This window comes from Streptomyces sp. LUP47B, from assembly GCF_001746295.1.
Taxonomy (GTDB): Bacteria; Actinomycetota; Actinomycetes; order Streptomycetales; family Streptomycetaceae; genus Streptomyces.
Map to the genome: position 1 here is coordinate 168,901 of NZ_MJAH01000013.1, position 57,383 is coordinate 226,283.

Consider the following 57,383-nt stretch of genomic DNA (forward strand, 5'->3'; position numbering starts at 1 on the left):
GCCCAGATGGACCACGTACGCAGCAGCCTGACGGCCCTGACGGGAACAGCAGCGACGGAGTGACAGCCGGTGCGGCCGCGGCGGCGGGGGCAGCTGGACGGTGAGGCAGTAGAGGGCCGTCGGGGCAACGAGTCGGCAAGGGCAGCTGGGCCAGCCTGGACAGTCAGGGCGGCCAGGGCAGCTGGACCGTCAGGGCAGCAAGGCGGCGAGAGCAGCCGGGCAAGGGCGGTTGGGCCGGCCTGGGCAGTTGGGGCAGCCGGACAGTCAGGGCGGCCAGGGCACTGGGGCCGTCGGACCAGCTGCCCAGGGGCGCAGGCCGGACGCCGCCCACCCACACCCACCCAGGGGCGCGGGGAACTGCGCGACCAGCCCCCACCGACCCGCACCCGACAGACGACCCCCTACCCCCCCCGGACCCCCGGCCCACCGACCCGCACCCGACAGACGCCCCCCGACCCCCCGGCCCACCGCCACGCACCCGACAAACGAACCCCCGGTTCACCCCCTCCGCACGGCCCCCGCCAAGATCCACCCCTCCACCGCCTCGTACTGCCGCCGCTGCTCCTCCGCCTTCCGCCGCCCGGAAATCACCGTCCCCAGCCACCCGAACAAGAACCCCGCCGGAATGGACACCAGCCCCGTCGTCGTGAACGGCAGCCAGTTGAAGTCGGCTTCGGGGAACGCGGACACCGGCGACCCCGACACAAGATTCGTGCCCGGCATCAGCAGCAGCACCGTCAGCGTGCCGCCGATCAGCGTGCACAGCAGTCCCGTTCGCGTGTAACGCCGCCAGAACAGGCTGTACACGAGCGCCGGCGCCAGCGCGGAAGCGCCCACGCAGAAGGACAGGATCACCAGCGGCTGCAGAGTGCGGTGCTGGATCAGCGTCGCGAGGAAGATCGTGGGGACACCGACCGCCAGCGCGGACACCCGGGCCAGCAGAATCTCGCGGTGCGCCGGCATCGACCGGGCCCGCGCCGCGAACACGTCATGCGCAAGGGAGTTGGCGCAGGCGAGGATCATGCCGGCGACGGAGGCGAGGAGGGTGAGGAAGAGCGCCGTGGTGACCGTGGTGAAAAGAAACGTCTCTCCGGTCGACACCTCGGGCCCGAACACCGCCCGCGAGCCCAGCAGATACGCCGTGTTGCCCTGCGGATCCGCCTCCGCGATCACCGCCCGCCCCATCATCGCCGTCGCCCCGACCCCGACGACCGTGATGATCAGGACGAACACGGCCACCGACGACACCGCCCAGGACATCGAACGGCGCACCTGACGTGCACTGGACGCGGTGTACATGCGCATGGTGACGTGCGGCAGACACGCCCCGCCGATGACGACCGCGAGCTGCGAGGCGATCATGTCGAGGCGCGGGTACGGCCCGCCCGCGAACTCCAGGCCGGAGCGCAGGTAGGCCGGCCCCACCCCGCTCTGCCGGGCCGCCGTGTCGAACAGCGCCGCGACGTCCCAGTCGAACCGGTTCATGACCAGTACGGCGACCACGGCACCGGATCCGAGGAGCATGACGATCTTCATGATCTGGATGAGCGCGGTGCCCTTCATACCGCCGATGGCCGCGTAACTGATCATCAGGATGCCCAGGCCGATGATGACCCCCGTCTTCAGGGAGTCACCGGAGAATCCGAGGATGAACGCCAGCAGTTGGCCGGTGCCGGCGAGCTGTACCAGCATCAGCGGCAGCAGCGCTGCGAGGGTGACCAGGCACGCGGCGATGCGTACCGCACGGCCCGGCATCCGGCGCGCGAGCGCGTCGCCCATGGTGAACAGGCCCGCGTTGCGCAGGGGTTCGGCCAGCAGGAACATCAGCAGCATCAGCGACAGGACCGTGCTCAGCGCGAGGACGATGCCGTCGTAGCCGCAGAGCGCGATGACCCCGCCGGTGCCGAGGACGGTCGCGGCGGAGATGTAGTCGCCCGCGATGGCGAGGCCGTTGCGCATGGCGGACAGGGAGCTGTAGCCGGTGTAGAACTCGTCGAGGTCGTCGCGGTCCGGGCCGGTCATCACGCACAGCAGAAGGGTGATGGTGGCGACGGCGGAGAACGCCACCAGGCTCATCGCCTGCGCGGAGTCGCTGAAGCCGGTCATCGCTCGCCCGCCCCTCGCCTGGCGTCCACCTCGGACTGCTTGCGGATGCGGTCCGCGAGCGGGTCGACGTAGCGGCGCGCGGTGTGCTCGTACACGGCGATCGCCAGCCAGGTGACGGGCAGTTGGAGCAGGGCGAGGAGCAGTCCTGTGGGCAGACCGTCGGTGACGCTGCTCGCCATGAAGGACGGCGCGTACGCGGACAGCACCAGGAAGAGCGTGAAGTACCCGAGCGCGGTGAGCGTGGCGGTGCGGCGCTGCCAGCGGTAGGCGCTGCGCAGGATCCGCAGGTCGCTGTGGTGGCCGAGCGGGGAGCGGTGGCTCGGGCGCCTGGTGACCGGTTCGGGCGGTGGGGAGGGTGGCTGCCAGGGGTAGGAGGGATACGGCTGTGACGGGTCGTAAGACACCCGGTGCTCCTTGCGAGGCTCGGGCCCGACGTGGCGGGCCGCAGGGAGTTGGGGGGTGGACGGGGGAGCGGAGCCCCGCACGTTACTCGGCGGTTCGGAGTTGTACAGCCTTTTCGACAAACTGATCGGTCGGTATGCGCTTACTTCTCTGACCTGCGGTGTTACCCCCGTTAACTCAGACTTTTCGTCTCACCACAGCGTGCTCGGGCCCTTACGTCGGGTGCACGGAAGTGTGTTCGCCGCAGACCGGGCGGCTCGTTCACTGCTCCTCGAGCACCGGAAACCGTCGCGGCGCCAGCACCAGCAGCACCACGAACGCCAGGGCCGCCGCGCACCCCGCTCCCACGTACACCGTGTGCACCGCCTCCGCGATGGCCGCGCGGGTCGTCTCCGGGGCCGTGCCGGCGTCCAACGCGCGCGTGACGGAGTCGAGGTCGCTCGCGCCGCCCAGGCGTGCGGCCAGCACGCCGTTGGCCACCGCGCCGAAGACCGCCGCGCCCACCGTCTGGCCGGTCTGGCGGCAGAAGAGGACGGACGCCGTGGTCGTGCCGCGTTCCGCCCAGCCGACCGTCGACTGGACCCCGACGATCAGGGGGAGTTGGAACAGTCCCAGCGCGCCGCCCAGGAGCAGCATCAGCAGGGTCGGCTGCCAGGCCGCGCCCGGGTAGGGGAGGAAGGGGAAGGCGAACAGGATCAGGGCCGCCATGCCGATGCCCAGCATCGCCGTGTTGCGGAAGCCGATGCGCCGGTACACGTGCTGGCTCAGGGCCGCCGACACCGGCCAGCTCAACGTCCATACCGACAGCACGAATCCGGCGGCGACCGGGGTGAGGCCGAGCACCGACTGGGCGTACGTCGGCAGGAAGACCGTGGGGGCGACCATGAGGAGTCCCAGGGCGCCCAGTGCCAGGTTCACCGCGGCGATCGTGCGGCGGCGCCACACCCAGCCGGGGATGATCGGCTCCGCGGCCCGGCGTTCGATCAGGACCACCGCGGCCACCAGGGCGAGTCCCGTGCCGAACAGGCCCACTGACGGCCACGACAGCCACGCCCAGGCCACCCCGCCCTGCACGAGCGCCGTCAGCAGCACGCCCCCGCACGCGAACACCGCGAGCGCGCCCGCCCAGTCGACACGCGCGCGCGTGGCCGCCGTGTCGCGAGAGGCGCGCTGCGGCTCGTGCAGGTACCGGACGATCAGCCACAGCGCCACCGCGCCGATCGGCAGGTTGACCAGGAAGATCCACCGCCAGTCCGCGTACGCGGCGAGCACCCCGCCGATCCCCGGCCCCGCGACCGCCGCCACGGCCCACACCGTGGACAGCTTGGCCTGGATCTTCGGGCGTTCCTCGAGCGGGTACAGATCGGCGGCGAGCGTCTGGACCGTGCCCTGAAGGGCCCCGCCGCCCAGCCCCTGGACGACCCGGAACGCGATCAGCGCCCCCATGTTCCACGCCACCGCGCACAGCAGCGAGCCGAGCAGGAACACCGCCGAGCCCACGATCAGCACCGGCTTGCGCCCGAAGGTGTCGGAGAGCTTGCCGTAGACCGGCAGCGTCACCGTCACGGCCAGCAGATAGCCGGAGAACAGCCAGGAGAAGACCGAGAAGCCGCCCAGGTCGCCGACGATCTGCGGGACCGCCGTGGAGACGATGGTGGCGTCCAGGGCCGCGAGGGCCATCGCCAGCATCAGGGCCGCTACGACAGCCCCGCGCCGGTTCGTGGAGACGTGCCGCGCGGGCTCCCGTATCGCCGGCTTGGTGTCGTCCACGCGGATTCCTTCCCCCTGCATCTATCTGCCGGCGACCACTCTCCCACTTGAACCTCACGCGGCGGCAGGGTGCAGCCTCGCTGCACCGGAGGGTGGAGCCGTACCCCGAGCTCGCCTCCACCTGGCGGTGGACTGCCCCTAGGGGTACCTCCGTACTACGGCTCGGGGAGGGTTCGTACCCCCGGAGGAGGAGAAGGGGCATGGTCCGTCCTTAACCTGGCTTTACGCCGCTGGGGAGGGGACGACCGGATCGGCGGGGGTGGGGTTTTCCCCCGTAGAAGAGGGTGCTGAGCACCAGCGCGCCGGACCGTCTCGCGGCACCAGACTGAACGTCGTACCCAAGCAACGAACCGATCGCCCTGCTGATCGGCTGTTGATTCACTGACCGACATAGGAGAAATACCGTGACATCGGCTGTAACCATCACCAGGCACGGGGGCACTGGAGGGCGTACGGCCGTTGCCGCGCGGGCGCGGCAGGTCGTCAAGGCATACGGGTCCGGCGAGACCCGCGTCGTCGCCCTCGACCATGTGGACGTGGACATCGCTCGCGGACAGTTCACCGCGATCATGGGCCCCTCGGGGTCCGGCAAGTCCACCCTCATGCACTGCCTCGCCGGTCTCGACACCGTGACGGGCGGTCAGATCTACCTCGACGACACCGAGATCACCGGCCTGAAGGACAAGAAGCTCACACAGCTGCGCCGGGACCGGGTCGGATTCATCTTCCAGGCGTTCAACCTGCTGCCGACGCTCAACGCGCTCGAGAACATCACGCTGCCCATGGACATCGCCGGGCGCAAGCCCGACAAGCAGTGGCTCGCACGCGTGGTGGACACCGTTGGACTTTCCGACCGACTCAAGCACCGGCCCACCCAGCTCTCCGGCGGACAGCAGCAGCGTGTCGCCGTGGCCCGCGCCCTGGCGGCGCGTCCCGAGATCATCTTCGGTGACGAGCCGACCGGAAACCTCGACTCGCGCGCGGGTGCCGAGGTACTGGGCTTCCTGCGCCGCTCCGTCGACGAGCTCGGGCAGACCATCGTGATCGTCACGCACGACCCGGTGGCCGCCTCGTACTCGGACCGCGTGCTGTACCTCGCCGACGGCCGGATCGTCGACGAGATGTACAAGCCCACCGCGGAGGCCGTCCTGGACCGCATGAAGGACTTCGACGCCCGGGGGCGTACGTCATGACCGTCATGAAGACCTCCATGCGCAACTTCTTCGCGCACAAGGGACGCATGGCCCTGTCGGCCGTGGCGGTCCTGCTGTCGGTCGCCTTCGTCTGCGGGACGCTGGTGTTCACCGACACGATGAACACCACCTTCGACAAGCTCTTCGCGGCCACGTCCTCGGATGTGACGGTGAGCGCCAAGGGCGCCTCCGACAGCGGCGAGACGACCTCGGACAACGGCAAGCCGCCGGTCATGCCGGCCTCCGTGCTGGGCAAGGTGCGCGAGGCGCAGGGCGTGAAGACGGCGGAGGGAACCGTCTTCTCGACCTCGGTGACCGTCGTGGACGCCGACAAGGAAAGCCTCTCGCCGTCCGGCGGCGGCCCGACCATCGTCGGCAACTGGAACCGCAACGACGCCCGCACCATGAAGATCACCTCCGGTGCGGCGCCGAAGAACTCCGGCCAGGTCATGGTCGACAAGGACACCGTCGACAAGCACCACCTGAAGCTCGGTGACGAGATCGGCGTCATCAGCGCGGTCGGCACCCACACCGCGAAGATCTCCGGCGTCGCCGAGTTCCAGGTCACCAACCCCGGTGCCGCGCTCTTCTACCTGGACACCAAGACCGCCCAGGAGAGCCTGGTCGGTGAGACGGGCGTGTTCACGAACGTCAACGTCACGGCCGCCTCCGGGGTCACCGACGCCCGGTTGAAGCAGAACGTCGCGGCCGAACTCGGCGGCGCCTACAAGGTGCAGACGGCCAAGGAGACCGCCGACGCCAACCAGAAGGACGTCGAGAGCTTCATGAGCGTCATGAAGTACGCGATGCTCGGCTTCGCCGGGATCGCCTTCCTCGTCGGCATCTTCCTGATCATCAACACCTTCTCGATGCTCGTCGCGCAGCGGACCCGTGAGATCGGCCTGATGCGGGCCATCGGGTCCAGCCGCAAGCAGGTCAACCGTTCCGTGCTGGTCGAGGCGCTGCTGCTGGGCGTGACCGGTTCGGTGCTCGGGGTCGGCGCCGGCGTCGGCCTCGCGGTCGGCCTGATGAAACTCATGAGCTCCCTGGGCATACACCTGTCGACCAGCGATCTGACGGTCGCCTGGACGACCCCGGTGGTCGGACTGCTCCTCGGTGTGGTCGTCACGGTGCTGGCCGCCTGGCTGCCGGCCCGCCGCGCGGGCAAGGTCTCGCCCATGGCCGCCCTCCGCGACGCGGGCGCCCCCGCCGACGCCAAGGCGGGCCGCGTACGGGCCCTGCTGGGTACGCTCCTGACCGCCGGCGGCGGCTACGCGCTCTACCTGGTCACCCAGGCGGACAAGGCCAAGGAGGGCTCCCTGTGGCTCGGCCTCGGCGTGGTGCTCTCCCTGATCGGCTTCGTCGTGATCGGCCCGCTCCTCGCGGGTGGTGTGGTGCGCGTCCTGGGCGCGGTCGTCCTCAGGGTGTTCGGTCCGGTCGGCCGCATGGCCGAGCGCAACGCCCTGCGCAACCCGCGCCGTACGGGAGCCACGGCCGCCGCCCTGATGATCGGCCTCGCGCTGGTCGCCTGTCTGTCGGTCGTCGGTTCGTCCATGGTCGCCTCGGCCACGGACGAGCTCGACAAGACGGTCGGCACGGACTTCATCATCCAGTCCGACAGCGGGCAGCTGGTCACCCCGGCCGCGGTCAAGGCCGTGAAGGACACGCCGGGCCTGGCGCACGTCACCGAGTACAGGACCACGGAGGCCGACTACACGACCCCTGACGGCAAGACGCTCAAGGACACGGACATCACGGCGGCCGACCCGTCCTACGCGACCGACCTGCAGACCAAGACCGTCGCGGGGAAGCTCGCCGACGCCTACCGGCCCGACTCGATGTCCGTGCACGAGAAGTTCGCCAAGGCGCACGGGATCCACCTGGGTTCGAAGATCAAGGTCGCCTTCAAGGACGGTGCCGCCGCCGAGTTGACGGTCCGGGCGATCACCAGCAGTGACGTCGTCATCGACGCGGGTTCGAAGTACATCTCGATCGCCACGCTCGCCAAGTACGTGCCGGCCGACAAGATGCCGCTCGACCAGTTGGTCTTCGCCAACGCCAAGGACGGGCAGCAGGACGCCGCGTACAAGTCGCTGAAGTCGGCGCTGCACGACTATCCGCAGTACACCGTGCGCGACCAGACCGACTACAAGGAAGCCTTCAAGGACCAGATCGGGCAGCTCCTGAACATGATCTACGGCCTGCTGGCCCTCGCGATCATCGTCGCGATCCTGGGTGTCGTGAACACCCTGGCGCTCTCCGTGGTCGAGCGGACGAGGGAGATCGGCCTCATGCGGGCGATCGGCCTCTCGCGGCGCCAGCTGCGGCGGATGATCCGCATGGAGTCGGTGGTCATCGCGCTCTTCGGCGCGCTGCTGGGGCTGGGTCTGGGCATGGGCTGGGGCGCGACCGCCCAGAAGCTCCTTGCCCTGGAGGGCCTGAAGGTCCTGGAGATCCCCTGGCCGACAATCATCGGCGTCTTCGTCGGATCGGCCTTCGTGGGCCTGTTCGCCGCCCTGATCCCGGCGTTCCGGGCGGGCCGGATGAACGTCCTGAAGGCGATCGCGACCGAGTAGTTGCCCCGGGGGGATGGGGGAGCGAGCCGTCCCGGGGGGATGGGGGGAGCCGTCCCGGGGGACGGGGGAACGCCCGGCGCCGAGAAGTCACGGGGGACTTCTCGGCGCCGGGTTCTTCGTTGTCCACAGGGACAGCTCGTCGGTTCTCCACTGTCCACAGGGCGGCGCCGGCGAGGCCTCGTTGTCCACAGGCTCCGACGGCCGGGCCGAGGCCGTCGTAGGCTGGAGACCCCCCGGCCCTTCGTTGTGTCGGGCCCTTCGCGTTGCCCACCCCCCAGAAACCCCCCGGACGAAAGCCGCCCAGAATGAGCCTGCACGGTCTGCTCGACGCCGTCGTCAAGGACGCCGCCCTCGCGGAAGCGATCACGGCGGCCCAGGACGGCAACCGCATGCACGTCGACCTGGTCGGCCCACCGGCGGCCCGTCCCTTCGCGATCGCCGCCCTCGCGCGGGAGGCCGGCCGGCCCGTGCTCGCGGTGACGGCGACGGGCCGCGAGGCGGAGGACCTGGCCGCGGCCCTGCGCTCCCTGCTCCCGTCGGAGGGGGTCGTGGAGTACCCGTCCTGGGAGACCCTCCCGCACGAGCGCCTCAGCCCCCGCAGCGACACCGTCGGCCGCCGCCTGGCGGTCCTGCGGCGCCTCGCCCACCCCCGCCCGGACGACCCCGAGACCGGGCCGGTCTCCGTGGTCGTCGCACCCGTGCGGTCTGTGCTCCAGCCGCAGGTCAAGGGCCTCGGCGACCTGGAACCGGTCGCCCTGCGCACCGGGCAGACCGCCGACCTGAACACCATCGTGGAGGCTCTCGCCGCCGCGGCGTATGCGCGCGTGGAGCTCGTAGAGAAGCGCGGCGAGTTCGCCGTACGAGGCGGCATCCTCGATGTCTTCCCGCCCACCGAGGAACACCCCCTGCGCGTCGAGTTCTGGGGCGACGACGTCGAGGAGATCCGCTACTTCAAGGTCGCCGACCAGCGCTCGCTGGAGGTCGCCGAACACGGCCTGTGGGCCCCGCCCTGCCGCGAACTGCTTCTCACGGACGACGTACGCTCACGCGCGCGTGCCCTCGCCGAGGAGCACCCCGAGCTCGGCGAACTGCTCGGCAGGATCGGCGAGGGGATCGCCGTGGAGGGCATGGAGTCCCTGGCTCCCGTCCTCGTCGACGACATGGAGCTCCTGATCGACGTCCTGCCCAAGGGCGCCATGGCCGTCGTGTGCGATCCGGAGCGGGTCCGCACGCGTGCGTCCGACCTCGTGGCCACCTCGCAGGAGTTCCTCCAGGCGTCCTGGGCGGCCACCGCGGGCGGCGGCGAGGCGCCCATCGACGTCGGCGCGGCCTCCCTGTGGGCCATCGCCGACGTCCGCGACCGCGCGCGCGAGCTGGACATGATGTGGTGGTCGGTGTCGCCGTTCGCGGCGGATCTCGAACTGGAGGCGGACACCCTCAAGCTCGGCATGCACGCGCCCGAGACCTACCGCGGCGACACCGCCAAGGCCCTCGCCGACACCAAGGGCTGGCTCGCCGACGGCTGGCGCGCGGTCTACGTGACCGAGGCGCACGGCCCCGCGGCCCGTACCGTCGAGGTGCTCGGCGGTGAGGGCATCGCGGCCCGCCTCGACGCGGAACTCGCGTCCTTGAGTCCGTCCGTCGTGCACGTGGCGTGCGGCTCGATCGAGTACGGCTTCGTCGACCCGGCGCTGAGACTCGCCGTGCTGACCGAGACCGACCTGACCGGCCAGAAGGCCGCCGGCAAGGACGGCGCGCGGATGCCCGCCCGGCGCCGCAAGACGATCGACCCGCTCACCCTGGAGACGGGCGACTACATCGTCCACGAACAGCACGGCGTCGGCCGCTACATCGAGATGGTCCAGCGGACCGTGCAGGGTGCCACGCGCGAGTACCTCGTCGTCGAGTACGCCCCCGCCAAGCGCGGCCAGCCCGGCGACCGGCTCTACATCCCCACCGACCAGCTGGAGCAGATCACCAAGTACGTCGGCGGCGAGGCCCCCACCCTGCACCGCCTCGGCGGCGCCGACTGGACCAAGACCAAGGCGCGGGCGAAGAAGGCCGTCAAGGAGATCGCCGCCGACCTGATCAGGCTGTACAGCGCGCGAATGGCGGCCCCGGGGCACACCTTCGGCCCGGACACCCCTTGGCAGCGCGAGCTGGAGGACGCCTTTCCGTACGCGGAGACGCCCGATCAGCTCACCACCATCGCCGAGGTCAAGGAGGACATGGAGAAGTCGATCCCCATGGACCGCCTGATCTGCGGCGACGTCGGCTACGGCAAGACCGAGATCGCGGTCAGGGCCGCCTTCAAGGCCGTACAGGACGGCAAGCAGGTCGCCGTCCTCGTACCGACGACCCTGCTGGTGCAGCAGCACTTCGGGACGTTCAGCGAGCGGTACTCCCAGTTCCCCGTGGTCGTGAAGGCGCTCAGCCGCTTCCAGACCGACACCGAGGCGAAGGCCGTCCTGGAGGGGCTGCGCGAGGGTTCGGTGGACGTCGTCATCGGCACCCACCGGCTGTTCTCCTCGGAGACCAAGTTCAAGGACCTCGGTCTGGTCGTCGTCGACGAGGAGCAGCGCTTCGGCGTCGAGCACAAGGAGCAGCTGAAGAAGCTCCGCGCCAACGTCGACGTGCTGACCATGTCCGCGACCCCCATCCCGCGCACCCTGGAGATGGCGGTCACCGGCATCCGTGAGATGTCGACGATCACCACGCCCCCGGAGGAGCGCCACCCGGTGCTCACCTTCGTCGGGCCGTACGAGGAGAGGCAGATCGGCGCGGCCATCCGCCGTGAACTGCTGCGCGAGGGCCAGGTCTTCTACATCCACAACCGGGTGGAGTCGATCGACCGGGCGGCTGCGCGGCTGCGCGAGATCGTCCCCGAGGCGCGCATCGCGACCGCCCACGGCCAGATGTCGGAACAGGCCCTCGAACAGGTCGTCGTCGACTTCTGGGAGAAGAAGTTCGACGTGCTCGTGTCGACCACGATCGTCGAGTCGGGCATCGACATCTCCAACGCGAACACACTGATCGTCGAGCGCGGCGACAACTTCGGCCTGTCCCAGCTGCACCAGCTGCGCGGCCGGGTGGGGCGTGGCCGCGAGCGGGGTTACGCCTACTTCCTGTACCCCCCGGAGAAGCCGCTGACGGAGACGGCGCACGAGCGCCTGGCGACGATCGCCCAGCACACGGAGATGGGCGCGGGCATGTACGTCGCGATGAAGGACCTGGAGATCCGCGGCGCGGGCAACCTCCTCGGCGGCGAACAGTCCGGACACATCGCGGGCGTCGGTTTCGACCTGTACGTCCGGATGGTCGGCGAGGCCGTCGCCGACTACCGGGCCTCTCTGGAGGGCGGTGTCGAGGAGGAGCCGCCGCTGGAGGTCAAGATCGAGCTCCCGGTCGACGCGCACGTCCCGCACGACTACGCGCCGGGCGAGCGGCTGCGCCTGCAGGCCTACCGCTCGATCGCCTCGGTGAACACCGAGGAGGACGTCAAGGCCGTACGGGAGGAACTCGTCGACCGCTACGGCAAGTTGCCCGAACCGGTGGAGAACCTGCTGCTGGTGGCGGGGCTTCGGATGCTCGCACGCGCGTGTGGCGTCGGCGAGATCGTCCTCCAGGGCACCAACATCCGCTTCGCGCCGGTGGAGTTGCGGGAATCGCAGGAGTTGCGGGTCAAGCGGCTCTACCCGGGCACCGTCATCAAGCCGTCCGTGCACCAGGTGCTGGTGCCTCGCCCGAAGACGGCGAAGGTGGGCGGAAAGCCGCTGGTCGGGCGGGAGTTGCTCGGCTGGGTGGGGGAGTTCCTCACGTCGATCCTGGGGTCGTGACGGCGGGGACCGTGACCGGGTGGTCGTGACGGCGGGGGACCGTGACCGGGTGGCCTCGATGGTGAGGGACAGTGACCGGGTGGCCTCGATGGTGAGGGACAGTGACCGGGTGGCCTCGACGGTGTGAGCCGCGGTCGGGCCACCGGGTGAGCTCAGGGTGTGCGGAACAGCGTGGTCGCGAGGGTGCGGAACAGCTCCTCGGGGTCACGGTCGCCGACCGGGCCGTCCAGGTTGTGGCTGAGGAGCAGCGTGGCGAAGCCGTGGGCGAGAGACCAGGCGGCGACTCCCGCGAGGCGGCTGTCGATGCCGAAGTCCTCTGCGTGCACGGCTGAGACCGAGGTGCGCAGGGCGTCGGTGGCCAGGGCGCGGGCCGTGGTGAGTTCGAGGTCGGCGGCGCGCAGCAGTTCGGGCGCGAACATCACCTGGAAGTGGGCGGGGTGTTCGCGGGCGAAGCGTACGTAGCGCCCGCCCGCGTCCTTGAGGTCCGAGGCGTCGTTGAGGACGGCCGCGAGCAGCGCGAAGCCTTCGGCGGCGATCGCCGTCAGGAGCCCGGTGCGGTCCCTGAAGTGGTGGGCCGGGGCCGCGTGCGAGACACCGGCGCGGCGGGCCAGATCACGCAGACTCAGCCCGGCGGGGCCGTCGGCGGTGATGACGTCGAGGGCCGCGGTGAGGATCGCGCGGCGGAGGTCGCCGTGGTGGTAGGGGCGGTCCTGCTTGTCGGGACGGTTCGGCCTGTCGGTTTCCGCGGATGCCATGGACAGAGCCTACGCCCGATCTAGGCATTGACAAGTTCGGGCTGCCGAGGCAATCTAGTCAGTGTCAAGTTCCGGGCTGGGTTCGAGGGACTTCGCTGACGACGGGGAGGCATGTCATGTCGAAGCACGACGGCAGGACCGAGATGGAGACCGGCGGGGTGGAGCACGCCGTGGAGCCGGCCCGCGTGCGCCAGCTCTGGCACCTGCTGGAACCTTTGCACGCGGTGCTCTACTACGCGCCAGAGGTCTTCGAGGAGGCGGCAGCGCTCGGTTACGACACGAAGGAGCGCTGGCCGAGCTACTTCCCCCTGCGTGCCGCGCTGTTGGGGCCGGTCTGCGCCGAGCGGGTGGCGTCCGCCTTCTACAGCTTCAGCCCCCGTATGGTCGCCCAGCACATCGACTCCGCCTGGGTGACCGCCGAGCCCGGCGCGATCCTGGCGGCCAGGCTGCGGGGGATCGACCGGGCCTACCGCGCGATATTCGGTGACCGCGTCGACAGCCCCGAGCTGGTCGAGGCCGCCGCCCTCGCCCGGCGCGCGGCCGAGGCGGTGAACACCGCGGGCCGTCCGCTCGCCGCGGCCAACGCCGCGTCGGAATGGCCCGAGCCCCCTCACCTCCAGCTGTGGCAGGCGGCGACGATCCTGCGCGAGCACCGCGGCGACGGCCACATAGCGGCCCTGCTCGTGGCCGGCCTCGACCCGGTCGAGTCGCTGGTCTCCTTCGCCGCGATCGGCGCCGCGTCCGTGGAACGCTTCGAGAGCCGAGGCTGGAGCGCGACGGAATGGGAGTCCGCGCGCGAGCGTCTGACGGCCCGTGGCCTGCTCGACGAGACCGGCGGGGCCACGGACGCCGGCCGAGACCTGCGCCACCGCGTGGAGCACCACACCGACCAACTCGCCGCCACCCCATGGCAGTTGCTGGGCACGGCCGACACGGCTCGACTCGCGGACCTGCTCGGCGACTTCTGGGTCGCGGTGCTGTCCTCCGGGCTGCTTCCGTCGGAGACGACTCTGGGTATCGGAAAGGTCTGACAGTGACAGACAGGACGGAGATGTCGTAGTCCCTGATGCCCCACATCGGGTCTGCCGCTCGTAGACCTCTCTCGGGCAAGTCGTCGCGGCGAAGTGCTCAGCAGGAACGGCCGGCCGGAGCTCAGGGTGCCGGCGTGACCTGCTGACCCACCGGAACGTCTGCGGCATGAGCTCGCATGGCCCCTTCCGGGACGTGAAGCCGCCCGCGGGAGACGAACCTCCGCGGACGGCCCTCGTCGTTCTTCGTCCCTACGGCTCTTCGGGCCTGTCGCGATCCATGCCGAGCGACCCCTCGACCTTCCGCTGTGCGTCGTCGACCTGGCTCTCGTACTTGTTGCCCGTCCTGTCGTTGGCCTTCCGTTCCGCCACGTCGGACATGTCCTTGGCCTTGTCCTGTGCTTGGCGGTTGCTCTTGAACCTGTCGAAGATGCCCATCCAGAGCTCCTTCCAGAGGTGACTCAGGAACGACGATACGGCCGATATGTCCGTGATGCCCATCCGGAACAGTTGTGGTCTGGACCTCCTGAATGCCGCGGTGCGCCCGCTCGCTACGGTGTGCGCGAGGCCGTACGAGGGAAGGCGCTCCCTGCGGGGGCCGGACCGGGTTGCAAGGGGAGGGGCGCACGTGATGCGTCTGAGGGGCGGGGCGACGGTCGCCGTCGTGCTGGTGTTCGCCGTGGCCGGGTGCAAGGCGGAGACGACCACAGGGACCGGTGGGCCGGAGGAAACCGGGGGCGCGGGCGGTTCGGGCGCGGCCCTCACCGCCGCCGAGTCGCTCACCGTGAAGGGGCGGGCGCCCAAAACGGGTTACGAGCGCGACAGGTTCGGCACCGCGTGGGCGGACACGGACTCGAACGACTGCGACACCCGCGACGACATACTCAAACGCGATCTCGAGGACGTGAAGTTCACCCGCGGGGACTGCAAGGTGTCCTACGGCGTGCTCGAGTCGGACCCGTACTCGGGCAAGGACGTGACCTACCGGCGTGGGCGCAGCCAGGTCGACATAGACCACGTGGTCGCGCTCTCCGACGCCTGGCAGAAGGGGGCCAAGTACTGGGACCCCGGCAAGCGGATAGCTCTCGCCAACGACCCCCTCAACCTCCTCGCCGTCGACGCGAGCACCAACCGTTCCAAGGGGGACGGTGACACGGCGACCTGGCTGCCGCCGAACAAGGGGTACCGGTGCACGTATGTGGCCGCCCAGGTCGCCGTGAAGAAGAAGTACGACCTGTGGGTCACGGCCGCCGAGAAGTCCGCGATGAAGAAGGTCCTCTCGGGCTGCCCCGGCCAGAAGCTCCCGACCGGCGGCAATCCGACGGCGGCACCGCCGCGGTTCCACGCGGACTGAGGGCTCGCACCGACCGTATGCCTCGGGGTTCGCGGGCCCTCCCCCCAGGGCTCGCGCCGAGCGGTCGTGGGCCGGGGCGGGCGGGAAATGCGCTTTCCGGTGGGCGGTCCCGCGCCTACGGTGATCGCATGGAGCTGAAGGTGTCGAGTCTCGCCGAGCGACCCGAGATGCGGGAGCGCGTGCTCGGCATGGCCAACAGCTGGCCGGAGTTCGTGACCGAGGACCCCGTGGGCAACGCCCACTACGGACGGATCTCCGGCGAACTCCCCGAGCACGTGCTGTTCGCCGAGGACGAGCGGGGCGAGATCGTCGCGCACGCCCACAGCGTCCCCTTCGCCCTGCACCCCGAGGACCGCGGCGAACTGCCCGCCCGGGGCTGGGACGAGGTGCTGGTGTGGGCGTTCGACGATCTGCGTCGTGGCGTACGGCCCGACACGGTCAGCGCGATCTCGGTCGTCGTCGACCCGCGCCTGCAGGGCCACGGCCTGTCCGCCCGGATGCTCGCGGCGATGCGTGACAACGCCCGCGCCCACGGCTTCAGCGAGGTCGTCGCGCCGGTCCGCCCCAGTGCCAAGCACCTGGAACCGCACACGCCGATCCAGGAGTACGCCCACCGGGTGCGCCCCGACGGTCTGCCGTACGACCCCTGGCTGCGCGTCCACGCCCGGGCCGGCGGCGTCGTCCACGCGGTGGCGCCGGCCTCCATGACGGTGTCCGGTTCGCTGGAGCAGTGGCGCCGTTGGACCGGACTGCCCTTCGACACCCAGGGCGACGTCGAGGTGCCCGGGGCGCTGGTGCCGGTGCGGTGCGAGCCGGAGCGCGGGTACGCGGTGTACGTCGAGCCCAACGTGTGGATGCGGCACGCCCTTTGAGCGTGCCGCATCCTGGGGCGCCGCGTCCCGGCGTGGCTCAGCCGCCGAGAGCGTCGAGGTCCACGATCTCGCCGGCCGGCTTCCGCGCCGGAACCGGTTCGTCGAAGTCGCTGAAGGTGACCGACCCCTGGTCCGCTCCGGCCGTGCTGTCGATCCGCAGCAGATACGGCTTGCCCTCGGTGGCGACATACAGCGTGTAGCGGTCCTTGCCGTCCTTCTCGTGCAGGGTGATCGCCGGCACCCCGTCGACGGTGGCCGTCCTGCCGCGGCTCGCGTCGGAGTTGCTGTCCTCGGCGCCGTCGAGTACCGCGCCCAGATCGCAGAAGCCCTCGAAGTCCTTCGCGTCCTGACCTGTCGCCTTCGTCTTGGTCCACTTGCCGGCCAGCATGGCCACGGCCGCGTCGGTGTCGGCCTTCGACTCTCCCTCGCTCTGCTCACGCAGGAGCGCCTCGTCGAACTTCATGTACACGATGTCGCCGGTCTTGATCAGGTCGGCCTTGCCCTTGCCGCCCATGCCGACGGTACCGGCGCACTCGCCCCTCTTGTTCAGCAGGACGTCGAGGCTGATGGTGCCGCCGCTCTCGTCATCGGGGATGGCGCCCTTCATCCGCAGCGAAGAGGCTCCGGTCGTCGCCTTTATGGTCCGGTCGGCTATCTCGCCGCCGGTCAGCCCGGCGAACGGTTCCTTCTTCGCGGCCGACTTGCCCGGCTCGGCGGATGCGCTGGACGCGCTCGTCCTGCTGTCCGCCTTGTCCTGGCCCGGCTGGCAGCCGGTGAGTCCTGCGGTGGCCGCGGCGGCGATGCAGAGCGCGGCAAGTGCGGTACGACGCATGGTGATTCCTTGGTGGGGATGCGGTGAGGTGATGAGGTGCGGGGGTGCGTGGGGCGCGCCCCCGGTGGTGAGTGAAAGCAGACGGAAGCGGACCGGCCGGCTCAGCCGGTCTTCTTCCAGTCCTTGCAGCCGTTCGTCTTGAAGTAGGCGTCCGAGACGCTGATCCTGACGACGGCCGTGCCGTTGACGTTGTCGTTCGCGAGGATCGACTCGATGCCGTGCTCGGCGTTCTTGGTGCGCTCCCAGTAGCAGGAGTCGTCGGTGTTGCCGGTGGACTTGTAGGTGCCCGGGGCGATGCCGGCGCCGACTGCGAACATTCCGCCGTCACCGGACATCCGGGTGGCGGGGGAGCCCTTCGCCTTCTCGTCGACGGCCTCCCAGTCGTTGCAGTCGCTCGACTTGAAGAGCTTGTCGGTGGCCTTGACGGTGACGTAACTGGTGCCGGTGACATTGTCGTTGGCCAGCAGCGAGTCCATCTCGCCCGAGGCGTCCTTGGCCCGCTCCCAGTAGCACATGCCGTCGTCGTTGCCGGTGGTGCGATACGTGCCGGGCTTGATGTCCGAACCGACCTGGAAGTCGCCGTCCCCCGCGAACGCGGCCTTCTTCTCGGCGACCTCGGCCTTGTCGGTGTCCTTGGTGTCCTTGGTGCTCGTCCTGCCCCTGGCCTCCCGCTCCGCGGATGCCGAAGACCCCTTGCCGGTGCCGCCGGAGGTGCCGCCGTCTCCGTTGTCCCCGGCGTTCGCCGAGACGACTCCGATGACCACGACCCCCACCACCGCGCCCAGCGCGACCTTGCCCTTCATGCCCATGGCTGTATCCCCCTCCGGACGCGACGACCACCGTTGCTCGGCGGTCTCCTCGTTCGCTGGGTCAATAAGAACAGAGCCTGTGAACCGAGTCAACACGATTCACAATGTCATTGGTGTACACGGTCGTGAAGGGGTAGATCTTGCGTACATCGGTATGCTCGGCGTCACACGCGTGGCGCAGGGCTGGTGCGGTACGACGAGGGGAGCGGGCGGGTGCAGGACAACGCGACTGAGGTGACCGCCGCGGGTATCGCACGGCTGGCCGGCGTGGGCCGCGCGGCCGTCAGCAACTGGCGCCGTCGGCACGCCGACTTCCCGAGGCCGGTCGGCGGCACCGAGACCAGTCCGTCCTTCGCGCTCGCCGAGGTCGAGTCCTGGCTGCGCAAGCAGGGAAAACTCGCTGAGGTCCCCTTGCGGGAACGCGTCTGGCAGCAGCTCTCCGGCCACCCCGAGGGCCCGGTCACGGCACTCACCCACGCGGGCTGCCTCCTGCTGCTGATCCACGACCGCCCGACGGTCTGGCTGGAGGTGGGCGCCGGCTCCGACGAGCGCCTCTCGGAGATGCTGCCGGGGGCGCTGCGGGAGGTGTTCACACCACGATTCGGACCCGAGTCGGCCAGGAACACTCCGCCCGCTGTGAACACTCCGCCCGCCGTGAACACCCCGAACGCCATGAACACCGCGGAGGTCGTGAATCCCGCACCCCCCGCCTCCGATGCTTACACCTCCTCTCGTGTTCACACCTCCCCTGGTGTTCACGCCGCCGCCGCTGTGCGCACCCACCCCGCCCTCCACCTCCCCACCAGCCCGGAACTCCTCCCCTCCGCCCCCCTCCTGCGAGGCGTCGCCGAGCTGGCCGCGGAGCTGGGCGCCCGGCAGACCTTCGAGTTCCTGCTCGGCCGGCACCTCGACGCCAACCCGCGCCAGTACACGCTCACCCCCGCCGACCTGGCCGCTCTCATGGCCGACCTCGCCGGCCCCGCCCGTACCGTCCTCGACCCGGCCTGCGGCACCGGCGCCCTTCTGCGAGCCGCCGCCACCCGCCCCGACCAGGAGCTCTACGCCCAGGACAGCGCCCCCGAACTCGCCGCGCTCACCACGCTCCGGCTTGCCCTGCAGACCTGGTCCACCGTGCGCGGTGCGGTCGGCGACAGCCTGCGCGCCGACGCCCACCCGCGGCTGCGCGCCGACGCCGTCCTGTGCCACCCGCCGTTCAACGAGCGCAACTGGGGCCACGACGAACTCGCCTACGACCCCCGCTGGGAGTACGGCTTCCCGGCCCGCACCGAGTCCGAGCTCGCCTGGGTCCAGCACGCGCTCGCCCGCCTCAAGGACGACGGCGCCGGCGTCCTGCTCATGCCGCCCGCCGCCGCCTCCCGCCGCTCCGGCCGCCGTATCCGCGCCGACCTGCTGCGCCGCGGTGCCCTGCGCGCCGTGATCGCCCTGCCGGTCGGGGCGGCACCGCCGTACAACATCCCGCTGCACCTGTGGGTGCTGCGCCGCCCGGAGAAGGCGCCCGCGCAGCCGGAGGTGCTCCTCGTCGACGTGGGACAGTTCGCCGGGGAGGGGCGCGGCGGGCCGGACTGGCGGGCCGTGCGCGAGGCCGTTCTCGACGCCTGGCAGGCCTTCGGGCGGCCCGGCCGCTTCGCCGAACGGCCCGGACTGGCCCGCGCGCTGCCCGTCATCGAACTCCTCGACGACGACGTGGACGTCTCTCCCGCCCGCCACCTGCCACCCCCCACGGCGGCCGGCGGCGCCGAACAGCTCACGGCCGTGCGCGAACACCTGGGCGAGACCCTGCGCCTGACCGCCGACCTCACCCCGCCGCGCGCCGACGCCGCACACCCCGCGCGGTGGCCGCTCACCACGATCGGCGAACTCGCGCGCGGAGGAGCCCTGATGCTGCGCACGGGCGGAAACGGCGGCCACGCACGCGTGCCCGTGCTCACCGACCACGACGTCCTCTTCGGGGCCGACCCTTCCGGGACGCTTCCCGAGAGCCAGGAGGAGGCCGTACTGACCGAACCGGGCGACGTCGTCGTACCGGTGCTGGGCGGGGGCTCGGTGGCGCGCGTGATCGACGCGACGACCGCGGGCGCCGCCCTGGGGCGCAACCTCGTGCTGCTGCGCCCCGATCCGGCGGCGCTCGACCCGTGGTTCCTGGCCGGCTTCCTGCGCGGCACCGCCAACAACCGTCAGGCCAGCAGCTATGCCTCCACCGCGACCCGCCTGGACGTGCGCAGGCTCCAGTTGCCCAGGCTCCCGCTCGACGAGCAACGGCGCTACGGCGAACGCTTCCGCGCGCTCGACGAGTTCGAGCGGGCGCTCAGGCACGCGGGCCGGCTCGGAGAGCAGCTCGTGCGCGGGATGTACGACGGGCTCACCGACGGAACGGTCGCGCCCGACTGATCAGGTCGACAACGGTTCGGTACAACCCGTGACCTGTTGTCGGTATCGGCCTATACGCTCGAACCCCACATCGAATCCCGGTTCAGGAGCGTTCATGTACGGCCACGGCGCGGCGCCGCCCGCCCGCGACTCGGGCACGGTCATCACCCTGCGCGTGGTGCTCGCCGCCGTCGGTTTCCTTTCGTGCGGCCTGCTCGCCTGCGCACCGCTGTTCCGGATCGCGTTCCTGCGCGGCCGGACGGTCGACTGGGTGCTGGCCTGGGCCGGCCTGCCGCTGTCCATCGCGTGCTTCGCGGTGGTCGGCTCGCTGCCGGAGAGCGACCCCCGGACCGATGTCGCCATGTCGCTGGTCCTGCTCTTCGGTCTCTTCAGCAGCGTGTACTTCGTGGTGATGGACATCCGGGTGCACCAGCAGAGGCGGTTCGCCGGCTTCCCGCCGCCCCAGGGCCCGACCGTCCACACCGGCTACGGCTACCCGCAGCCGACACCGCCGTACCCGCCCACGCACCAGCCGCAGCCGCCGGCTCCTGCGGTCCCCGCCCCTGGTGTCGTACCGCCCCCGCCCCCGCAGCGCCCCGCGCCCGCCCGCATCGACCAGGTGCGCGCCGAACTCGACGAGCTCAGCGACTACCTGCGCAAGCACGACGGCGGCAGCACCGAGAGCGGCAGGTGACCGTGGCGACAGGACGTGTCGTCGCCGGCCGCTATGAACTGTCCACGCTCATCGGGCAGGGCGGCATGGGCCAGGTGTGGACGGCGTACGACCAGCGGCTCGACCGGCGCGTGGCGGTGAAGCTGCTGCGCCCCGACAAGGTGGCCGGGCAGGAGGCCGACGAACTGCGCCGCCGGTTCGTGCGGGAGTGCCGGGTGACCGCGCAGGTCGACCACCCGGGGCTCGTCACCGTGCACGACGCGGGCAGCGAGGGCGAGGAGCTGTTCCTCGTCATGCAGTACGTCGACGGCGCGGACCTCTCCGACCATCTCGCCGAGCACGACCCGTACCCCTGGCAGTGGGCGGTCGCGGTCGCCGCGCAACTGTGCGCCGTACTGAGCGCCGTGCACGCCGTGCCGATCGTCCACCGCGACCTCAAGCCGCGCAACGTGATGGTGAAACAGGACGGCACGGTCACCGTCCTCGACCTCGGTGTCGCCTCCGTCATGGACACCGACACCACCCGCCTCACCCACACCGGTTCACCGATCGGCTCGCCCGCCTACATGGCGCCGGAGCAGGCCATGGGCGGCGCGGTCGGCCCGTACACCGACCTGTACGCACTCGGCGTACTGCTGCACGAACTCCTCAGCGGCGACGTCCCCTTCGCGGGTTCCACCGCACTCGGCGTCCTGCACCGGCACCTGTACGAGCCCCCGCTGCCCGTGCGCCGCACCCGACCCGAAGTCCCCGAGGCTCTCGAAGCGCTCGTCCTGCGGCTGCTCGCCAAGGACCCGCAGCACCGCCCGGCCTCCGCACAGGACGTGTACGAGGACCTGGCGCTGCTGCTGCCCGCGCGCGGGACGCCCACGGGAGCACCCCTCGACCCCACACGGCCCTTCCTCCGTCCGCACGCCCCCTGGCCGGACCGCGCGCGCACGCCGGCACCCCAGCCCGCCCCGGTCACGCCGGCCCCTGCGGCGACCGAGAAACCGGACGTCGCGCGCGCCGTCGACGAGGTCAAGCGGCTCCTCGGCGAGGGCCGCATCACCCAGGCCGTCGACATCCTCGGCGGCATCCTGCCGGCGGCCGCCGAACAGCACGGCGTGAACTCCCCGGTCGTACGCACCCTGCGCAAGCAGTACGCCGCCACCCTCATGGACGACGGCCAGTACCGCCGCGCACTGCCCGAACTGCGCCGCCTCGCCGACGAACGCTCCACCGAGGCGGGGCACGCCGACCCGCAGTCCCTGCGGTTCCGCTACGACGCCGCCCAGTGTCTGGAACAACTCGGCGAACCCGCCGCCGCACTGGCCGAATACCGCGCCCTGCTGCCGTACTACGAGAACCAGTACGTGGCCGGCGACCCCCAACTCGCCCACGACGTCCGCCGCCGCATCGGCCACCTCCTGCTCGCCCTCGGCGACCGCGCGGCCGCCCACGACACACTCGCGCGTCTGCTGCACGACGTGGAGCGCTTGCACGGACCGGCGCACCCGCTCGCGGTCGAGGTCCGCCGCACGCTCCAGTGGCTGGGCCAGGTGCGGGGTTAGAAGGCGCCGCCGCTTGGCTTACGCTTCGTTTCACCAAATCACCATGTACAACACAACCAACAGCACATCCAGGGGTGGGGTCGTCCATGTCCAGCCATCGGCAGTCGAAGAAGCGCAGATACGTCACGTGGGGCGTCGCCGGAGCCGCCGTGGTCGCAGGCGCGGGCCTCGCCGCCCAGAGCTCGATGGCCGCGACCACCTGGCCCGCGCAGAAGACGTACACCGGCCGCGCCTTCGACACCTGCGCCGCCCCCTCCCTCTCCGCGATGAAGGCATGGAAGGGCGGCCTCTACGGCGCCGCCGCCGTCTACGTCGGCGGCAAGAACCGCGGCTGCTCCCAGCCCAATCTCACCGCCTCCTGGGTCAAGTCGGTCAGCACGGTCGGCTGGAAGCTCATCCCGCTCTACGTCGGAGCCCAGCCGCCCTGCCAGAGCGGCTCCAACCCGGAGAAGCTCACCGCCTCCACCGCCGCCTCCCTGGGCGCGAAGGACGGAGCGGACGCGGTGGCCAAGACCTCCGCGCTCGGCATGAAGGTCGGCAGCCCGATCTACCTGGACATGGAGGCGTACGACATCACGAACAAGGCGTGCAACGACGCCGTGCTCACCTATGTGCGTGCCTTCGACAAGACGCTGCGCGCCAAGACGTATCGCGCGGGCTTCTACGGCTTCACCAGCTCCAGCGCCAAGGCGATCGCCAACGCGACCAACAAGACCGATCTGCCGGGCAACCTCTGGTACGCGCTGTGGGACAAGCAGAACACCACGACGACGGACTGGCCCTTCGGCAAGACCCAGTACACCGATCACAGCCGCGGCCACCAGTACATGGTCAACAGCAAGGAGACGCGGAACGGCTACACGATCACCGTGGACCGGGACGCCTGGGACGGCCCGGTGGCGATCACCGGCTGAGCGGTCACCACGCGCGCGTGGCGCGGCGGTGCCCGAAGTCCTGGTGAATCGTTGGTCGAATGGGTTGGCCAGAGCCGGTCCCCTGCCTACCATCGATCACCGCAAGACCTTGTGCACCGTCGCACAATCTCCTCGGGAGGCCTCCTTGCACCGCCGTCGTCGCACCGCGCTCGTCCTCTCCGCCGCGCTCGCCGCCGCGGCACCCCTGCTCACCGCGTGCGGAAGCGACGCGCATCCCGGCGCCGCGGCCGTCGTCGGCGGGCAGCGGATCACCGTCGCGCAGCTGGAGAACCGGGTGACCGAGGTGCGCGACGCGCAGCGGGCGGCCGTCACCGACGAGGCGCAGTACACGCAGGCCGTCGCCAAGACCGGCACCCTCACCCGGGACGTCCTGCACGGCATGGTCCTCGACCAGGTGCTGCACCGGGCGGCCGAGAACGCGGGCGTGTCCGTCAACCGCAGAGAGGTCCAGGAGCTGCGCTCCGGCCTGGAGGAGCAGGCGGGCGGCGCCAAGGGCCTGGAGACGGCGTGGCTCCAGCAGTACGGCATCGCCCCCGAACGCCTCGACGAGAACCTCCTCCTCCAGCTGGAGGCCCAGAAACTCGCCGGAAAGCTCGGCACCGACACCAACGACCCCGCCTTCTGGAACGCCCTGAGCAAGGCGTCCAAGCAGCTCGACGTCGACCTCAACCCGCGCTACGGCACCTGGGACGTCGCCAAGAGCACCCGCGTCGACGCGAACACCCCGTGGGTCCGGGAGGTCACGACGGCGGGGAGCGAACAGAGCGCGTAGCGGCACGGAGGCAGGCCACCGGCAGACGGATGATCCTACGATCACCCCGCCACCCCCCACCTGTGGACAAACTGATCGCCCCGTCGACGCCGTGCGTTAGCTTCGAACTGTGAACGCAACCGGCTTCGAGCCCGCCCCTGACCAGGACCCCGACACGGCGTCCGCCCCCGGCCGCATCGTCCTGCTCACCACCAGCCACCGGGTCGCCCCCGGCCTGCTGTCCTGGCCCGCCTGGCAGGCCCTGCGCACCGCCGACCGTGTTCTGTGCGCGGACGGAGCCCACCCCCAGCTGCCGTATCTGCGGGAGGCGGGGACAGCGGTCGACGAGACGTCCCCGACCGCCGAGGAGCTGGTCGGAGCGTGCGCGGGCGGACACACGGTTGTCGTCGTGGCCACGGGCGAGGGCGAGCCGGCCCTCACGGACGGTCTGGCACGCCTCGCCGGATCCGGACGCATACAGATGCCCGAGCTGGAGCTCCTCCCCGCCTCCTACGACCTGCCCGGTGCCCGCCTCCTCGACCTCGTCCAGGTCATGGACCGGATCCGCGCCGAGTGCCCGTGGTCCTCGCAGCAGACCCACGAGGGCCTCGCCAAGTACGGCATCGAGGAGGCGTACGAACTCGTCGAGGCCATCGAGGAGGGCGACCGCGACGAACTGCGCGAGGAGCTCGGGGACGTCCTGCTCCAGGTCGTCTTCCACTCCCGTATCGCCGAGGAGGACCCGGACGCCCCCTTCTCCGTCGACGACGTCGCCGGCGGCATCGTCGCCAAGCTCATCCACCGTCACCCGCACGTCTTCGGCGACGAGACGGCCGGCACCCCCGAGGAGGTCAAGGCACACTGGCTGCGCACCAAGGCGATAGAGAAGCAGCGCAGTTCGGTGACCGAAGGCATCCCCCTCGGCCAGCCCGGCCTCGCCCTCGCGGCGAAACTGGCGTCGCGGGTGCGGACGGCGGGACTGGAGGTACCCCTGCCCCGGGGCGAGGGCATCGGCTACGAACTGCTGGCGCTGGCCGCGCGCGCTGAGGCGGAGGGAGTGGACCCGGAGACGGCACTGCGGGCAGCGGCACGGGCGTACCGGGACGCGATCCGGGAGGTCGAGGCACCCCACCCGCCGGATAACGTCAAGGAGTGACCGACCAGCCCTCAGCCACCCCCGCCGGCCCTGACACCCCCGCGCCCCCCACCGTCCCCGCCGCCGCGACTCCCGCCCCCGAGTTGTTCTCCTGGGAGTTCGCCACCGACCCCTATCCCGCCTACGCCTGGCTCCGCGAGCACGCCCCCGTGCACAGGACCCGGCTGCCCAGCGGGGTGGAGGCCTGGCTGGTCACCCGGTACGCCGATGCCAAGCAGGCCCTCGCCGACCAGCGGCTCAGCAAGAACCCGGCGCACCACGACGAGCCCGCGCACGCCAGGGGCAAGACCGGTATCCCGGGGGAGCGCAAGGCGGAGCTGATGACGCATCTGCTGAACATCGACCCGCCGGACCACACCAGGCTCCGACGGCTCGTCAGCAAGGCGTTCACGCCCAGGAGGGTCGCCGAGTTCGTGCCGCGGGTGCAGGAGCTGACCGACCGTCTCATCGACGGGTTCGCAGCCACCGGCACCGCCGACCTCATCCACGACTTCGCCTTCCCGCTCCCCATCTACGCGATCTGTGACCTGCTCGGCGTCCCCCGCGAGGACCAGGACGACTTCCGGGACTGGGCGGGCATGATGATCCGTCATGGCGGCGGCCCGCGTGGCGGGGTCGCGCGGTCCGTGAAGAGGATGCGCGGCTATCTCGCCGAGCTCATCCACCGCAAACGGGAAGCGCTGCCCGACGAGCCGGCCCCGGGCGAGGACCTCATCTCCGGGCTGATCCGCGCCTCCGACCACGGCGAGCACCTCACCGAGAACGAGGCCGCGGCAATGGCCTTCATCCTTTTGTTCGCCGGCTTCGAGACCACCGTCAATCTCATCGGGAACGGCGTGTACGCCCTCCTCACCCACCCCGAGCAGCGGAACCGGCTGCAGCAGTCCCTGGCCGAAGGGGAAAGAGGCCTCCTGGAGACCGGTGTGGAGGAACTCCTGCGGTACGACGGCCCGGTCGAACTGGCCACCTGGCGGTTCGCCACCGAGCCCCTGCGAATCGGCGGTCAGGACATCGCGGCCGGCGACCCGGTGCTCGTCGTGCTCGCGGCGGCGGACCGGGATCCCGAGCGGTTCGCCGACCCCGATGTGCTCGATCTGTCCCGCCGTGACAATCAGCACCTCGGTTACGGCCACGGCATCCACTACTGCCTCGGTGCCCCGCTCGCCCGCCTGGAGGGGCAGACCGCGCTCGCCACCCTCCTCACCCGTCTACCGGACCTGCAACTCGGGGTGGATTCAACCGATTTGCGCTGGCGGGGAGGGCTCATCATGCGTGGACTGCGCACTTTGCCCGTGGAGTTCACGCCCGTCAGCTAATCGACCGAAGGGTCCGGCCTATCCCCGCACGGGGCCGCCTAAACATGACGCGCCCTCAAGTCTGTGATCTTCACGTGATCTACGCGGCATTAACTTGTGACTAGTGATCGAATACCTATACGTTCACGGACCAGCGCGGTGCCCTGCAACACCCGCCGCGCAGGTCCCTGCTCTCTCGGGAAAGGTCCCCTCATGCTCTCCGGGAACGGTCGTCACCGTCGCCCCCGTCAGGCTCCGGCTCTCCTCGTTGCGGCCGGTGTGACGGGATCCGCCATCGCGATCCCACTGCTCGGGGCGACCGGAGCGAGCGCCGCCACCGGCACCACCTGGGACCAGGTCGCGGAGTGCGAGAGCGGCAGCTCCTGGAGCGCGAACGACGGCAACGGCTACTACGGCGGCCTCCAGATGTCCCAGGAGAACTGGGAGAAGTACGGCGGCCTCGAGTACGCCAAGACCGCGGACCTGGCCAGCCGCAACCAGCAGATAGCCGTGGCCGAGAAGCTTCTCGCGGACCAGGGCATCGCCGCGTGGCCGACCTGCGGTCTGCTCAACGGTCTCAGCAAGGACTCGAGCTCGGCCGACGTCGACACGGGCGTGGGGAGTGCAACGCCCTCGGCGTCCGGCTCGTCTGAATCATCCGGTTCATCCGGATCGTCCGGTTCCTCCAACTCGTCGGGCTCCGAGGAGTCTTCCGGTCTGCTCGGCGCGCTGGACGGTTCGTCCGCGACTCCCTCGCCGTCGGCCACCCCCTCCGGTGGCGACGACGGCTCCAGCAAGTCGGCCAAAAAGAACTCCTCGGGTTCTGAGGGCACCGCCACGGAAGGAGCGCAGCCTTCCGACAGCTCGCCCGTGGTGAGCCCAGAAGAGGATGAAGCGGACAAGTCGTGGCAGGAGGGCAGTTCTTCGGCCCTCGTGGACGTCGGCGCCCTCGGCTTCGGCAAGCACCGGGGCGGCAGTGCCGAGGAGAACGCGACGAAGAGCGCGGCCTCCTCCGCGGCCGGCCGTCACGCCGCCACCTACACCGTCCAGGAGGGCGACTCCCTCGCCTCCATCGCCGACTCCCTTGGCCTCGACGGCGGATGGCGCGCCCTCTATGCCGAGAACAAGGACCGCATCGGGGTCGACCCGAGCAACATCGTCGCCGGTCAGACGCTCGACACAGGGGCTGAATAGGGCGTAAAAGTCCAGAAAAACAGCGGGAGTTCACGTCACACTTCGCACCGAATGTCCACTTTGGTGAAAGTGTGGGATGAGTCTCAGAAGCCCTGATCGTCTTTGAAATTCCGCCGGGCGCGTGTCTACGGTCGTGACCGCTCGGCAACCCGAGCCCCGTCTGTCGCAACGCCGAATCCTGCCAGCGGCCGTACGGGAACAGTCGTCGCGTCAAGCGCCGTAGGCAGGAGCGGGGGACCCAAGGTAAGCGCCGGGCCCAGCAGTTCACGCTGGACCGGCTTGGGGTGAAGTCGCGCACCGCAGGGTGTGCGACCGGGCAACTCAACCGGCCCGAACCCGACAGCTCACCTCGCAGGCGTCGGTGAGGGGATCCACCATGCTGTTTTCCGGCAAGGGCAAGCACCGTCGTCCGTCCAAGGCCACCCGCGCCGCCGCGCTCGCCGGTGTCACCGGTGTCGCCATCGCCGCCCCGCTGATGGCGGCCGGCAACGCCTCCGCCGCCACCGCCTCCGAGTGGGACACCGTCGCCCAGTGCGAGTCCGGCGGCAACTGGTCCATCAACACCGGCAACGGCTACTACGGCGGTCTGCAGTTCTCGGCCTCCACCTGGGCCGCGTACGGCGGCACGCAGTACGCCGCGCAGGCCAACCAGGCCAGCAAGTCCCAGCAGATCGCCGTCGCCGAGAAGGTCCTCGCCTCGCAGGGCAAGGGTGCCTGGCCGGTCTGCGGCACGGGTCTGTCCAGCGCCACCTACAGCGGCGGCAGCAGCTCGTCCTCGTCCAACAGCTCCTCGAACACGAGCAGCCGTTCGACCGAGGAGCAGAGCGCCTCCCGTTCGACCGACCGTCCGGCGGCCAAGAAGACCGTCACCACCCCGACCGGCAAGAAGGTCAAGAAGGGCGACGGCGAGTACAAGGTCGTCAAGGGTGACACCCTCAGCTCGATCGCCGAGAAGCACAAGGTCAAGGGCGGCTGGCAGAAGGTGTTCAAGCTGAACAAGGACATCATCACCGACGCCGACTTCATCTACCCGGGTCAGCAGCTGCACCTGAAGTAGGACCCAGCTGAACCACAGCGACCTCACAGCCGTGTCCTTCATGATGAAGGCCTCGTGAGGGTCCCCCCCCGTCCCCGCGGGCTCCCCGCTCCGGTGCGTGTTCCCCCGTACGCACCGGAGCGGGGTTTTTTCATGCGCCGCCACCGGGGCGTCTTTGTTCAGTTCAGAAACAATTTACTCTCGGTTCTGTCCACGGGGCGGTCCACACGGTGGCCGATCCCCCGGAGGCGGTTAGGCTCGGTCTCGCAGAACCCACCGCGGTCCCGGCGGACCGTGTCACACCCCAAGAAGGAGATGCTCGTGCCGTCCATCGACGTCGTCGTAGCCCGGGAAATCCTGGACTCCCGAGGCAACCCCACGGTCGAGGTCGAGGTCGGCCTCGACGACGGCAGCACGGGTCGTGCCGCCGTCCCGTCCGGCGCCTCCACGGGTGCCTTCGAGGCCATCGAGCTCCGCGACGGTGACCCGAACCGCTACCACGGCAAGGGTGTCGAGAAGGCCGTCCTGGCCGTCATCGAGCAGATCGGCCCGGAGCTGGTCGGCTACGACGCCACCGAGCAGCGCCTGATCGACCAGGCCATGTTCGACCTGGACGCCACCGACAACAAGGGCTCGCTCGGCGCCAACGCCATCCTCGGCGTCTCCCTCGCCGTCGCCCACGCCGCCTCCGAGGCCAGCGACCTGCCGCTGTTCCGCTACCTGGGCGGCCCGAACGCGCACCTGCTGCCGGTGCCGATGATGAACATCCTGAACGGCGGCTCGCACGCCGACTCCAACGTGGACATCCAGGAGTTCATGATCGCCCCGATCGGCGCGGAGTCCTTCTCCGAGGCGCTGCGCTGGGGCACCGAGGTCTACCACACCCTCAAGAAGGTCCTGAAGAGCAAGGGCCTGTCCACCGGTCTCGGTGACGAGGGCGGCTTCGCGCCGAACCTGGAGTCCAACCGCGCCGCCCTGGACCTCATCCTCGAGGCCATCAAGGAAGCCGGTTACATCCCCGGCGAGCAGGTCGCCCTGGCGCTCGACGTCGCCGCCTCCGAGTTCTACAAGGACGGCAAGTACCAGTTCGAGGGCAAGGAGCGCTCCGCCGCCGAGATGACGGAGTACTACGAGGAGCTCGTGGCGGCCTACCCGCTCGTCTCCATCGAGGACCCGCTGTTCGAGGACGACTGGGCCGGCTGGAAGGTCCTCACCGACAAGCTCGGTGACAAGGTCCAGATCGTCGGCGACGACCTGTTCGTCACCAACCCGGAGCGTCTGGCCCGCGGCATCGAGGACGGCGCCGCCAACGCCCTGCTCGTCAAGGTGAACCAGATCGGCTCGCTCACCGAGACGCTGGACGCCGTCGAGCTCGCCCAGCGCAGCGGCTTCAAGTGCATGATGTCGCACCGCTCCGGCGAGACCGAGGACGTCACCATCGCCGACCTCGCCGTCGCCACCAACTGCGGCCAGATCAAGACCGGTGCTCCGGCCCGCTCCGAGCGCGTCGCCAAGTACAACCAGCTCCTGCGCATCGAGGAGATCCTCGACGACGCGGCGGTGTACGCCGGCCGTAGCGCGTTCCCCCGCTTCAGGGGCTGACCCGTACAGGGCTAAGCCTTCGCCAGTCGTACGTACGTCCCCGTACCGGTCCCGTACCGTGTGCGGGGACGTACGTACGTAGAAGGGGAGGCGGAAAGCCGATGGCCGTGAAGGACCGGGACCGTTTCTCCACCGCGACCAGGATCAGACTGCTCGGCGAGCAGACCGCGGCCCGTGTCTACCGCTCCCAGACCAAGCGACAGGCCCGCCGCTCCCGGCTGACCGGCCGGGCCGCGCTGCTCGCGCTCGTGCTGTGCACGCTGGTGGTGGCGCTGGCGTACCCGATAAGGCAGTACGTCTCCCAGCGCGCCGAGATCGCCGATCTGCAGCGGGAGAAGGCGCGGGCCGCCGAGCGGGTGGAGAGGCTGCGCGATCTCAAGGCACGCTGGCAGGACGACACGTACGCCGAGCAGCAGATCCGGCAGCGGCTGCACTATGTGATGCCGGGCGAGACGGGCTTCGTCGTGGTCGACCCGGACGCGGCCAGGCAGTCGCGCACCGACCTCGGCGCCGCGGACCGCCCCTGGTACGCGAACGTCTGGGACGGGGTCGACAAGTCCGACGCCTCCGACCAGTGAACCGACCGATGGACCGATAGAAAGACAGGCATGGAAACGCCCCCGCCCTCCACCCCGCGCACCGAGCCCACCGACGCGGATGTCGAGGCCTTCAAGCAGCAGCTCGGCCGGCCGCCCCGCGGGCTGCGCGCGATCGCGCACCGCTGCCCCTGCGGTCAGCCGGACGTGGTGGAGACGGCCCCCCGCCTCCCCGACGGCACGCCCTTCCCGACGACGTATTACCTGACGTGCCCGCGCGCCGCCTCGGCGATCGGCACGCTGGAGGCGAACGGCGTCATGAAGGAGATGACGGAGCGGCTCCAGACCGACCCGGAGCTCGCCGCGGCGTACCGGGCCGCGCACGAGGACTACATCGCCCGCCGTGACGCCATCGAGGTGCTGGAGGGCTTCCCGAGCGCGGGCGGCATGCCGGACCGCGTGAAGTGCCTGCACGTCCTGGTGGGCCACTCGCTGGCCGCCGGCCCGGGCGTCAACCCGCTGGGCGACGAGGCGATCGCGATGCTGCCGGAGTGGTGGCGCAAGGGTGCGTGCGTGTCCCTCACCGAGGAGGATGCCCAGTGACCCGCGTCGCCGCCGTCGACTGCGGTACGAACTCGATCCGGCTCCTCGTCGCCGACTGTGACCCCGAGACCGGCGAACTGGTCGACCTGGACCGTCGTATGACCATCGTGCGGCTCGGGCAGGGCGTCGACCGGACGGGGCGGCTCGCCCCCGAGGCGCTGGAGCGGACCTTCGCCGCGTGCCGGGAGTACGCGGCGGTCATCAAGGAGTACGGGGCCGAGCGGCTGCGGTTCGTCGCCACCTCCGCCTCCCGGGACGCGGAGAACCGGGACGAGTTCGTGCGCGGGGTCCTCGACATCCTCGGGGTCGAGCCCGAGGTCATCTCCGGGGACCAGGAGGCGGAGTTCTCCTTCACGGGGGCGACCAAGGAACTCAAGGGCAGCGACCACCTGGCCAGGCCCTATCTCGTGGTGGACATCGGCGGCGGTTCGACGGAGTTCGTGGTGGGCGACGACCATGTGCGCGCCGCACGTTCCGTGGACGTGGGCTGTGTGCGGATGACCGAGCGGCACCTCGTGCGGGACGGGGTCGTCAGCGACCCGCCCACCGACGCGCAGATCGCCGCCATGCGGGCAGACATCGAGGCCGCTCTCGACCTGGCCGAGGAGACCGTCCCGCTGCGCGAGGCGCGCACGCTGGTGGGGCTCGCCGGGTCCGTCACTACCGTGTCGGCGATCGCGCAGGAGCTGCCCGAGTACGACTCGCAGGCCATCCACCACTCCCGGGCCTCCCGCGACCGCGTCCGTGAGATCACCGACTGGCTGCTGCACTCCACCCACGCCGAGCGCGCGGCCGTCCCCTCCATGCACCCCGGGCGCGTGGACGTCATCGCCGCGGGGGCCCTCGTACTCCTGTCGATCATGGAGCGGATCGGCGCCGAGGAGGTCGTCGTGAGCGAGCACGACATCCTCGACGGCATCGCGTGGTCGGTCGCGTAGGACCCTGCCGAGCACCTCTGCTGAGCAGGGAGAACAACGTATGAGCGCGTCCGGGGGGCCCTTCGGGGCCCCCCTTTGACGTGTCGGCCAGAAAGTTCGTGAAGTTCTTCACAAGGAATTGGGCCCTGTCGGACGACGAATCTGGTCCGGTTGACCCTTCCGGGGCCCCAACACCCGTGTGAACATGTTCAAAAGGGTGGGATGCGGACCTCGGGTGAGGGTCGTGCGAGGGCGTCGCGCGGGTCTCTCACGGGAGGGATTTCGGAGCAGAGGGGCAGCTCACGCGGCATTGACAACGGGCCGCCCTACACGGTGGTTCCCCTCCCGCGCCATGACCTGGATCACGCGAGTCGCGGAGGATAGCACACCCCCCGGGGAAGCTTGTGAAGGGGCGCACGAGCGACCCCCCTGGGGCGGGTGGATACTCGATGGCATGAGCACCACGGAGCGTCCCAGGATCCTCGTAGTAGGCGGTGGGTACGTAGGCCTGTACGCAGCTCGGCGCATTCTCAAGAAGATGCGCTACGGCGAGGCGACCGTCACGGTCGTCGACCCCCGGTCGTACATGACCTACCAGCCCTTCCTCCCCGAAACCGCCGCCGGCAACATCTCCCCGCGCCACGTCGTCGTTCCGTTGCGACGCGTGCTGCCCAAGGCGGAGGTTCTCACCGGCCGGGTCACCACCATCGACCAGGACCGCAAGGTCGCCACGATCGCCCCGCTGGTCGGCGAGGCGTACGAGCTGCCCTTCGACTACCTGGTGATCGCGCTCGGCGCGGTCTCCCGCACCTTCCCGATCCCCGGCCTCGCCGAGCAGGGCATCGGTATGAAGGGCATCGAGGAGGCCATCGGCCTGCGCAACCACGTGCTTGAGCAGCTCGACAAGGCCGACTCCACGACCGACGAGGAGATCCGCCGCAAGGCGCTCACCTTCGTCTTCATCGGCGGTGGCTTCGCCGGCGCGGAGACCATCGGTGAGGTCGAGGACATGGCCCGCGACGCGGCCAAGTACTACACCAACGTCTCGCGCGAGGACATGCGGTTCATCCTCGTCGACGCCGCCGACAAGATCCTCCCCGAGGTCGGCCCCAAGCTCGGCCTGTACGGCAAGGAGCACCTGGAGAGCCGGGGCGTGGAGATCTACCTCTCCACCTCGATGGACTCCTGCGTCGACGGCCACGTGGTGCTCAAGAACGGCCTCGAGGTCGACTCCAGCACCATCGTGTGGACCGCCGGTGTCAAGCCGAACCCGGTCCTTTCCCGCTACGGCCTCCCGCTGGGCCCGCGCGGTCACGTGGACACCGCCCCGACCCTTCAGGTCCAGGGCACCGACTACATCTGGGCCGCGGGCGACAACGCCCAGGTCCCGGACGTCGCCGCCCGCAAGGCCGGGGTCGAGAACGCCTGGTGCCCGCCGAACGCCCAGCACGCGCTGCGGCAGGCGCGGGTCCTCGGCGACAACGTGATCTCCGGGATGCGGGGCTTCCCGCAGAAGGACTACAGCCACTCCAACAAGGGTGCTGTCGCGGGTCTCGGCCTGCACAAGGGCGTCGCCATGATCGTCATGGGCAAGATGAAGATCAAGGTCAAGGGCCGGCTCGCCTGGTACATGCACCGCGGCTACCACGGTCTGGCCATGCCGACCTGGAACCGCAAGGTCCGCGTCTTCGCCGACTGGACCCTCGGCATGTTCCTCAAGCGCGAGGTCGTCTCCCTCGGCGCGATGGAGCACCCGCGCGAGGAGTTCTACGAGGCCGCGAGGCCCGTGCCCGCCGCCGAGCCGAAGAAGACCGAGGCGAAGGCCTCCTGACCGGCTCCGGTCGCTGATCCACTCCGAAGGACCTCCCGCCATCCGTGGTGCGGGAGGTCCTTCGGCGTTCCCGCAGCGACCGGGTGTACGTGGTCGTTGCATGTGTTTTGCCCAGACGTAACCCGCCGAAGGGACTGCTCCCCGGCATGCCGCTGTTTACCAAGGTGGACAATTCCGGGATCCTCGTCACGGAGGTGTACGCCATGGCAGATGCCGCGCTGCGGCTCAGGAACCTCGTCGGACAGTTGCTGGGGGTGCCGCTCCCGGTGCGGATCCGCGCCTGGGACGGTTCGGAGGCCGGGCCGCCCGAAGCGCCGGCGCTGGTCGTGCGCAACCGGCGTGCCGTGCGCCGGCTGCTGTTCAAGCCGGGTGAGCTGGGGCTGGCCCGCGCCTGGGTCACGGGAGACCTGGACATCGACGGCGACCTCTACACCGCTCTCGACCTGATCTCGGGGCTCGTGTGGGAGCGCGGGGAGGACGCCAGGACCCTCTTCGAGGCCCTGCGTGACCCCGAGGTGCGCTCCGCCGTCCGCGGGCTCGTCGCCCTTGCCGGACCGCCGCTGCCGCCCGCCCCGCCGCCCGAGGAGATCCGCCGGGCCCGCGGCCATCTGCACACCAGGCGCAGCGACAAGCGGGCCATCAGCCACCACTACGACGTCGGCAACGGCTTCTACGAGATCGTCCTCGGACCGTCGATGGTGTACTCGTGCGCCTACTGGGAGGCTCCCGAACCCGGGGGGACCCTGGAGGGCGCCCAGCGCGACAAGCTCGACCTCGTCTGCCGCAAGCTCGGTCTGGGAGCCGGGCAGAGGCTCCTCGACGTGGGCTGCGGGTGGGGTTCCATGGCCATCCACGCCGCCCGCGAGTACGGCGTGAGCGTCGTCGGCATCACCCTGTCCCAGGAGCAGGCGGCCTACGCCCGCAAGCGCGTCGCCGACGAGGGGCTCACCGACCGGGTCGAGATCCGGGTGCAGGACTACCGGGACGTCGCCGACGGGCCGTACGACGCCGTCTCCTCCATCGGCATGGCCGAACACGTCGGCGCGGAACGGTACTTGGAGTACGCCGAGGTCCTGCTGAAGCTCCTGAAGCCCGGGGGGCGGCTTCTCAACCACCAGATCGCCCGGCGCCCGCAGCGCGACGAATCGGCGTACGACCTCAACGAGTTCATCGACGCCTACGTCTTCCCCGACGGCGAACTCGCCCCCCTCGGCACGACCGTGACCATGCTGGAGCGGGCCGGTTTCGAGGTGCGGGACGTGGAGTCGATCCGCGAGCACTACGCCCACACCTTGCGCCGCTGGGTCACCAACCTGGAGGCGCAGTGGGAGCGCGCGGTCCGGCTCGCCGGGCCCGGGCGGGCCCGCGTGTGGCGGCTGTACATGGCCGCGTGCGCCCTCGCCTTCGAACGCAACCGCATCGGCGTCAACCAGGTACTCGCCGTCAGAGCCACCGAATCCGGCACGTCCGGCCTGCCGCTGAGGTCCCGCACCTGGAACTGACTCCCGGGGCCGCCGGATGTCGCCGTCCGCCGTGGCGGCACCGCGGGCGGCGGCCCCGCAGGGCAGGAACGAGGGTCCCGTTGCCGGGCAGCGGGCCCCCAACTGCCGTGCGGCCGCTCGGCCCACGGGTTTCGCGCGGGTCGGTGGGCGCCGGGCGGGAGGGCGGGGCCTGTTCGTGAGTGACGGGCCTCGGCTGCCGTCCGGCTGTTGGGCCTGGGGGGTACCCGGGCCGGCCGGGGAGCGGCTGTGGCGCTCAGTTGCGCGCGGGTCGGTGGGCGCCGGGCGGGAGGGCGGGGCCCGTTCGTGAGCAACGGGCCCCGACTGCCGTACGGCTGCTCGGTCTTACTCCGCCTTGATCGCCGCCAGCATGTTCATGCGGGCCGCACGGCGGGCCGGCCACAGGGCGGCGAGGATGCCCACCGTCGCCGCCAGCAGCAGGAACACCGCCATCCTGGTCCAGGGCAGGACGAGTTCGTACGTTGCCATCTTCGTGCCGAGGAGCTCACCGGCCGCCCAGCCGAAGAAGACGCCCAGGCCGATGCCCAGGACCCCGCCGAACAGGGAGATGACCAGGGACTCCAGACGGACCATCCGTTTGATGCCCTTGCGGTCCAGGCCGATCGCGCGGAGCATGCCGATCTCCTGGGACCGCTCGAACACCGACATCGCGAGGGTGTTGATGACTCCGAGGACCGCGACGATCACCGCCATGGCGAGCAGGCCGTAGAGCATGTTCAGCATCAGCGTGAACATCTGCGCGATGGAGTCGGACAGATCCTTCTTGTCCTGGACCTTGATGGCCGGGTTGGAGCCGAGGGCCTTCTCCAGCTTGTCCTTGGTCGCGGCGGAGGCGCCGTCGGACGTCTTCAGCATGACCTGCATGTCGGTCAGATCGCTCAGGTGCGGATTGAGTGTCGCGGTGTCGAGCATGATGCCGCTGATCAGCTCGTTGCCCTCGTAGACCCCGGCGACCGTGAGCTTCTGCGCCTTGCCGTCCTCGTAGTGGACGGTGAACGTCGAACCCGCCTTCCAGCCGAAGGACTTGGCCCTGTCCTGGTCCACGACCACCTGGCTGCCGCCGACCTTGAACGAGCCGTCGTTCACCTTGAGGTCGGTCAGCTCGCCGATGGCGGAGCCGTTGACGCCGGTCAGGTACTCGGTCTCGCCGTCGATGCGGGAGGCCGCGTTGCGCAGCGGGCTGACGGCGGTGACGTCGTCGACCTTCGCCAGCTTCTTCTCGACGTCCGCCGAGAGTTCGTTGCCGTTGGCCATGGAGACGACGTAGTCCGCCTTGACGGCCGCCGTCGCCATCTTGTCGATCGACTTCTGCAGGCTGCCCGCCATCACCGTCATACCGGTGATCAGGGTGAGCCCGATCATCAGCGCGGAGGCCGTGGCGGCCGTACGGCGCGGGTTGCGCACCGAGTTCTGGCGGGCCAGCTTCCCGGAGATGCCGAAGACGCGCAGGAGCGGTGCCGCGGCCGCGATCAGCGGGCGGGACAGCAAGGGGGTGAGGATGAAGACACCGATGATCAGCAGGACCGCGCCCATGCCCATGGGGGCCTGGCCGTCCGAGCCGTCCATGGTGGTGGCCGCCAGGATCACGGCGACACCCGCCCCGCTGAACAGCGCGCCCAGCGTGTTGCGCAGCACCAGCGACTTGGTCGTCGCCTTCGCGTGCACACTGCTCATCGCCGCGACCGGCGGGATCTTCGCCGCCCTGCGGCCCGGCAGCCAGGCCGCCAGCATGGTGATCAGGACGCCGACCGCGAGGGCCGTGCCGACCGTGCCCGGCGTGATGACGAGCGGCCCGTCCGGGACGGTCGCCCCGAGCGTGCCCATGAGGGACTTGAGCCCGGCGCCGATACCGATACCGGCCACCAGACCGGTCACGGCGGCGACCAGACCCACCACGAACGCCTCGATCAGCACCGACCGCGTGACCTGCCTGCGAGACGCGCCGACGGCCCTGAGCAGTGCCAGCTCCTTGGTGCGCTGGGCGACCAGCATGGTGAAGGTGTTGGCGATGATGAAGGTGCCGACGAAGAGCGCGATGCCCGCGAAGACCAGCAGTCCCTGCTTGAGACCGCTCATCGAGGAGGAGATCAACCGGGCCTGGCTGTCGGCGAGTTCCTTGCCGGTGGTGGTCTCCACCCGGTCGGCGGGGAGCGCCTTCTTCAGCGCCGCCTGCAGCGCGGTCTGGGAGGTGCCGGAGGCCGCCTTCACGTCGATCTCGTCGTACGTCCCCGGCTTGCCGAACAGCTTCTGGGCGGTGGCCGTGTCGAAGAGGGCGAGGCTGCCGCCGGCAGCGACATTGCCGTCGTCGGTGGTGAAGACGCCGGTGACGACCGGCTTCAGGACCGGGCCGTCGACCGAGATGCGCACGGTGTCGCCGACCTTGTAGCCGGACCGCTTCGCGGTCTCGGAGTCGATCGCGACCTGGTTCGCGCCGTGCGGTGCGGCGCCCTCGGACAGCGGGTACCGGGGGTCCTTGTCCCCGTAGTAGTTGCCGCCCTGCGACTGGAAGCCGCCGCCGATGAGCTTGCCGTCCTTGTCGGCGATGGCGGTGAAGCCGCTGACGACGCCGATGGCGTGGGAGGCCCCCGGAACCCCGGCGCTCTTCTCGAGCAGCGCCTGGGTCAGGTCGGGGCTCTTCCCGATCGTGTTGCCCTTGTCCTCCCGGGACTTGGCGGTGACGGCCACGTCGACCTGGTCGAAGCCCTTGGCCGAACTCTTCTGGTAGGCCTCGGAGATGGTGTTGGTGAAGACCAGCGTGCCGGACACGAACGCCACGCCGAGCATGACGGCGAGCACGGTCATGAGCAGTCTGGCCTTGTGCGCGAGTACGTTGCGCAGGGCGGTGCGGAACATCAGGAGGTACGGCCCTTCGCGTCGAACTGCTTCATGAAGTCGAGCACGTTGTCGGCGGTGGGCTGGTACATCTCGTCGACGATCCGGCCGTCCGCGAGGAACACCACCCGGTCCGCGTACGCCGCGGCCACCGGGTCGTGGGTCACCATGACGACCGTCTGCCCCAGCTCCCGCACGGAGTTGCGCAGGAAGCCCAGCACCTCGGCGCCGGAGCGGGAGTCGAGGTTTCCGGTCGGCTCGTCGCCGAAGATGATGTCGGGCCTGGACGCCAGTGCCCGGGCGACGGCGACACGCTGCTGCTGGCCGCCGGAGAGCTGGGCGGGCCGGTGGCTGAGGCGGTCCCGCAGGCCGACCATCTGGATGACCGACTCCAGCCACTGCTTGTCCGGTTTGCGGCCGGCGATGTCCATCGGGAGGGTGATGTTCTCCAGGGCCGTCAGGGTCGGCAGCAGATTGAACGCCTGGAAGATGAAGCCGATCTTGTCCCGCCGCAGCTTGGTCAGCTGCTTGTCCTTCAGGGAGCCGAGCTCGGTCTCGCCGATGCGGACCGAACCGGAGGAGAAGGTGTCGAGGCCGGCGACGCAGTGCATCAGCGTGGACTTGCCGGAGCCGGAGGGACCCATGATCGCGGTGAACTCGGCCTGGTGGAACTCGACGGTGACCCGGTCCAGGGCGACCACCTGGGTCTCGCCCTGTCCGTAGACCTTCGACAGATCCGTGGCGCGCGCGGCCACGGTGGTGGTCCGGCCGGCGACTGGAGTGGTGGTCACGGGATGGAACTCCTAGCGGGACGACATCGTTGAAGGACGTCTTCCATCGTGGTGGCCGCAGCGCGCCGTGTAGTCAGCCGCAGTTCTGGTTCCGAGGGCAGACTTCGGAGGGACCGCGCCGCTCGGTGTCATACCTGGGGATGACGGCGGCCCCTGATCGGGGCAAGTGCAGAGAACAGGTGGAGCGTCCTCGTTCGGGCGGTGAAATTCCGTCATTCCGCGTGCGCGGCCTGGTGTCCCACGGAACGCTATTGGCAAGTGCGGATGGCGTGTTCCACGGTCTGATGCACCCTCAGACGTCAATAAAATAAGACAACATCGGTCCGCCCGTCCGCAGTTCGGGGGACGCACCCCGATAGGCTCGGACCTTCGACGCGGAGCCCATGGCCTGCCCGGATGGTGGAATGCAGACACGGCGAGCTTAAACCTCGCTGCCCCTTCGCGGGCGTGCCGGTTCAAGTCCGGCTCCGGGCACTTTCCCGCCCACGCAGTGAGTTCTCACGCGTGGGCCGGTACTCCGCCGTCAACCCTCGTAGACGGTCAGTACGGCACCGTCGATCTCGATCCGGCGACCGGCGCGCATGCCGTCGCGGCGCAGTGTTCTCAGACAGGTGTGGAACAGGGGCAGCTCGTCCGCGTCCAGGACGGCGGCGGCCAGTTCCACGAGTTCGGTCACTGACTGATCGGTCAGTACCCCGGGCAGCTCGCCGGAGAGCAGAACGACCGATTCACCGGCGGGCCCGCGGACCACGGCTGTGGCCGGCCCACCATGCACGAACAACACATTCCCCCCTGGGAGCCCGGGGTCGTGCGGCTCTCGCTCCTCGGGCAGGACGAGAGACTAGCGGGGGAGTGCGGTGCTTTCGGCCACAGTCGAAATTCTTTTTCCGACTCCACGGAAGAGTGAACATCCGCGGTCGAGGACCGCCGGGACATGCTTCCGGACGGTCACTTCCTTGGCCAGGGGTGGGGTGGGGAGGGGTGGGTTTCGGAGGTTCGGTCGCGGTGGCGGACTCTCGGTTCGGGGGGGCCGCGTCTGTGGGGGTGGGGCTGGGATCCCGGGCGGGTGCGCGCGCGAGAGGGCGGGGCCCGGAAGGTCGCTTCGTGGGGGAGGAGCGAGTGTCTGATGCTCGTGCGGTCCGGGGCGGGCGCCGTGCGTGCGGTCGTGTAGTCCGGGCGCGTGTCGGGCGGTGTTTGCCCGGTGCGGGGTCGTCCTCAGGGGGCTCGCGTGGAGTGGAGCAGGGGCCCGAAGGGGGAGCGCCTTCAGGGTTGGCCGGCTCGGGCGCCCGTTTGGCGTGACGTGGGGATGGGCGCCGACCGGCCGCTCACATGGCGTGGGGCTGGATGGCGGCGAGTTGCTCGCGGGGCGTGAGGTCGGGTGCCCGCCGGCCGCTGGCGGGGCGTCGGGTCGGGGCCCGGAGGAGCCGCGCCGGTGGGGTGGGGCGGTGCCAGGGCGGCCGTGAAGGGTGCATCCGTGGGGTGGGTCAGTGCCAGGGCGGCCGATTGCGTGGTGCAGGGTCGGGGTCTGAGGGTGCGTCCGCGGGGTGGGGCGGTGCCCGGGTGGGTGTGAAGGGTGCGTCCGCGGGGTGGGGCGGTGCCCGGGTGGGTGTGAAGGGTGCATCCGTGGGGTGGGTCAGTGCCAGGGCGGCCGATTGCGTGGTGCAGGGTCGGGGCTCTGAGGGGTGCGTCCGCGGGGTGGGGCGGTGCCCGGGTGGCCGTGAAGGGTGCGTCCGGCGGGTGGGCCAGTGCCCGGGTGGCCGCCTGCCTGGGCGTGGTCGTTCTTCGGAGTGGGGCTCGGGTCCGGACTGGCGGGGCCCGGTGGTTACTTCTTCGGGGTGCGGTCCAGTAGGGACTCCACGAGCGCGGTCACGTGGCGGCGGTCGTCGGCCGAGAGTTTCTGGAGGCTGGCGATGAGCAGGTCCACCTCGGGGTCGGCCGGGCGGGCCGTGCCCTCGGGGTCCTGGCCGGCCGGTGAGCCGTACACATGGATGCCGCAGGCCTCGGCGGCGGAGCGGCGCACGGTGTCCAACGGCAGTTCCAGCCCCTTGGACAGCCCCTCCAGGGTGGTCGACTGGGGCATGCGGACGACGCGGTCGGTGGTCGCCAGGTGGTGGACGGTGGAGCGCGGGATACCGCCGCGGCGCGCCACGTCACCGTAGGACCAGCCCTTGCGGTCCAGGCGCTCACGGATCAACTGCTGCAGTGCGTTGGCCACGGGTGGGTCACTTCCTGCTCGCCGCTCGGCGGAACCGTCCATGTCGCAGCCGATTCTACGGGCGGCCCCACCCGCCGCCGAAAGGGTGATTCCCCGAACGGGTTGCGCACAGGCCCCGCCAGGCCCTAGTGTCCAATCTCGTTGGACAGCACGTCCGACCAAGTTGGACAGAGTGTGGGGGGAACCTGACTCGGTCCGACCGGAAATGCCCATCCCTGAGGGGGAATTGATCATGATGGACGCTCACGAGCTCGAGGCCGAGTCCGCGGAACTGCTGCCGGGCCGGGAGGCCCTCGGTCGTCTGAAGTTCAGCTTCAACAAGACGACCAACGTGACCAAGCACATCGCCAACGTCGAGGCCCACAACTCGTCCCTGGCCGTCAACGACCACTCCTTCGCGTCGGCCGCCGCCTCCAGCGCGGGCCAGAGCATCACGGTCACCCAGTAACACCCGCGCACCACCTCGAACCCCATCCGCATCACCTGAAAGGACGTCCGTCATGAGCATGGACATGCACGAGCTGGAGACCGAGTCCGCCGAGCTGCTGCCGGGCCGGGAGGCCCTGGGCCGTCTGAAGTTCAGCTTCAACAAGACGACCAACGTCACCAAGCACATCGCCAACATCCAGGCGGACAACCAGTCCGCGGCGCTCAACGACCACTCCTCGTACTCGGTCGCCGAGTCGCAGGCCTCGCAGTCGATCGTCGTCAAGCAGTAGCGCCGGCCTGATCACGGCCGTCGGGGTGGGCCGCCCGTACCAGCGGTGCGGTCCACCCCGACGGCCATGCAAGGGGGGAAACGGGGAGGACGTGGGGGGAGACCACATATGACAGTGCTCGGAGACGGGCCCCCGACGCTGTACGACCCGGGGCCGGTGCCCGGGCCCGGCGGCTGGCCGGTGACGTACGAGCAGGTGGCCACGGGCAGCCTGCCGGTCGTCGAAGCGCCGCTGGTACCGCGGCTCAGCGCGGGACTGCGACTGCACGGCGAGTACCAGGGATCGGGCTTCACCGAGCCCAAGTACATCGCCCGCCGGGGGGACGGGCAGGTCGTGCAGCTGTCACGGCTGCTCCATCTCGTGGCGTCGTCCGTGGACGGCGTACGCGACACCGAGTCGATCGCCCACCGGGTGAGTGCGAGGTTCGGCCGCGAGGTCAGCGGCGAGAACATCCGCTACCTGGTGGAGAAGAAGCTCGAACCGCTCGGGGTGACGGTCCCCGAGGGCCAGGAGAGCGACGAGGTCGACGCGCCGCGCTCCGACCTGCTGCTCGCCCTCAAGGGCCACCGGGTCATCTTCGACGAGCGGCGCACGGCACGGATCGCGCGGATGTTCGCGTGGCTGCACCGGCCGGTCGTGGTCGCGGCCGTGCTGCTCACCACCGTGGCCATGGACGTGTGGCTGTTCGGTTTCTTCGGGGCGATCGAGCCGGTCCTGGAGGTCCTCGACCAGCCGGTGCTGATCCTGATCGTCTTCGGTCTGACCGTGGCCTCGCTCGTCTTCCACGAGTTCGGCCACGCCTCCGCGTGCACCTACGGCGGCGCCCGGCCCGGGTGCATCGGCTGCGGGATCTTCCTGATCTGGCCGTCGATGTACACGGACGTCACCGACGTCTACCGGATCGGACGCGGCGGGCGGATCAGGACCGACCTGGGCGGGGTCTACTTCAACGTCGTCTTCATGCTCGCCATGGCCGGGCTGTACTTCACCACGGGGGAGCCCTTCTTCCTGGCCGCGGTGTATCTCGGGCACTTCGAGATCCTCGAACAGCTGATGCCGGCGGTGCGGCTGGACGGCTACTACATCCTGGGCGACCTCGCCGGGGTCCCGGACCTCTACGGCAAGATCAAGCCGATCCTGCTCGGTCTGGTGCCGGGCAGGAAGGGACGGGCCGCGCGCAAAGAGGTCGCCGGGCTGAAGAAGTCGGCGCGGACCATCGTCGCCACGTGGGTGCTCACCATGGTCCCGCTGATCATCGGCGAGATGGGCTACGCGCTGTGGAACCTGCCCCGGATCATCGCCACGATGACCCGGTCCATGGTCGAGCAGTTCTCCGGCACCGGGTCGGCCTTCGCGGACGGCAAGGTCGTCGAGGGGCTCGTCGGGGTGCTCGGCTGTCTGATGCTGCTGATCCCGATGGGCGGTGTCGTCTATCTCTCCGTGAAGATCGGAGGCCGGATCCTGCGGGCCGCGAAGCGGTCCACGGCGGGGCGGCCCCGGCTGCGGGTGACGCTGTGCGCGGTGCTCCTCGCCGGACTGACCGGCCTCAGCTACGCCTGGACGTCCGGGCTGACGCCCCAGCCGCTCCCGAAGAAGCCCCCGATCGCGCCGATCCTCCAGCCCGGGGTGTCGACGGAGGAACCGCAGCCCCGCCGGGCCACGACGCCTGACGGCAACGCCTCGACATCGGACCAGGACGCCTCGGACGACCCGGCGGGCACGGGTCCCGATGCGGTTCCGTCCTCGGCGCCGGGGCGCTCCACGGGTTCCGGCGATCCCACCCCCGGAAAGTCCGCCGACGCGTCGACGTCCGCCGCACCGGCCTCGTCCGCGACGGCACCGGGCTCGGCGACCGGGGGCGCCTCCCGCGGACCGGCGTCCCCGGCCCAGGGCACATCGGCGGCCCCGGAACCGTCGTCGCCGGGCACGGGAGCGGGCCCCTCCAGCCCCGCCTCGTCCCCGACCCCGTCGGAAAGCGTCCCGCCCTCACCCACCGAGGCCTCGTCCCCACCGCCGGCCAGCGGTTCACCGGGGGCGTCCTGAGCGCCCCGGCCGGTCCGGTCGCCACTGCCGCCCCCCGCATCCGTACTCATCCATCCATTCAGGGAGATCCCTTGAACAGCCACCGAAAACCCCGTACCTCCACCCCGTTCACCCGGCGGGCCGTTCGCGTGGGGCTGTTCGCCGCCGGTGTCGCCGGTGTGGCGACCGCCGTGCCGGCGCAGGCCGCGACCGGCGGGGCGACCAAGGTCGCCGTCTCGTCGGACCATGTCTTCAGCCATGCCGACCGTCTCGACCACACGGAGGAGAAGGACTCGTTCACCATCCGGCAGTTCGGCAAGGTGAACGCCGCCTCCGTGCGCAACCAGGCCAACGCGGTCTCGTCGGGCTGCACCGCCGACGACGCCTGCCGTTCGGTCGCGCTGTCCTTCCAGATCGTCACCATGGCGGGTGAGCACACCCGCCTGAACGCCGTGAACCTCAGCGACGCCACCAACAAGAGCTGCACCGGCTGCCAGACCCTGGCCGGCGCCTACCAGTTCGTGGTCTCCACGCCCACCCCGCTCACCCTCGACTCCGGCCACCGCCGCCAACTCGCCGACATCCACCGCCGGCTGGACACCCTGACCCGCTCCGACGTCCCCGCGACCGACCTGCGCACGCGCGCCGACGCCCTGGCCGCCGAGGTCAACACCGTCCTCCAGGACGCCGTGGCCCACGCTCCGAAGGGCGACGCGCAGGACGACGTCACCATGCACCGCCACCTGGACGGCTGGCCCGGCCGCTGACCCATCCGGCCCCCGGACCCGCGGCAGCCTTCCGCGGGCCCGGCGGCCGCGCAGACCGTTGACATCGGCAGACCCCGGGCGCAGACTCGGCACACCACAGTGAAAGAAATTTCACCACGCGAACACCGCGAAGGTCTCCGAAGGGAACGCCCGATGCGTACCACCGTCGGCATCATCGGAGCCGGCCCCGCCGGCCTCCTCCTCGCCCGGCTCCTCCACAACGCCGGCATCGACTCGGTCGTCCTGGAGAGCCGCGACCGCGCCTATGTCGAGCACCGCCAGCGCGCCGGGATCCTGGAGCAGGGCACCGTCGACGTGCTGCGCGCGGCCGGCGCCGGCGAACGCATGGACCGCGAGGGACTCCCGCACGACGGCATCGAGCTGCGGTACGACAGGAAGCGCCACCGCGTCGACTTCCCCGCCCTCACCGACGGCCGGTCCGTGATGGTCTACGCCCAGACCGAGGTCTGCAAGGACCTCATCGCCCTCCAGCTGAAGGACGGCGGCCCCCTGCTGTTCGAGGCGGAGGCCCTGGCCGTCGAGGGCGCCGACACCGACACCCCGCGCGTCCGCTTCCGGCACGAGGGCCGCGAGGACGTCCTGGAGTGCGAGTACGTCGTCGGCTGCGACGGCTTCTGGGGCGTCGCGAGGAAGGCGATCCCCGCCGAACTGACCAGGGTCTTCGAGCGGGCGTACCCCTTCGCATGGCTCGGCATCCTCGCCGACGTCCCGCCCTCCCACGACGAACTCGTCTACGCCCGCCACGACCGCGGCTTCGCCCTGCTGTCCATGCGCTCCCCGTCCGTCTCCCGCCTCTACCTCCAGGTCCCCGAGGGCGCGGACGCCGGCAGCTGGGACGACGACGCGATCTGGGACGAGCTGGAGCGCCGCTTCGAGACGGACGACGACTGGACCCTGGAGCGCGGCCCGATCACCCAGAAGTCCGTCACCCCCATGCGCTCCTACGTCCACGAGCCCATGCGCCACGGCCGTCTCTTCCTCGCCGGCGACGCGGCACACATCGTCCCGCCCACCGGCGCCAAGGGCCTGAACCTCGCCGTGGGGGACGTCGTGACCTTCGCGAGGGCGCTGACGCACCAGAGGGAGACCGGTTCGGCCGAGCGCCTCGACGCCTACTCCGAGACCTGTCTGCGACGGGTGTGGCAGGCCGAACGGTTCTCGTACGACATGACGATCCTCCTGCACCGGGCGCCGGGCGCCACTCCCTTCGAGGACCGGATGCAGCTGGCCCGGCTGGAGCGGATCGCCGGTTCGCGGGCCGCCGAGACCGACCTCGCCGAGGGATACACCGGTTTCCCCTTCGAGTGAGCCCCTCCAGTGCCGGGAATCACGCGTACGCGTAGCGTGTTGGCCAGCACAACGAGGGAAGATCCTCCTCAAGCACTAGGGTCATTCCTTTGCCTACCCATTACTCTTGAGGGCAAGGTCCACAGACGGTGGCCATGGAGGAGTGAAATGAGGAGCAGCAACCCGGTCTTCTCGCGACGGGGGTTCAGCCGCGACAACGGCTACGCGGGCTTCAACACCGCGCCGCAGGCCGGGGGCGCAGCCGTGGGCACGCAGGGCAGCCCCTACGCGCAGCCGCAGGGCAACCCGTACGCGACCAACCCCTATGCCCAGCAGGACCTGCAGCAGGGCGCACCGCCGCAGACCCCGGTGACCACCGGCCGGATGACGATGGACGACGTCGTCATGCGCACCGGCACCACGCTCGGCATCCTGATCGTCACGGCCGCGCTGGCCTGGGCGCTGCTGCCCGTCGACGACGCCAACATCGGCCGCTCGTACGGCATCGGCATCGGTGCCGCGGTGATCGGCATGGTCCTGGCGCTCGTCCAGTCCTTCAAGCGCACGGCCACGCCCGCGCTGATCGTGTCGTACGCCGCGTTCGAGGGCGTGTTCCTCGGCGTCGTCTCCAGCGTCGTCGACAACCGCATCGCGAGCGGTGCGGCCATGCAGGCCGTGATCGGCACCCTGGCGGTCTTCGCCGCGGTACTGGTGGCGTACAAGGCCGGCTGGATTCGCGTCAACCGGCGGTTCTACGGCTTCGTCATGGCGGCCGCGCTCGGCTTCCTGCTGCTGATGGTGGTCAACCTGCTGTTCGCCGCCTTCGGCGGTGGTGACGGCCTCGGCTTCCGCAGCGGTGGCCTCGGCATCCTGTTCGGCATCATCGGCGTCCTGCTCGGCGCGTGCTTCCTCGCCCTCGACTTCAAGCAGGTCGAGGACGGTATCGCCTACGGCGCCCCCCGCGAGGAGGCGTGGCTGGCCGCGTTCGGTCTCACGCTGACGCTGGTGTGGATCTACATGGAGTTCCTGCGACTCATCGCGATCCTCAACAGCAACGACTAGTCCTCGACGGTCGTACGGCGAAGGGCCCTCGGTTGCGACCGGGGGCCCTTCGGCATGTGCGCAGCTCAGAAGTACCTGCGCGCGGCCCTCCTCATGTCGTACTCGTGGATGATCGCCTTGGCGTGGCCGTACGCGAGGTTGTGTTCGTGGCGGAGCCAGCTGACCTTTTCCTCGAAGCGGAAGAGGGCCGGGCCTTCGTCGACGGTGCGGAGCCAGTCGGAGACTTCACGACCGGTGCAATGGGGGATGCGGGCGAGCAGGTTGCGGTGGGTCTCCTCGGAGAGGACGTGGGACATCGGCGCCTCCGGACGCAAAGGGGATGTAAGCCGGTCCTTCAGGTCACCGTGCCTGAGCGTTCGCCTGTTGGCAACAGTCCCGGGGGGACGCGTACGGTTGCCGGGTGGCTGATACTTCGCGTCTGACCCGGGCTGTGGACCACTTCGCCGACCGTCTGCGGGCCGCGCCGCAGAGCCGGTTGCAACGGGGCGCCGCCGCTGAAGCCCTGGGGCTGGCCCGGGAGTTCGCCCGTCGGACGCAGGTTCTGGAGGAGCCCGGGACCGAGCTTCGCGAGATGCCGGACGCCGGGATGTTCGCCGCCGCCGACCAGATCACCGTGGCCGTACACGACTTGGCTCTCGTCCTGACGGACGAGAGCCAAGTGGAAGAAGCGGTGGAACTGGTGGCGCAGGCCCAGCAGCGGGCCGGAGTGTGACTCCTACAGAGAGGCTATGACCCGGTCCGCCAGGATGTAGACGTTCTCCTCGCCGCACGCGAACGTCAACGTGTACGCGCCCGAGATGCCCGAGCCGCCCAGCAGCACCGGCGTCTCGCCCGCGCGCAGGGCCGCGGAGAGACGCTCGGCCGTCTCGCGGTGGCCCGGGGTCATGCAGAGGGTCGTGCCGTCGGCGAAGACGTAGACGTCCAGCGTGCCGAGCGGGCCCGGGCGGACGTCGGCCAGTTCGGTGCCGGAGGCGGCCAGTTCCTCCAGGGTCGCCACCGTGCGCTCGTGGTCGCCCACCACCGGAGAGCCGACCGGGACGAAGTCCGGGTGGGAGGGGTGGCGGCGGCGGGCCGCGGCCAGTTCGGGGCTGTCCGCGGGGGTACCGCCGGCGAACTCGTCCGCGTCGGCCGCGGACTCCTGCCCCGGCAGGCCCACGAAGTCGGCCTGCCGGGGCAGGAACAGGTCGATGTCGGGCAGTCCGAGCAGCGAGGGCGCGTCGGAGGCGTCACGGGCCTCCTGGGCGGCCCAGAAGGCACGCGCCTCGGCGAGTTCGCGCTCGCGCTCCTCGGCGAGGGCCTCGGCCACGGCGGCCCGTATCTCGTCGACGTCAGCGGCGGGACGAGCGGCCGGTACGAGACCCCGTACGGGCGCGGTGTTGTTCCTGGCGAGCTCGGTGTGCAGGGCGGCGACCTGTCGGCGCAGCACCATGAGGGTGCGCAGGACGGCGACGCCCACGGCGCCCGTGGCGGCCGTGGTGACCAACAAGGCGATCGGCATGGCGCTCACTGACGTACTCCCGGTTCAAAGTCGACCCCCGACTTCCTACATCAGCTTGAAGGGCGGACTATCCAGCTGTCAGTGCGTAACGTCACGAATCGGACAGGACTTTGGGTCGGGGGTTTGGTGGTGAAACGGCTCTGACCTGCGTAAATCCCTTCCCGAAGGGAGATAGGTCACATCCTGAGGGAGATTGGATCACAAATCGGCCCAGAACCTTGGAGTTTCCTCGGTTCTGGGCCAAAGAGTGGCAGTAAGTGCCCGTACGGATACGGAGCGTTGACGTTCTTGTCGGCTTTTAGCTCAGACGCTCGATGACCATCGCCATGCCCTGGCCGCCGCCCACGCACATGGTCTCCAGACCGAACTGCTTGTCGTGGAACTGGAGGGAGTTGATGAGCGTGCCGGTGATGCGGGCGCCCGTCATGCCGAAGGGGTGGCCGACGGCGATGGCGCCGCCGTTGACGTTCAGCTTCTCCAGCGGGATGCCGAGCTCGCGGTAGGAGGGGATCACCTGGGCGGCGAACGCCTCGTTGATCTCGGCCAGGTCGATGTCGTCGATCGTCAGGCCGGCGCGGCGCAGCGCCTGGTTGCTGGCGTCGACCGGGCCCAGGCCCATGATCTCGGGGGAGAGGCCGGAGACGCCGGTGGAGACGATGCGGGCGAGCGGGGTGAGGCCGAGCTCGCGGGCCTTGGTGTCGCTCATGATGACGACCGCGGCGGCGCCGTCGTTGAGAGGACAGCAGTTGCCGGCGGTGACCAGGCCGTCGGGGCGGAAGACCGGCTTGAGACCCTGGACGCCCTCCATGGTGACGCCGGCGCGGGGGCCGTCGTCCTTGGAGACGACCGTGCCGTCGGGCAGCGTGACCGGGGTGATCTCGCGCTCCCAGAAGCCGTTCTTGATGGCTTCCTCGGCGAGGTTCTGCGAGCGGACGCCGAACTCGTCCATGTCCTGGCGGGTGATCCCCTTCACCCGGGCGAGGTTCTCGGCGGTCTGGCCCATCGCGATGTACGGGTCGGGGACGAGGCCGTCCTCGCGCGGGTCGTGCCAGGTGGTGCCCTCCTGCTGGGCGACCTCGGCGGTGCGGGCCTCGGCCTCGGCGAAGAGGGGGTTGTGCGTGTCCGGAAGGCTGTCGGAGTTGCCCTTCGTGAAGCGGGACACCATCTCCACGCCCGCCGAGATGAAGACGTCGCCCTCGCCGGCCTTGATGGCGTGCAGGGCCATCCGGCTGGTCTGTAGCGAGGAGGAGCAGTACCGGGTGATCGTGCAGCCGGGGAGGTGGTCCATGCCCATCTGCACGGCGACGACACGGCCGAGGTTGTTGCCCTGCTCGCCGCCGGGCAGACCGCACCCGAGCATCAGGTCGTCGATGTCGCGCGGGTCCAGCTCCGGGACCTTGGCGAGCGCGGCCTGGATGATCGTGGCGGTGAGGTCGTCCGGGCGCAGGTCCTTGAGGGAGCCCTTGAAGGCGCGGCCGATGGGGGAGCGGGCGGTCGAGACGATCACGGCTTCGGGCATCACGGCTCCATTGGCGTACGAGGGTTCAGGCGGGCTGCTTGGGAAGTTACCCGGACGTATGGCCTGGGTCACGGGTGCGGCGGTGTGACCTTTGTCTAAGCGCTTGCTTTGTGCTCCCGTGGTTGAGTCGGAAGGTGGTGGCGGGCCGCGTCCTCAAACGCCGGACGGGCCGGAAGCGCCCGAACCGGCGCCTGTCACTGGACGCCCGACGCGCTGGTGGGTGACGGCTCCGCCTCCTTGACCCGCCGCCTGCGCCGCCGCTTCAGCAGGGCCCAAGGCCCCTTCGGACCCGTCGGCATCGCGGCGGCGACCTCCGTGCCCGCCTCCGACGCTGCCTCGGCCGCCGCCCTCGCCACCGGCAGGAAGCCCTCACGGCGGGAGGCGTCCGGACGGTCCTCGTCGGCCGGCCACAGGCTCAGGGCCGCGCACACCGTCGGCAGCACCGCCATCGCCGCGGTCGCATAGCCCTCCGCCGAGGGGTGGTAGTTGTCGGGGCCGAACAACTCCCGCGGGTTCGCCTCGAACTCCGGGCCCAGCAGATCGCCCAGGGACACCGTGCGGCCGCCCTGTTCCACCGCGCCGATCGTCTGCGCGGCCGCCAGCTGGCGCGAGGCCCGGCGGGCCAGCCACCGCAGCGGCTGCTGGACCGGCTCGATCGTGCCCAGGTCGGGACAGGTGCCGACCACGACCTCGGCACCGGCCGTGCGCAGCCGCCGTACCGCGGACGACAGATGGCGCACGGAACGCGTCGCCGGCATCCGGTGCGTGACGTCGTTCGCGCCGATCATGATCACGCAGACGTCCGGGACCCGCTCGGGGTCCGCCAACGTCTGGGCCACCTGACGGTCCAGGTCGTCCGAGGTGGCCCCGGGTAGGGCGACGTTACGCAGTTCCACCGGGCGCTCCGCCACCGCCGCCAGGCCGGACGCCAGCAGGGCGCCCGGGGTCTGGCCCGCCCGGTGCACCCCCTGGCCCGCGGCCGTGGAGTCGCCCAGCATCACCAGCCGCAGGGGCGGCTCGCCGACGGTGGCGTAGACGTGGCCGTACCGGCCGTCGGCCTGCGGGACATGCGGCGTCGTGCCGTTGCCCACCTGCCGCCTGGCCAGCCGCACCTCCGCCAGCAACAGCCCCATGGCCGCCGCGCCGACCAGACCGATCCCGCCACCGCCGTACGCGGCGCCGGCCGCGATCCGCCTGGCCGTCCTCGCCCTCGACATGCTCGTCATACGTCGCCGCCACCTCCGTCGAACCCGCTACACCCACTCCTTGCCCCGCACGGACCGTGGCCCAATCCCAACAGGGAGTGAACGACCGTCATGGCGCCCGATCAGGCCATAGGCTGGCTGGACCACCAGGCCCACTTCTTTTGCAAGCATCCGGAGACAACGGTGCAATTCCACGACTCGATGATCAGCCTCGTCGGCAACACCCCGCTGGTGAGGCTCAACAGCGTGACCAAGGGCATCAAGGCGACCGTCCTGGCCAAGGTCGAGTACTTCAACCCCGGCGGCTCCGTGAAGGACCGCATCGCCCTGCGCATGATCGAGGCGGCGGAGGAGAGCGGGGCGCTGAAGCCCGGGGGCACCATCGTCGAGCCGACCAGCGGCAACACCGGCGTCGGGCTCGCCATCGTGGCGCAGCAGAAGGGGTACAAGTGCATCTTCGTGTGCCCAGACAAGGTGTCGACGGACAAGATCAACGTCCTGCGGGCCTACGGCGCCGAGGTCGTCGTCTGCCCGACCGCCGTGGACCCCGAGCACCCGGACTCCTACTACAACGTCTCCGACCGGCTCGTGCGCGAGACGCCGGGCGCGTGGAAGCCCGACCAGTACTCCAACCCCAACAACCCGCTCTCCCACTACCACTCCACCGGCCCTGAGCTGTGGGAGCAGACGGAGGGGAGGATCACCCACTTCGTTGCGGGCGTCGGCACCGGCGGCACCATCTCCGGCACCGGCCGCTATCTGAAGGACGCCAGTGACGGCACGGTCCAGGTCGTCGGCGCCGACCCCGAGGGGTCCGTGTACTCCGGCGGGTCCGGGCGGCCGTATCTCGTCGAGGGCGTCGGCGAGGACTTCTGGCCGACCGCCTACGACCGGACCGTCGCCGACGAGATCGTCGCGGTGTCGGACAAGGACTCCTTCCAGATGACCCGCCGGCTGGCCAAGGAGGAGGGCCTGCTGGTGGGCGGCTCCTGCGGCATGGCCGTCGTCGCGGCCCTGCGGGTCGCCGAGCGCCTGGACGAGAACGGCGTCGTGGTGGTCCTGCTCCCGGACAGCGGGCGCGGGTACCTCTCGAAGATCTTCAACGACGAGTGGATGGCCGACTACGGCTTCCTGGAGGACGAGGGCCCGAGCGCCCGCGTCGCCGACGTCCTGAACGACAAGGTGCACGGCGCGATCCCCTCGCTCGTCCACATGCACCCGGACGAGACCGTCGGCCAGGCCATCGAGGTCCTGCGCGAGTACGGCGTCTCGCAGATGCCGATCGTCAAGCCGGGCGCCGGCCACCCGGACGTGATGGCCGCGGAGGTCGTCGGCTCGGTCGTCGAACGCGAGCTGCTCGACGCCCTGTTCGCCCAGCGGGCCTCACTGGAGGACCCGCTGGAGAAGCACATGTCGGCCCCCCTGCCCCAGGTCGGCTCCGGCGAGCCCGTCGGTGACCTGATGTCGGTCCTCGGCCGGGCGGACGCGGCCATCGTCCTCGTGGAGGGCAAGCCCACCGGTGTCATCAGCCGCCAGGACCTGCTGGCCTTCCTCGCCAAGGGCGGGAAGTAGCGGGAAACGTCCGGTGAACCCCTGGTGACGGCGGCGAACTTGCGGTTTCCCACCGAAAGGGTGGACTTCGCGGAACTGGTACGAGCGCGTCACGTCCGCGCAGCACACGCTTAACACGGATCCGGCACATTAGTGGATGTCGGCAGGGCGGGAGCGGCTCCCCGCCCCAGCCGGCACCGAAACGTCCAAGGACCTCCGGAGCGGCTCCCGGACCTCCATGGACGCCGGACGTGAGACCTGGCCTGACCCGGTCGACGTCCTTCGCGGGGACCGCCGTCGTCCCGCCCCCCGGTAACGGGGGTGCGGCGGTCCCCGCGCATTACTTTTTTACGGGCCGCGTCCGACACCCTGCCCGCCCGCCACCGTCGAGCCACTGCCGACGGACCCCGAGCCGGCGTCAGCCCTCCCAGTCGCTGTCCCGGGACGACCCGCGATTACGGCGGCCCCGGAACAGGTCCGGGTTGGTGCGCGCGGCCTGGAAGGCGTTGACGCCGACGATGCCGGCCCAGGCGACCAGGAGGCCCGGCAGGTGGGCCAGGCCGCCGCCGATCGCGGAGAGCGGGATCGCCAGGACCATGGAGACGATGCCGAAGCCGAAGCGTTCGCCGAAGGAGTCGGTGGACTTGGGCGAGCGGGCGCCCCGGGCCGTCACCATCTGCTGCTCGGCGAGCTGCCGGCGCAGGCGGCGGTCCACGGCGCCGTCGATCCGCTGGTCGACCTTCTCCAGGAACGAGTCGACCAGCGCGGACTCGTACTCCTCGCCCAGTTCCCTGCGGGCCTGCAGGGTGGCGTTGAGTTCCTTCTTGAGTTCGGGGTCCCGCTCATCCATTGGGGTCATGGGACCCACGGTAGGCAGCCGGATCCCCCGCTGCACTGGGGTTAGCCCCCCTGTTGCGGCGGGGGTCTCCACCTGCTGGTCCTCGGTCTCCACTTGCTGGTCGTCGAAGTCGGGCAAGTGAGCGTAACCATGTATGAGTGAGTGTCGTTGTCAGAGTGTGAATCTGACGGAATGGGCGAAGACGCAGGGTGTGCATCCGCAGACCGCGTATCGCTGGTTCCGTGAGGGGGCGTTGCCGGTACCGGCTCAGCGGGTCGGGCCACGCACGATCCTGGTGAACATTGACGCGAACACCACGCCCGAGGCCATCGGCGGTCTGGGCCTGTATGCCCGCGTGTCCTCGCACGATCAGACGACCGATCTGGAACGCCAGGTCGCGTTGTTGTCCGCGTGGGCAGCGAAGGCCGGTCACCGGGTCGTTCGCGTTGAGGCGGAGATCGCTTCCGGTATGGACGGCTGCCGTTCCAAGGCCCGGCGTCTGCTGGCCGACCCGAACGTGACCTGCGTGGTGGTGGAGCACAAGGACCGCCTCGGTCGGATGAACGTCGAGCTTGTCGAGGCCGCCTTGTCCGCGACGGGCCGTCGCCTGCTGGTGCTGGACGACGGCGAGGTCGAAGACGACCTGGTGCGGGACATGGTCGAGGTGCTGGCCTCGTTCTGCGCCCGCCTGTACGGGCGCAGGTCGGCGAAGAACCGTGCCCGCAAGGCACTGGAAGCCGCCGAACATGGCTGACCTCCGCCCGATCGCCGCGCCGTTCGTGGCTCTCGGCCCGTCCGGTGTGGCGGTACGTGGCCGGCTCAGGGGCCTCACGCCCGAGGATGAGAGGGTTCTGCGCTTGGTGGGTGCGCACCTGGGCTCGCTCGCTTCGAAGGACCTCAAAGCGCGTTGCGCGGATGGCCTGGAGCACTCCACCGAGTCATGGGCGGCCCGGAAGCGGGACCTGACGGCCCAGTCGTCGTCCAGGTGGGCCGGATCGATCACGAAGGCCACGCATGACCAGTGGGCGCTCGCCCGGCGCGGCCAGGCCGCACACGTCCAGTCCCTCGAAGCCGGTATCACCACGATCCGCCACCGGCTGTCGCTGCCGGTCGGGCAGAAGGGCACCAGGCGGGCTCCGGGCGGCTACCGCTCCGCCCACGAGTGGTTCCACAAGACGCGACGGCTGCATGCGCTGGAGGACCGGCTCGAGAAGGTTCAGGCCGACCGGGAAGCGGGCCGGTTGCATGTCGTGCGTGGCGGTAAACGTCTGCTGGGCACCCGTCACCACCTCGACACGGCGCAGCTCACCGAGGCCCAGTGGCGTGAGCGGTGGGAAGCCGGGCGCTTGTTCCTGAAGGCGGACGGCGAGTCTGGGAAAAGGTTCGGCAATGAGACGATCCGCATCACGCCCGAGGGCGAAGTGTCGATCAAGCTCCCGACCCCGCTCGCCGACTTGGCGAACGCCAAGCACGGCCGATACGTACTCGCCGCGAACGTGCGGTTCCCTCACCGGGGGCAGGAGTGGGCCGACCGTGTGGAGGCCAACCGGGCAGTCGCCTACCGCATCCACCACGACACAAGGCGCGGGCGCTGGTACGCGGACGCCTCCTGGCAGATCCCTCCCACCAAGACCATCCCACTCGAAGCCGCCCTCGCCGATGGCGTGATCGGCGTGGACACCAACGCCGACCACCTCGCCGCATGGCGCCTCGACACCCACGGCAACCCAATCGGCCGGCCGCGCCGGTTCCTCTACGACCTGTCCGGGAACGCCCAGCACCGCGACGCCCAGGTACGGCACGCCCTCACGCGGCTGCTGAACTGGGCCAAGAGCTGCGGCGTCAAAGCCATCGCGGTCGAAGACCTCGACTTCCAGGCCGAGAAAACCAGAGAGAAACATGGGCACAAGCGCCGATTCCGGCAGCTCATCTCCGGCATGCCGACCGGCAGGCTCCGCGCCCGGCTGGCCTCCATGGCCGACGCCACAGGTATCGCGATCATCGCCGTGGACCCGGCCTACACCAGCAAGTGGGGCGCCCAGCACTGGCAAAAGCCGATGGCCGGCTCCACCCGAAAGACCACCCGGCACGATGCGGCGAGCATCGCGATCGGACGACGCGCCCAGGGGCACCCGATCCGGCGACGGACGACACCGCCCGGTGCACACCAGAGTGATGTGCACGGGCATCGGACCGTCCAGGCCGACCGGCGTGCCCCTGGGCGTGAGGGACCCCGCCCCCGCATCCCCGGACCACGGACACGATCCGTGCCGCCGGACGCGGCGAGTACGCGGGCAACCAGGACATCCAAAACCGTTCGGGATGTCCGCAGCGACCAGGAATGGGTCCAAGACTCCCTCCTGCTCACTGACTAGGAACGGTCCTTCCTAGGCCAGCCCGTGCTGCTTCGCGTACGCGTTCGCCACGTCCTCCGGGTCCTTCTTGTCGTTGTCGACCTGGCTGTTGAGCTGGGTGAGCTGCTCGGTGGTGAGGACGTTTCCGAGGCGGGCGAGTGCCTTGCGGACCGTGTCGTCTGCCTTGCGGTCGGCTATGAGGGGGACGATGTGCTGGCTGGGGATGAGGTTCTTGGGATCGGTCAGCACCACCCAGCCGTTGGCCGCGATGTCGGTGTCGGTGGTGAAGAGGTTCGCCACGTCCACGTCCCCCTTCTTCAGAGCGCCCTTGACCAGCGGGCCGTCCGAGTCGAGCGACTTGAACTCCTTGAACTCCACGCCGTACACGTCCTTCAGCCCGATCGCGCCCACGCGGCGCTTCTTGACCTCGGGCGCGGCGCCGATGATCAGCTCGCCGTTCTGCTTGGCGAGGTCGGCGAGGGAGGTCAGGCCGTACTTCCGCGCGGTCGCCCGGGTGACGACGAAGCAGTCGGAGTCGGCCGCCTGGCCGTACGGCAGTACCTGGAGGCCGCCGGGCAGCGCCACGGTGAGCGCGTTCTGCATGGTGCCCGGCTCGGCGGAGGCGTCCTTCGGGGCGAGGTAGTTGAGCAGGGCGCCCTGGTACTCGGGCAGCAGGTCGATGTCGCCCGCCTTGAGCGCGGGGATCACGATCTCGCGGGTGCCGAGGTTCGGGCGGACCTTGACCTTCACGCCGGCCTGCTGGAGCACCGCCGCGTAGAGGTAGCCCAGCACCTGGTTCTCGGTGAAGTTGGCGGTGCCGATGGTGACTCCGCCCTTGCTGGAGCCGCCGCCACCGGACGAGCTGCCCTGGCCGTCGAGGGAGGTGACGCCGCTGGAGCAGGCGGCGAGGGCGGGGACGGAGGCCGCCGCGAAGAGGCCGCCGAGGAGGGTGCGTCGGTTCATCGGAGGGGTCCTTACGCGGTGCGGTGTCGGAAGAGGAAGCGCTGGAGGCCGGACAGCATGAGGTCGAGGGCCACGGCGACCACGGCGACCAGCACCGCCCCGCCGAGAACCTGTACGAGGTCGCGCTGAGCGAGGCCGTCGAAGACGTAGCGGCCCAGGCCGCCGAAGGAGACGTAGGCCGCGATGGTCGCGGTGGCGACGACCTGGATGAGTGCC

General features: G+C 70.2%; 50 protein-coding genes, 1 tRNA gene and 1 riboswitch (2 of these 52 only partly in view). Of the genes, 33 read left to right on the forward strand and 18 right to left on the reverse strand.

Annotation, left to right across the window (positions count from 1 at the left end):
• A protein-coding gene (locus BFN33_RS33790) for a cellulose-binding protein (RefSeq protein ID WP_069763987.1) crosses the window boundary here: on the forward strand, positions 1-63 show its 3' portion. The gene continues 825 nt to the left of window position 1, outside the view; the window shows 63 of its 888 coding nt (coding positions 826-888); its start codon lies off the left edge, out of view; the stop codon is at positions 61-63.
• A gap of 435 nt (positions 64-498) precedes the next feature.
• Here BFN33_RS33790 and BFN33_RS33795 read toward each other — a convergent pair whose 3' ends face one another.
• The 3 genes from BFN33_RS33795 to BFN33_RS33805 form a co-directional block, all read right to left on the reverse strand.
• Positions 499-2,106: a cation acetate symporter gene (locus BFN33_RS33795; RefSeq protein ID WP_069763988.1), complete on the reverse strand. Its 1,608-nt coding sequence runs from the start codon at positions 2,104-2,106 to the stop codon at positions 499-501.
• Positions 2,103-2,510, reverse strand: a complete 408-nt coding sequence (locus BFN33_RS33800; protein ID WP_069763989.1) for a DUF485 domain-containing protein — start codon at positions 2,508-2,510, stop codon at positions 2,103-2,105. Before BFN33_RS33800 ends, BFN33_RS33795 begins: the two co-directional genes overlap by 4 nt.
• Before the next feature lie 259 nt (positions 2,511-2,769).
• A complete protein-coding gene (locus BFN33_RS33805) occupies positions 2,770-4,278 on the reverse strand; it encodes an MFS transporter (protein WP_088245444.1) in 1,509 nt (502 codons plus the stop codon).
• A 404-nt stretch (positions 4,279-4,682) separates the two neighbouring features.
• Here BFN33_RS33805 and BFN33_RS33810 point away from each other — a divergent pair, with 404 nt between their 5' ends.
• The 3 genes from BFN33_RS33810 (at position 4,683) to mfd (ending at position 11,883) form a co-directional block, all read left to right on the forward strand.
• On the forward strand, positions 4,683-5,471 hold the full coding sequence (locus tag BFN33_RS33810) for an ABC transporter ATP-binding protein (protein ID WP_069763991.1): 789 nt from the start codon (positions 4,683-4,685) through the stop codon (positions 5,469-5,471).
• Positions 5,468-8,047 carry an ABC transporter permease gene (locus BFN33_RS33815; RefSeq protein WP_069763992.1) on the forward strand — a complete coding sequence of 860 codons (2,580 nt, stop codon included), beginning with the start codon at positions 5,468-5,470 and terminating at the stop codon, positions 8,045-8,047. Before BFN33_RS33810 ends, BFN33_RS33815 begins: the two co-directional genes overlap by 4 nt.
• Before the next feature lie 305 nt (positions 8,048-8,352).
• On the forward strand, positions 8,353-11,883 hold the full coding sequence (mfd, locus tag BFN33_RS33820; RefSeq protein WP_069763993.1) for a transcription-repair coupling factor: 3,531 nt from the start codon (positions 8,353-8,355) through the stop codon (positions 11,881-11,883).
• A 152-nt stretch (positions 11,884-12,035) separates the two neighbouring features.
• On the opposite strand, the gene BFN33_RS33825 is transcribed toward mfd, so the two are convergent.
• A complete protein-coding gene (locus BFN33_RS33825; RefSeq protein ID WP_069763994.1) occupies positions 12,036-12,638 on the reverse strand; it encodes a TetR/AcrR family transcriptional regulator in 603 nt (200 codons plus the stop codon).
• 116 nt (positions 12,639-12,754) lie between these two features.
• Between BFN33_RS33825 and BFN33_RS33830 the strand changes: the two genes are divergently transcribed.
• Positions 12,755-13,669 carry a hypothetical protein gene (locus tag BFN33_RS33830; RefSeq protein ID WP_079141137.1) on the forward strand — a complete coding sequence of 305 codons (915 nt, stop codon included), beginning with the start codon at positions 12,755-12,757 and terminating at the stop codon, positions 13,667-13,669.
• Between the two features lie 249 nt (positions 13,670-13,918).
• Here the strand turns inward: BFN33_RS33830 and BFN33_RS33835 are convergent, their stop codons facing one another.
• The gene (locus BFN33_RS33835) at positions 13,919-14,104 is read right to left on the reverse strand and encodes an antitoxin (RefSeq protein WP_069764102.1); all 186 of its coding nucleotides are present in this window, start codon (positions 14,102-14,104) and stop codon (positions 13,919-13,921) included.
• Positions 14,105-14,297: 193 nt separating this feature from the next.
• Here BFN33_RS33835 and BFN33_RS33840 point away from each other — a divergent pair, with 193 nt between their 5' ends.
• Positions 14,298-15,020: an HNH endonuclease family protein gene (locus tag BFN33_RS33840; protein ID WP_176742528.1), complete on the forward strand. Its 723-nt coding sequence runs from the start codon at positions 14,298-14,300 to the stop codon at positions 15,018-15,020.
• Between the two features lie 128 nt (positions 15,021-15,148).
• A complete protein-coding gene (locus BFN33_RS33845; protein WP_069763996.1) occupies positions 15,149-15,892 on the forward strand; it encodes a GNAT family N-acetyltransferase in 744 nt (247 codons plus the stop codon).
• 37 nt (positions 15,893-15,929) lie between these two features.
• Here BFN33_RS33845 and BFN33_RS33850 read toward each other — a convergent pair whose 3' ends face one another.
• Positions 15,930-16,724, reverse strand: coding sequence for a hypothetical protein (locus BFN33_RS33850; RefSeq protein WP_069763997.1), 795 nt, complete (start codon positions 16,722-16,724; stop codon positions 15,930-15,932).
• A 101-nt stretch (positions 16,725-16,825) separates the two neighbouring features.
• Positions 16,826-17,533 (reverse strand): hypothetical protein, encoded by a 708-nt coding sequence (locus tag BFN33_RS33855; RefSeq protein ID WP_069763998.1) that lies wholly within the window; start codon positions 17,531-17,533, stop codon positions 16,826-16,828.
• A gap of 213 nt (positions 17,534-17,746) precedes the next feature.
• Between BFN33_RS33855 and BFN33_RS33860 the strand changes: the two genes are divergently transcribed.
• From BFN33_RS33860 to BFN33_RS33930, 15 genes are all read left to right on the forward strand, one after another.
• Entirely contained in the window at positions 17,747-19,942 is a 2,196-nt protein-coding gene (locus BFN33_RS33860) for an N-6 DNA methylase (protein WP_069763999.1), read from the forward strand.
• Between the two features lie 94 nt (positions 19,943-20,036).
• Positions 20,037-20,615 (forward strand): hypothetical protein, encoded by a 579-nt coding sequence (locus BFN33_RS33865; RefSeq protein ID WP_069764000.1) that lies wholly within the window; start codon positions 20,037-20,039, stop codon positions 20,613-20,615.
• A gap of 38 nt (positions 20,616-20,653) precedes the next feature.
• Positions 20,654-22,147 carry a serine/threonine-protein kinase gene (locus BFN33_RS33870; RefSeq protein ID WP_256122928.1) on the forward strand — a complete coding sequence of 498 codons (1,494 nt, stop codon included), beginning with the start codon at positions 20,654-20,656 and terminating at the stop codon, positions 22,145-22,147.
• Positions 22,148-22,233: 86 nt separating this feature from the next.
• Positions 22,234-23,061, forward strand: coding sequence for a glycoside hydrolase domain-containing protein (locus tag BFN33_RS33875; protein WP_069764002.1), 828 nt, complete (start codon positions 22,234-22,236; stop codon positions 23,059-23,061).
• A 145-nt stretch (positions 23,062-23,206) separates the two neighbouring features.
• A complete protein-coding gene (locus BFN33_RS33880; protein WP_069764003.1) occupies positions 23,207-23,854 on the forward strand; it encodes a SurA N-terminal domain-containing protein in 648 nt (215 codons plus the stop codon).
• 109 nt (positions 23,855-23,963) lie between these two features.
• Complete coding sequence (locus tag BFN33_RS33885; RefSeq protein ID WP_069764004.1) at positions 23,964-24,989, forward strand: nucleoside triphosphate pyrophosphohydrolase; 1,026 nt, start codon at positions 23,964-23,966, stop codon at positions 24,987-24,989.
• Positions 24,986-26,305: a cytochrome P450 gene (locus BFN33_RS33890; RefSeq protein WP_370743338.1), complete on the forward strand. Its 1,320-nt coding sequence runs from the start codon at positions 24,986-24,988 to the stop codon at positions 26,303-26,305. The genes BFN33_RS33885 and BFN33_RS33890 overlap by 4 nt, the downstream gene beginning before the upstream one ends.
• 192 nt (positions 26,306-26,497) lie before the next feature.
• A complete protein-coding gene (locus tag BFN33_RS33895; protein ID WP_069764005.1) occupies positions 26,498-27,478 on the forward strand; it encodes a transglycosylase family protein in 981 nt (326 codons plus the stop codon).
• 205 nt (positions 27,479-27,683) lie between these two features.
• Positions 27,684-27,851: riboswitch (cyclic di-AMP (ydaO/yuaA leader) on the forward strand.
• Positions 27,852-27,854: 3 nt separating this feature from the next.
• Positions 27,855-28,535: a transglycosylase family protein gene (locus tag BFN33_RS33900; RefSeq protein WP_062044027.1), complete on the forward strand. Its 681-nt coding sequence runs from the start codon at positions 27,855-27,857 to the stop codon at positions 28,533-28,535.
• A 294-nt stretch (positions 28,536-28,829) separates the two neighbouring features.
• A complete protein-coding gene (eno, locus tag BFN33_RS33905) occupies positions 28,830-30,116 on the forward strand; it encodes a phosphopyruvate hydratase (RefSeq protein WP_069764006.1) in 1,287 nt (428 codons plus the stop codon).
• Positions 30,117-30,217: 101 nt separating this feature from the next.
• Positions 30,218-30,694, forward strand: a complete 477-nt coding sequence (locus BFN33_RS33910) for a septum formation initiator family protein (protein ID WP_069764007.1) — start codon at positions 30,218-30,220, stop codon at positions 30,692-30,694.
• A gap of 30 nt (positions 30,695-30,724) precedes the next feature.
• A complete protein-coding gene (locus tag BFN33_RS33915) occupies positions 30,725-31,255 on the forward strand; it encodes a DUF501 domain-containing protein (RefSeq protein ID WP_069764008.1) in 531 nt (176 codons plus the stop codon).
• Positions 31,252-32,193: a Ppx/GppA phosphatase family protein gene (locus BFN33_RS33920; RefSeq protein WP_069764009.1), complete on the forward strand. Its 942-nt coding sequence runs from the start codon at positions 31,252-31,254 to the stop codon at positions 32,191-32,193. Before BFN33_RS33915 ends, BFN33_RS33920 begins: the two co-directional genes overlap by 4 nt.
• Before the next feature lie 433 nt (positions 32,194-32,626).
• The gene (locus BFN33_RS33925) at positions 32,627-34,003 is read left to right on the forward strand and encodes an NAD(P)/FAD-dependent oxidoreductase (RefSeq protein WP_069764010.1); all 1,377 of its coding nucleotides are present in this window, start codon (positions 32,627-32,629) and stop codon (positions 34,001-34,003) included.
• Positions 34,004-34,206: 203 nt separating this feature from the next.
• Entirely contained in the window at positions 34,207-35,505 is a 1,299-nt protein-coding gene (locus tag BFN33_RS33930; protein WP_069764104.1) for a cyclopropane-fatty-acyl-phospholipid synthase family protein, read from the forward strand.
• 342 nt (positions 35,506-35,847) lie between these two features.
• Here the strand turns inward: BFN33_RS33930 and BFN33_RS33935 are convergent, their stop codons facing one another.
• A complete protein-coding gene (locus BFN33_RS33935) occupies positions 35,848-38,376 on the reverse strand; it encodes an ABC transporter permease (RefSeq protein ID WP_069764011.1) in 2,529 nt (842 codons plus the stop codon).
• The gene (locus tag BFN33_RS33940; protein WP_069764012.1) at positions 38,376-39,146 is read right to left on the reverse strand and encodes an ABC transporter ATP-binding protein; all 771 of its coding nucleotides are present in this window, start codon (positions 39,144-39,146) and stop codon (positions 38,376-38,378) included. Before BFN33_RS33940 ends, BFN33_RS33935 begins: the two co-directional genes overlap by 1 nt.
• A 390-nt stretch (positions 39,147-39,536) precedes the next feature.
• Between BFN33_RS33940 and BFN33_RS33945 the strand changes: the two genes are divergently transcribed.
• A tRNA-Leu gene (locus tag BFN33_RS33945) sits at positions 39,537-39,620 on the forward strand.
• Between the two features lie 49 nt (positions 39,621-39,669).
• Here BFN33_RS33945 and BFN33_RS54690 read toward each other — a convergent pair.
• Together BFN33_RS54690 and BFN33_RS33955 are read right to left on the reverse strand one after the other, a co-directional pair.
• Positions 39,670-39,822: a hypothetical protein gene (locus tag BFN33_RS54690; RefSeq protein WP_256122925.1), complete on the reverse strand. Its 153-nt coding sequence runs from the start codon at positions 39,820-39,822 to the stop codon at positions 39,670-39,672.
• A 1,146-nt stretch (positions 39,823-40,968) separates the two neighbouring features.
• A complete protein-coding gene (locus tag BFN33_RS33955; protein WP_057611613.1) occupies positions 40,969-41,361 on the reverse strand; it encodes a helix-turn-helix transcriptional regulator in 393 nt (130 codons plus the stop codon).
• A gap of 232 nt (positions 41,362-41,593) precedes the next feature.
• On the opposite strand from BFN33_RS33955, the gene BFN33_RS33960 reads away from it, so the two are divergent.
• From BFN33_RS33960 to BFN33_RS33985, 6 genes are all read left to right on the forward strand, one after another.
• Complete coding sequence (locus BFN33_RS33960) at positions 41,594-41,809, forward strand: hypothetical protein (protein ID WP_225886303.1); 216 nt, start codon at positions 41,594-41,596, stop codon at positions 41,807-41,809.
• Positions 41,810-41,861: 52 nt separating this feature from the next.
• Entirely contained in the window at positions 41,862-42,080 is a 219-nt protein-coding gene (locus BFN33_RS33965) for a hypothetical protein (RefSeq protein ID WP_007382551.1), read from the forward strand.
• A 108-nt stretch (positions 42,081-42,188) separates the two neighbouring features.
• Positions 42,189-44,123, forward strand: coding sequence for a hypothetical protein (locus BFN33_RS33970; protein ID WP_069764013.1), 1,935 nt, complete (start codon positions 42,189-42,191; stop codon positions 44,121-44,123).
• Between the two features lie 71 nt (positions 44,124-44,194).
• The gene (locus BFN33_RS33975) at positions 44,195-44,869 is read left to right on the forward strand and encodes a hypothetical protein (protein ID WP_069764014.1); all 675 of its coding nucleotides are present in this window, start codon (positions 44,195-44,197) and stop codon (positions 44,867-44,869) included.
• A gap of 153 nt (positions 44,870-45,022) precedes the next feature.
• On the forward strand, positions 45,023-46,198 hold the full coding sequence (locus BFN33_RS33980) for a 4-hydroxybenzoate 3-monooxygenase (RefSeq protein WP_069764015.1): 1,176 nt from the start codon (positions 45,023-45,025) through the stop codon (positions 46,196-46,198).
• A 147-nt stretch (positions 46,199-46,345) separates the two neighbouring features.
• Entirely contained in the window at positions 46,346-47,239 is an 894-nt protein-coding gene (locus BFN33_RS33985) for a Bax inhibitor-1/YccA family protein (protein ID WP_069764016.1), read from the forward strand.
• 65 nt (positions 47,240-47,304) lie between these two features.
• Here the strand turns inward: BFN33_RS33985 and BFN33_RS33990 are convergent, their stop codons facing one another.
• A complete protein-coding gene (locus tag BFN33_RS33990) occupies positions 47,305-47,535 on the reverse strand; it encodes a DUF4287 domain-containing protein (protein ID WP_069764017.1) in 231 nt (76 codons plus the stop codon).
• Positions 47,536-47,639: 104 nt separating this feature from the next.
• Between BFN33_RS33990 and BFN33_RS33995 the strand changes: the two genes are divergently transcribed.
• On the forward strand, positions 47,640-47,951 hold the full coding sequence (locus BFN33_RS33995; protein WP_079141138.1) for a hypothetical protein: 312 nt from the start codon (positions 47,640-47,642) through the stop codon (positions 47,949-47,951).
• A 3-nt stretch (positions 47,952-47,954) separates the two neighbouring features.
• On the opposite strand, the gene BFN33_RS34000 is transcribed toward BFN33_RS33995, so the two are convergent.
• From BFN33_RS34000 to BFN33_RS34010, 3 genes are all read right to left on the reverse strand, one after another.
• Positions 47,955-48,737, reverse strand: coding sequence for a hypothetical protein (locus BFN33_RS34000; protein WP_176742529.1), 783 nt, complete (start codon positions 48,735-48,737; stop codon positions 47,955-47,957).
• A 298-nt stretch (positions 48,738-49,035) separates the two neighbouring features.
• The gene (locus tag BFN33_RS34005; protein ID WP_069764020.1) at positions 49,036-50,256 is read right to left on the reverse strand and encodes an acetyl-CoA C-acetyltransferase; all 1,221 of its coding nucleotides are present in this window, start codon (positions 50,254-50,256) and stop codon (positions 49,036-49,038) included.
• Positions 50,257-50,450: 194 nt separating this feature from the next.
• The gene (locus BFN33_RS34010; protein WP_069764021.1) at positions 50,451-51,482 is read right to left on the reverse strand and encodes an SGNH/GDSL hydrolase family protein; all 1,032 of its coding nucleotides are present in this window, start codon (positions 51,480-51,482) and stop codon (positions 50,451-50,453) included.
• Between the two features lie 162 nt (positions 51,483-51,644).
• Between BFN33_RS34010 and BFN33_RS34015 the strand changes: the two genes are divergently transcribed.
• The gene (locus BFN33_RS34015; protein ID WP_069764106.1) at positions 51,645-53,033 is read left to right on the forward strand and encodes a cystathionine beta-synthase; all 1,389 of its coding nucleotides are present in this window, start codon (positions 51,645-51,647) and stop codon (positions 53,031-53,033) included.
• 397 nt (positions 53,034-53,430) lie between these two features.
• On the opposite strand, the gene BFN33_RS34020 is transcribed toward BFN33_RS34015, so the two are convergent.
• Positions 53,431-53,862, reverse strand: a complete 432-nt coding sequence (locus BFN33_RS34020; protein ID WP_069764022.1) for a hypothetical protein — start codon at positions 53,860-53,862, stop codon at positions 53,431-53,433.
• Between the two features lie 166 nt (positions 53,863-54,028).
• Here BFN33_RS34020 and BFN33_RS34025 point away from each other — a divergent pair, with 166 nt between their 5' ends.
• Positions 54,029-54,604 carry an IS607 family transposase gene (locus tag BFN33_RS34025; protein WP_069764023.1) on the forward strand — a complete coding sequence of 192 codons (576 nt, stop codon included), beginning with the start codon at positions 54,029-54,031 and terminating at the stop codon, positions 54,602-54,604.
• A complete protein-coding gene (locus BFN33_RS34030; RefSeq protein ID WP_069764024.1) occupies positions 54,597-56,225 on the forward strand; it encodes an IS200/IS605 family element transposase accessory protein TnpB in 1,629 nt (542 codons plus the stop codon). The genes BFN33_RS34025 and BFN33_RS34030 overlap by 8 nt, the downstream gene beginning before the upstream one ends.
• 12 nt (positions 56,226-56,237) lie before the next feature.
• On the opposite strand, the gene BFN33_RS34035 is transcribed toward BFN33_RS34030, so the two are convergent.
• Complete coding sequence (locus BFN33_RS34035) at positions 56,238-57,167, reverse strand: ABC transporter substrate-binding protein (RefSeq protein WP_069764025.1); 930 nt, start codon at positions 57,165-57,167, stop codon at positions 56,238-56,240.
• An 11-nt stretch (positions 57,168-57,178) separates the two neighbouring features.
• Positions 57,179-57,383 carry the final stretch of an ABC transporter permease gene (locus tag BFN33_RS34040; protein ID WP_069764026.1) on the reverse strand. 458 nt of this gene lie beyond the right edge of the window, so the window shows 205 of its 663 coding nt (coding positions 459-663); its start codon lies off the right edge, out of view — the gene reads right to left on this strand; the stop codon is at positions 57,179-57,181.

Bases quoted from the DNA above. Each gene is read 5' to 3' on its own strand.
- BFN33_RS33850 (WP_069763997.1), bottom strand. From the start codon at position 16,724: ATGCGTCGTACCGCACTTGCCGCGCTCTGCATCGCCGCCGCGGCCACC.
- BFN33_RS33910 (WP_069764007.1), top strand. From the start codon at position 30,218: ATGGCCGTGAAGGACCGGGACCGTTTCTCCACCGCGACCAGGATCAGA.
- BFN33_RS33965 (WP_007382551.1), top strand. From the start codon at position 41,862: ATGAGCATGGACATGCACGAGCTGGAGACCGAGTCCGCCGAGCTGCTG.
- mfd (WP_069763993.1), top strand. From the start codon at position 8,353: ATGAGCCTGCACGGTCTGCTCGACGCCGTCGTCAAGGACGCCGCCCTC.
- BFN33_RS33895 (WP_069764005.1), top strand. From the start codon at position 26,498: ATGCTCTCCGGGAACGGTCGTCACCGTCGCCCCCGTCAGGCTCCGGCT.
- BFN33_RS33795 (WP_069763988.1), bottom strand. From the start codon at position 2,106: ATGACCGGCTTCAGCGACTCCGCGCAGGCGATGAGCCTGGTGGCGTTC.
- BFN33_RS33930 (WP_069764104.1), top strand. From the start codon at position 34,207: ATGGCAGATGCCGCGCTGCGGCTCAGGAACCTCGTCGGACAGTTGCTG.
- BFN33_RS33970 (WP_069764013.1), top strand. From the start codon at position 42,189: ATGACAGTGCTCGGAGACGGGCCCCCGACGCTGTACGACCCGGGGCCG.
- BFN33_RS33815 (WP_069763992.1), top strand. From the start codon at position 5,468: ATGACCGTCATGAAGACCTCCATGCGCAACTTCTTCGCGCACAAGGGA.
- BFN33_RS33925 (WP_069764010.1), top strand. From the start codon at position 32,627: ATGAGCACCACGGAGCGTCCCAGGATCCTCGTAGTAGGCGGTGGGTAC.
- BFN33_RS33830 (WP_079141137.1), top strand. From the start codon at position 12,755: ATGTCGAAGCACGACGGCAGGACCGAGATGGAGACCGGCGGGGTGGAG.
- BFN33_RS34035 (WP_069764025.1), bottom strand. From the start codon at position 57,167: ATGAACCGACGCACCCTCCTCGGCGGCCTCTTCGCGGCGGCCTCCGTC.
- BFN33_RS33855 (WP_069763998.1), bottom strand. From the start codon at position 17,533: ATGGGCATGAAGGGCAAGGTCGCGCTGGGCGCGGTGGTGGGGGTCGTG.
- BFN33_RS33865 (WP_069764000.1), top strand. From the start codon at position 20,037: ATGTACGGCCACGGCGCGGCGCCGCCCGCCCGCGACTCGGGCACGGTC.
- BFN33_RS33980 (WP_069764015.1), top strand. From the start codon at position 45,023: ATGCGTACCACCGTCGGCATCATCGGAGCCGGCCCCGCCGGCCTCCTC.
- BFN33_RS34020 (WP_069764022.1), bottom strand. From the start codon at position 53,862: ATGGATGAGCGGGACCCCGAACTCAAGAAGGAACTCAACGCCACCCTG.
- BFN33_RS33835 (WP_069764102.1), bottom strand. From the start codon at position 14,104: ATGGGCATCTTCGACAGGTTCAAGAGCAACCGCCAAGCACAGGACAAG.
- BFN33_RS33845 (WP_069763996.1), top strand. From the start codon at position 15,149: ATGGAGCTGAAGGTGTCGAGTCTCGCCGAGCGACCCGAGATGCGGGAG.
- BFN33_RS33985 (WP_069764016.1), top strand. From the start codon at position 46,346: ATGAGGAGCAGCAACCCGGTCTTCTCGCGACGGGGGTTCAGCCGCGAC.
- BFN33_RS33875 (WP_069764002.1), top strand. From the start codon at position 22,234: ATGTCCAGCCATCGGCAGTCGAAGAAGCGCAGATACGTCACGTGGGGC.
- BFN33_RS34010 (WP_069764021.1), bottom strand. From the start codon at position 51,482: ATGACGAGCATGTCGAGGGCGAGGACGGCCAGGCGGATCGCGGCCGGC.
- BFN33_RS34000 (WP_176742529.1), bottom strand. From the start codon at position 48,737: ATGCCGATCGCCTTGTTGGTCACCACGGCCGCCACGGGCGCCGTGGGC.
- BFN33_RS34005 (WP_069764020.1), bottom strand. From the start codon at position 50,256: ATGCCCGAAGCCGTGATCGTCTCGACCGCCCGCTCCCCCATCGGCCGC.
- BFN33_RS33960 (WP_225886303.1), top strand. From the start codon at position 41,594: ATGATGGACGCTCACGAGCTCGAGGCCGAGTCCGCGGAACTGCTGCCG.
- eno (WP_069764006.1), top strand. From the start codon at position 28,830: ATGCTCGTGCCGTCCATCGACGTCGTCGTAGCCCGGGAAATCCTGGAC.
- BFN33_RS34030 (WP_069764024.1), top strand. From the start codon at position 54,597: ATGGCTGACCTCCGCCCGATCGCCGCGCCGTTCGTGGCTCTCGGCCCG.
- BFN33_RS33990 (WP_069764017.1), bottom strand. From the start codon at position 47,535: ATGTCCCACGTCCTCTCCGAGGAGACCCACCGCAACCTGCTCGCCCGC.
- BFN33_RS33825 (WP_069763994.1), bottom strand. From the start codon at position 12,638: ATGGCATCCGCGGAAACCGACAGGCCGAACCGTCCCGACAAGCAGGAC.
- BFN33_RS33935 (WP_069764011.1), bottom strand. From the start codon at position 38,376: ATGTTCCGCACCGCCCTGCGCAACGTACTCGCGCACAAGGCCAGACTG.
- BFN33_RS33900 (WP_062044027.1), top strand. From the start codon at position 27,855: ATGCTGTTTTCCGGCAAGGGCAAGCACCGTCGTCCGTCCAAGGCCACC.
- BFN33_RS33840 (WP_176742528.1), top strand. From the start codon at position 14,298: ATGCGTCTGAGGGGCGGGGCGACGGTCGCCGTCGTGCTGGTGTTCGCC.
- BFN33_RS33915 (WP_069764008.1), top strand. From the start codon at position 30,725: ATGGAAACGCCCCCGCCCTCCACCCCGCGCACCGAGCCCACCGACGCG.